The organism is Mesorhizobium ciceri WSM4083, assembly GCF_000519305.1.
In the GTDB taxonomy this organism is placed as follows: domain Bacteria; phylum Pseudomonadota; class Alphaproteobacteria; order Rhizobiales; family Rhizobiaceae; genus Mesorhizobium; species Mesorhizobium ciceri_B.
On the sequence record NZ_JAFG01000006.1, the window covers coordinates 1 to 54,399 of the forward strand.

A 54,399-nucleotide genomic window follows, 5' to 3' on the forward strand; every position below is an offset into this window, starting at 1 on the left:
GATGGCGTGCGCCGCATCCACCGTGCGGTGATCGAGATAGAAGAAGCCTTTCGGCTTGCCCTCGCGCACCATGTAGCCGCTGTCGGGATCGATGCGCGAGACCTTGGTCTCCTTCACCGCAGGCTGCCGCTCCTTCTGCTTCAGCGGCTTGTGGCCGTGCAGCGCCCGTTCGGTGTCGATGGCACGATCAAGGTCGGCCCAATAGTCGGCCCGCGACTTGGCGATCATCGCAAGGTCGTATTTTCCCTTGTTGGCGTTGGCCTTCAGATGTCGAGCTTTGCTCGATACCGCCGGTTTGCGCTGTACTCAATACACCCGGTTCGAGCTGTGCTCGATACCGCAGCGTTTTCCGGCGGGAGCCTTGAACAAGGCGCGGCAGCATGCTGACACGCCGTCGGTCACAGCCTGCTACTTGACGATGACGATGCTGGTGTTGGTCGCCCCGAAGGTTTCGACGAGCTGGTAGAAATCGGCGGCGTTGTCGGGATGCAGCCGCACGCAGCCATGCGAAGCCGGCTGGCCGAGGCGCTTGATTGCATAGGTCGCATGCACCGCATAACCGCCGCTGAAGAAGACAGAGTGCGGCATCGGGGCGTTGTCGTATTTCTTCGAATACCACATCTCGTGCATGCGGGTCGGCTTGAACGAGCCGGTCGGCGTCACATGGGCCCGGTCGCCGGTGGAGACCTTCCAGGCGAAGGTCGGCCGGCCGTCGACGGAGACTTCCATGATCTGCTGCGAAAGCGAAACACGCGCCACGATCTTGTTGGCGGCGTGCGCAGCGCCCGAGCCGGCGCCGAGCAGCAGTGCTGCACCAGTCAAGGCAGCGGCGGTGATATTGATGAGCTTGGCGGAAATGGCGGTGTGCATAATGAAGTCCCCTCTCTCTGCCGGTTGGGCCGGCTCCAATTCGATGGCCGCTTATCCCAACGTCATGTTTCGAGAAGATTTCGCAAAACGCTCGTTTCTGTTTCGACTCTGTTTCCGCTGGTTAACAAACGCCCCCTTATAACCTGGCTGGAACAGACTCGGCAGACCCGCCCAGCCAAGACCAGGAGTCGGGAACATGAGTATCCGCCTCCAAACGAAAGTGCGAATTGGTGTCATGTGAAAGATCAAGCGTCAGCATCGAAACCAACCTGCAACAAAGCGCGGCTCCAAGCGGCATGATCCGGATACGGGCCGCGAGCAAAGTTGACGCAACGAAAACAGCCGGTAACGAACATGAGGACGAAATCAAACGCGCTGTCCTGGCTTCTCAGGATCAGCATCGCGGCAGCGGTCATCGGCGGCGTCGGCACGGTTGCCGGCACCCCGCTGACAAGGCTCGGCGCGATGACTTCGGGCGAGATTTCGACGCTGCATACCGCACTGTTTTTCGCCACGGTCTGGATTGTTTCCAGCCTGCGCATCGCCCGGCTCAAGGCCCTCTGGCGGGTCGGCCTTAGGCTGACGGGTTTGCGCGGCGCCTCCGGCAACTTGCTGCCGAGAGGACCGAAGGCCCGCGCCGCGACGGGGGGCTCCGTGGGCGGCGCGGGCACTTCGGGGGTATCCTGAAGAGACCCGCAACACATTTCATTTGGGGAACTGCGACGATGAAAACGAAATTCGCTGCTTCGGTGCTGTCCGCACTGCTTTACGCCCAGGGCCTGCTCGGCTTTGCCGGTCTTGCTACCGTGCTCCTCCGGGACCGCGCCCATGCAAGCGAACTCACCATGGGCAGTGACATGCCGGTGGGGCCATCGCTTCTGCTGGTACGCTGAGCGTCAAGAGCATCGGGCCCAGAGATGGAAAATCCGATGCCCGAAAAAAGGGATTGCGCCAGTAGCAGGCAGTCAGTCGGCAAATTGCCGCGGCGGATCGAACCGATAGCCGGCGCCACGTATTGTGGTGATGGTGTCGGTGTCGAGCTTGCGGCGCAGCCGCACGATGCGCGAATCGATCGAGCGATCGAAGGCGTCGGCGTTTTCTGCCGGTGCCGCGGCGATGATATCGTCACGCGTCAGCACCTTGCGCGGACTGGCCAGGAACAACCTGAGCAGGGCCACCTGGCCAGGCGAAAGCTGTTCCTCGGAGCCGGAGCGATGCATGACCATGGCCGATCTCAGATCGACGGTCGCGTTCTCCAGCACGATCAGTTCCTGGGTGCCCCTGCCGCGGCGCGAAAGCAGGCCGCCGACACGGGCGGCCAGTTCACGGACATTGAGCGGGCTCTCGACGACGTCGGCCGCACCAAGCTCCAGCGCCAGCACCTTGTCGACAAGATCGGCCGGGCGGCAGATCAGAATGAAATCCGGTCCGCCCTCACCGCCCCCACCTTGGCCGCCATAACGTTTGAGCAGGTCCCGGCCCTCCGCCTGGCTGAGGCTGTCGCCGACGACGACGACGTCGATGCCCTTTCCCGACAACAGCGATTCGGCCTCCCAGGGCTGGCGCGCCTGATGCACGTCGTGGCCGCGCCGCTCGAGATGGTCGGCGAGTTCGGTCGCCACTACTTCGGCTACCGAAACGAGCGCAATGACGGATCGTGCAGCCATGTTTTCCAACCGTTCCCTGGCAACCCGGATATGAGTGCTGGACATGATGTTTATACCCAATCTACTTTCCACTGAAAGTGGGAGCGAAAGCATCGTGCGGGCAAGAATTGTCATCGTCGAGGACGAGCCCGATCTACGGGACGCGGTCGCCGAATATCTTGGCGCCGCCGGCTATGAGGTGGCCACCGCCGAAAGTGCTGCCGCTGCCCGCAGCCTCGTGGAAACGCAATCGTTCCATCTCGCCATTCTCGACATCGCCATGCCGGGCGAGGACGGCCTCTCGCTCGGCCGCTGGCTGCGTTCGAAACTGCCGATCGGCATCATCTATGCGACAGCGGCCGGCACCGCGCTCGACCGCATCGTCGGGCTGGAACTCGGTGCCGACGATTACATCGTCAAGCCCTACGAATTGCGCGAAGTGCTGGCCAGGGTGCGCAGCGTGTTGCGCCGCGTTCCCCAGCCGAAGGAGTTCCAGGACAAGAAGGCCGGGACGGACCGCCGTTCCGTTGCCTTCGGCCCCTTTCAGGCCGATCTCGATGGCAGGCTGGTCACCGGCGCCAATGGCGCGGTGATCGACATGGCCAAGAGTGAATTCGACGTGCTGGAGATTTTCCTCACCCGCGCCAACCGGCTGCTGACCCGCGCCGCTATCTCCGAGGCGATCGGTTTCACCGAAGATCCGGAATCGTCGCGCGCGGTCGACATCCGCATCATGCGGCTGCGCAAAAAGATCGAGGCCGATCCCGCCAATCCGAAATTCCTGCGCACGGTGCGCGGCGAGGGCTATATCTTCTCGCTGCCGACCGGCGACGGCAACTGAGCACCGGGCCAGAAGGATTCGGTTGCTCGCCAGCCGGAATTGGCACGACTCCGAATTGGCGCGACTCCGGAATGACAGCACAAGATGATCGCTGAAGCAGCAAGCACCGATATGCAAGGGTTCAGGCAGGGCGCGGCGATGGCGGCCGTGCGTGTCGTTCGCCGGCTGCGCGAGGCCGGCGACTGGCAGCGCGAAATGGAAGGCATACTTGAAACGCTCTGCCGGGCCATGGATTGCCAGCGCGGCATCCTGTTTCGCTTGCGCGAGCTGCCCGGCCAGGGCTTCGCCCAATCCGTCGCCGCCTACTGGATCGACCCTCTTTTCGGCGGCGAACTGGCGTCGCCGACCGTCATCATGCAGTCGATCGTCAATTCGGACCCGCTGCTGGAGCGGCTGGCCGAGGACGAGAGGCAAGGCAAGGTGTTCGCCGGGCATACGCGCGACCTTGAAGGCTTCCTGAGGACCGACTTCGAAAAACAGCACATCAAGTCGTTTCTGTCGGTGTCGGTATTTGCGCATGGCCATCTCTGGGGGACGCTGGCGGTCAATGACTGCGTCAACGAGCGTGCATGGACGGACGAGGAAGAGGCGACCCTGCACATCATCGCGCTGGCCATCGGCGACGCCATCGAGCGCTCGCCCTCCGACGCCCACGCCAGCGAGGTCATTCGCCGCACCATGCTGCAGGCCTCGCTCGACGCTATCGTCGTCATCGACGAGACCGGCTCGATCATCGAATTCAATCCGGCCGCCGAAAAGATGTTCGGCTTCCAGCGCAGCGACATCCTCGGCAAGGACCTGCTCGATACGATCGTGCCGATCTACTACCGCAAGGGCTATGCCTCAGGGGCCGAATACATGTCCGGCCGCGGCGCGCCGATGGTCGGCCAGCGGCTCGAGACGGTGACCCAGAATGCCGCCGGCGAAGTGTTCCCGATCGAGCTGACGGCGACCGAGATGCGGGTCGCCGACCGCCGCCTGATCTTCGGCTCCATCCGCGACCTGCGCGACAAATTGCGTGCCGAGGAAGAAATCGGCCGGCAGCGCGAGAAGCTGCACCAGAACGAGAAGATGGCGGCAATGGGTTCGTTGCTGGCCGGCGTGTCGCACGAACTCAACAATCCGCTGGCCGTGGTTGTGGCGCAATCGACGCTGCTGCACGAATTCGCTTCCGATCCGCAGACCAAGGTGCGCGCCGAGAAAGTCCGCGCCGCGGCCGAGCGCTGCGGCCGCATCGTCAAGAGCTTCCTGTCGATGGTCCGCCTCCATCCCGCGGCACAGGCCGAGACCGACCTCAACCAGGTGATCCGGTCGGCACTCGAAGTGACCGCCTATGGCGCGCGCTCAAGCGGCATCATCATCGACACCGATTTCGCCGCCGGCCCGCTGCTGGCCATGGCCGACGCCGACCATGTGACGCAGGTGGCGGCCAATTTCCTCATCAACAGCCAGCACGCCTTGGCTGGCATTGCCGGCGACCGGCTGATCAAGGTGCGGACGTTCCGCAGCGACCGCGGTCATCCCTGTTTCTCGGTCGAGGACAATGGGCCCGGCGTCCCGGAAGCGATCCGCGGCCGCATCTTCGAATCCTATTTCACCACCAAGCCGGTCGGCGTCGGCACCGGCATCGGCCTGTCGATCTCGAAATCGATCATCGAGCGGCACAATGGCAATGTCTGGTTCGAGGAAGTGCTCCCGAGAGGCGCGCGTTTCGTCGTCCAGCTGCCGGCCATCGTGGCCGGCCTCGCCACCGCCGGCGACAACCAGCCGCGATCGAGCGGCCTGCGCCATGCCTTGATCGTCGACGACGAGCCGGATGTCGCCGGCTCGCTCTCCGACATTCTCGAACTGATGGGCATCAAGTCGCGGATCGTTCCTGTCTGGGAATCGGCCGCCGCCACTTTGAGCGGCCACATGCCGCCGGACATCGTCTTTTCGGACCTGCGCATGCCCGGCGTCAGCGGCATATCGATCTATCGCGAGCTGCTCGCCGAAAAGCCTGACCTGGCGCGGCGTTTCGTGCTGGTCACAGGCGACCTGATCGGTGCGAAAGCCGAGATCGAGGCCCTGCCGGCACAACAGCGGCCGCAGATCCTTGAAAAGCCGTTCAGCACGCTGGATGTGCGCAGTGTGCTGTCCGCCATTGCCGAACAGGCGGCCATGAAAGGATAAAAAAGAGGCCCCCGGGGGCGGGGGCCGAAGAAGAGCGCGCTGGAGGGAGCGCTCGGGGAGTCCAGAGCATGATCTCAAAACGGGAACTGTTTCGGATCAGGCTTCGACAAAATCAGAAAATATTCGGCGTATCGGCCAAGGGTGCGGCAGTGGCGATCATGCGGATGGCGCGGCTCTTGTGTGTTCCGGACTGTTCGGCGATTGCGCGCAGGCAATCGATACTCTCGGTACCCCAGGTCTGGCCCTTGCAGGCGAAGTCGGTCACCGGCACCGGCAGACGCGCGGTCCTGGTCGTCGTCTGCGCGCCGTCGATGAGATTGGCCGGCGGATTCAGCGAAGCGAAGGCCGGCCCGATTGTCGGCGTGAACGCCATGCCGACGAAGGCGCAAGCAGCCAGCACCATGAACATCGCCATGGGGTGGTCGCTGGCCCGCTGGCGCAGCGCCAGTTTCGGACGGCGGTCATTGCGCTCTGGAGCCTGAAAGCGGCTCTCGTCGCGGATCGTCTCGATTTTCGCATGCATTGCCTTCCCCTTCGCTGAGTTTCTTTTGGCGGTGAAATGAACTTATCCGCACTTTGTAACGGCGATGGGGTGGCGAAGGACTGGCACTGTAACGAATTCGAAACAGCATTCGGGCGAAGTCGGGCAAAATCGGGCATAGCTTCGACGGCGCTCGGGCTCGAGGCACAACCTGACCCGATCTTGCCAAACAGCTTTTCGAAAAGACCAGGCTCAGCCCGGAGCTTGAAGCTCGGCAATGATCTTGTGCGCGGCGATGCGCCCGGCAATGATGGCGCCTTCGATATACCCCGGAAATGATGGCGAGAGTTCTGAACAGGCGAGATACACCGGCGGTGCGCCGGCAAGGATCGTTCGCTCGGCGTCTCTCGCTGTAACATCGACAACAAGATCGCTGTACGCGCCGCCGCTCCAGCGATCTTCTGTCCAGTCACGCAAACTGAAATCGTTGACATCACCGGCATCCGGACCAAGGGCTGCCTCCAACCGGCCGGTCACCTCGGCACGCAGTTCCGCCTCGCCGAGATCACGCCAGCGCAGCGCGAGCGACCCGCCGACAAACATGACGAGCGCGGCATGCTCCACATCCTTGCTGGCGTCGCAGGCAAACAGCCCCGGCGGATCGAGCCACATCACCATGCCGTTCAAATCCCGCCCGCGCCAGAACGGTTTGGCATAGCGCACCAGGATCTTGATCGCCGCGCCGCTTTTCCAGGCGCCAAGCGCCCGCCCCAGTCCGGCCGGCAAGGCAGGGGCAAAGGCGAGCTCCGTCACCGTCGCCGGCGGGACGGCAACCAGAACCGCGCGCGCCTCGATGGCACCCCCGGCCGAAACGACAAGAACACCTTGCGAACTGTGCTCGATGCGCGTGACCGGCTCGCTGAGCCGCAACCGATCACTGAGGTCGCAGGCCAGATCGTCGGCCAGCGAATGCATGGTTTCGCGCACGAAATATTGCAGCTCCGGCACCTCGTTGGTGACGCGTCGGTCATTGTCGATCAGATACCAGAGAGGAATCTGATCCAGCGCCATGCACCAGAGACCTTCGATCATGGAACGGAAGACAGCCCTGGCATCGGCCGAATCGCGCTGGCGGGCAAGCCAGTCGGCAACGGTCAGCCCGGCAATCGAGACGTCCTCCGGATCGATCCCGTTCATGCGCTCGCGGATTGCCATTGCCGCGTCATAGATCCGCTCTGCTCGTTGAGCGGACATCGTCGGCTGAGTGATGAAATCGCCATCGACATAGGTCTCAACCAGCGTCTTGCCGCACGCCTCGACCAGGGCCATCAATTCCGGCATGTCCTCGCACAGGAACTGGCCGCCACTATCGATCCGTTCGCCAAGTCCGTTCTGTTGGGACTCGACGCGTCCGCCGACGCGGTCGCGTGCTTCGAGCAGGATGAAATCGATACCGGCCTTCTTCATCTCGAGCGCCGCCGACAGGCCGGTGAAACCCGCACCGACGATGACGACATCTGTTCGCTCGAATTCGCCGCCCGTGAAGGTCTCCAGCATTGCCGGCTATCCACCCAATCGCATCCAGCTTCCACCGACGAAGTCTGTCCTTGTCGACATATGCCGGCGGGCCGCACACACCATGCCGCAGGCTGTCTCTAACCTATCGTTTTCTCGAGCATATTGAGCCAGTTGCGATAGGCGATCTTTTCGATCAGCGCGGGGCCGAAACCGCGTGCTGCCAATGCATCGATCAGCTTCGGCAGGCCGGCGACATCGCCGATGACGGCCGGGATCATGGCGCCGTCGAAATCGGAGCCCAGACCGACGCCGTCCTCACCCAGCGCCTGCAGCAGCGAATCGATATGCCGCACCATGATGTCGAGGCTGGTGTCGGCATTCATGCGACCGTCCTCGCGCAGGAAGCCGGTTGCGAAGTTCAGCCCGACCATGCCGCCGGTTTCGCGGATCGCGCCGAGCTGCCAGTCGGTCAAGTTGCGCGAATGGCCACAGATCGCGTGCACGTTGGAATGGGTCGCGACCAGCGGCGCATCGCTGAGCGCCGCGACATCGCGAAAGCCCTTCTCGTTGAGATGCGAGAGATCGATCATGATCTTCAGCTGATTGCAGGCCTTGACCAGCGCCTTGCCGGCATCGGTCAGGCCGGGTCCGGTGTCAGGCGAGGACGGGAAGCGGAACGGCACGCCGTGGCCGAAGGCGTTCGGCCGGCTCCAGACGATGCCGAGCGAGCGCAGGCCCGCTTCATGCAGCACGTCGAGCATGGTGAGCTCGGGATCGATCGCCTCGACCCCTTCGATGTGGAACACCGCCGCGATCGAGCCTTGCGCCATGGCATTGCGCACATCGCCGGCGCTGCGGCAGACGGTGAGCGCTCCGGCCCGTTCCAGCCTGAACAGGATCGAGGCCATCGCGATGGTCGAGGTCAGCGCCTCATTGCGCGGAACCTCGGGCGGCAGCGGTTCGGCGGCGCCCGGCGCCAGGGGCACGGCGCCGCGCCTGGATTTCTCGACAGGCGGCGGAAAGATGGCGAACATGCCCCCGGCGAAGCCGCCGGCTTTCGCGCGTGGCAGGTCGATATGGCCGCCCGATTTCCCCTCGATGAACAGCTTTTCGACGTCCGTGTCTTTTGACTGATGGAGTCTGAGCAACGTATCGTTGTGGCCGTCGAAGACGGGAACGAGATCGGTTTCGGTCATTGGGGGATCATTCGGTTCGTTTGTCGGCAGGGCTAAGATATATCATATCTACTTAGGCATGATGCGCCACCCGCGCAAATGCCAAGCCGTCCCGGTGGGATGGCAGCCGCTTGCCGTGCCGTTTCCAGCAAGGAATCCCTACCGCTTCAGCACGTCGGCCCATTCCTGATGGCGGCGGAACTGGGCGTTGGCGAACGGGCAGAGCGGGATGATCTTCTTGCCCGCCGCACGCGCATCCTCGACGGCGCGGGTGACGAGCCGAAGCCCGGCACCCTGGCCGCGAAACACGTCCGGCACTTCGGTGTGGTCGATGATGATCTGGTGCTCACCGATCTTGGTGAAGGTCATCTCGGCCTCGGCGCCATCGGGTCCACGCAGGACATAGCGGCCCTTGGAACCGCGATCCTCAAGTTCGATCTCAGGCAGTTGTTCAGGCATCGCTATGCTCCTTGGGAGGCATCGGCAAAGAACCGCCGTGCCGCCTCGATCTCGTTTGGCCGCACCTCGTGCCCGCCATCGTGCCATTCCACTGTGACATCGGCGCCGTCGGCACGCAAATAGGCTTCGAGCCGCGTGGTCAGGTTCGGCGGGCAGATCGGGTCGCGCTTGCCGGCGGTCACCAGGATATGGCGACCGGCAAGGCTGCCCTTGACCTGCGGCTCGAACGGGATCAGCGGATGCATCAGCACCGCAGCGTCGAACAGCAGCGGTGCCGCAAACACCAACGAGGCCAGGACATTGGCGCCGTTGGAATAGCCGAGACCCAGCACAGCCGACGGCTTCGCTGCTTCGATATGCGCCTTGACGAAGCCCGCCATCTTGTCTGTCGCCCGCGCCAGATCGTCCATGTCGTAGACGCCCTCGCCGGTGCGGCGAAAGAAGCGCGCGGCACCTTGTTCGGACACATCGCCGCGCGGCGAGATGATGGTTGCCTGGGGTGCGAGATCACGCCCCAGCGACAGAAGCTGGTTCTCATCGGCCCCCGTGCCATGGAAGACGAACAGCAATGGACCGCCCGGCGAACCGGGCAGCAGCTTGTGGTTGTAAGCGTCCCTGCTCATGACCTTCAGCCTTCCAACTTCTGCAGATGCTGTTCCAGATACGGCCGCAGGTGCTGGTGCTGCGTCGGCAGCTTCAACGCCTCGCCCAGATGAGCGGTGTCCTCATCCTTGTCGAAACCCGGCTCGTTGGTGGCGACTTCGAACAGCACGCCACCCGGCGTGCGGAAATAGATCGCCCAGAAGTAATCGCGGTCGATCACCGGCGTCACCCCATAGCCGGTGTCCATCAACGCCTTGCGCACCTCGAGTTGCCTGGCGCGGTTCTCGACCGCGAAGGCGACGTGATGGACAGAGCCGGCACCGAGATCGGCAAAGGCCGTGCTCGGCAGCGATTCGATGTCGATAACATCGGCGCCATTGCCGTTCTTCACCGCCAGCCGCCTGAGGTTGCCGGACTTGTCGACTTCCTCATAGCCCATGAACTTCAGCAGTTCCTCAGTGGCGCCGCCATCCTTCAGCCTGAGCGATACCGAGTGGAAACCACGGATCGCCTGGTCGACAGGAACACCGCCTTTCGCCCAGGGTGCTCTGCTGTCGCCCTTGTCCTCGACCAGCGCGAAGCCGTCACCATCCGGTCCGGCAAAAGCCAGGCGCTTCTCGCCGAAGGTTTCTTCGCGCGAGAGGCCGGTGACGCCCTCATCGGCAAAGCGTTTTTCCCAATAGCCAAGCGTGCCTTCCGGCACCGAGTAGACGGTGGTTCCGACTTCCCCGACGCCATGCCGGCCCTTGCCGATGTCGGGGAAAGGAAAATAGGTCATCACCGAACCCGGCGTGCCGGCCTCGTCGCCGTAATAGAGATGGTAGACGTCGGGAGCGTCGAAATTGACGGTCTTCTTGACCCGGCGCTGGCCGAGTTTCTTGGTGAAGAAATCGTTGTTCTGGCGGGCATCCCTGGCCATCGACGTGACGTGGTGCAGGCCCTTTATCTGGTCGAGCATTGTCTTGCTCCTTCCCTTGGTGCATGTGCGGCCCTCGCCGCTGTCCACGCCAATATGAGGACCCGAGCAGTTTACGCAAAGGCGGCAAACACAGAATGGACTGTGTCATAAAAGTGAACGATGGAACAACGTTCGTTCACCAATTGACTGGCAGGTCAGAACCAATTGGCTGGCAGGTCAGACTTGCGCCGTAGCCAGAATTCGGTTCCATGAGCGGCGTTCGACATCCCGGAACAAAGGTATCGTGAGTGACTGGAAAAGCCAGGCGGCCTAACATTCTCCTGATCACATGCGACCAATGGCGCGGCGATAGTCTGTCCGCCGCCGGTCATCCGGTCGTGCAGACGCCGAATGCCGACGCATTGGCCGCGGAGGGTGTGCTGTTCAAGCGGCACTATGGCGGCGCGGCGCCCTGCTCGCCCGCGCGCGCCTGCCTCTACACCGGCCTCTACCAGATGAACAACCGCGTCTGCCGCAATGGCACGCCGCTCGACGCGCGCCACGGCAACATCGCGCTGTCAGCTCGCGCTCTGGGCTATGATCCGACGTTGTTCGGCTACACCGACGTTTCGCTCGATCCGCGCCTGCTGGCGCCGGGCGATCCGCGGCTGCAAAGCTATGAAGGCGTGCTGCCGGGCTTTACGGTGCGCCAGTTGCTGCCCGAGCACCAGAAGCAATGGCTATCCTGGCTGGAACTGCAAGGTGTCGACGCCAGCGCCGGGTCCCCCGGCATCCACCGCCCGGTGGCTGACGGCGTGGCCGGGACCACCGTCAGCAACGCGCCGCCCGTCTACTCCGGGCAACAAACCCCGGCGGCCTTCCTGACCGGCGAATTCACGCGTTGGCTTGGCGAACAGGAGCACGCCGCGCCGTGGTTCGCGCATCTTTCCTTCATCAGCCCGCACCCGCCCTTCATTGTGCCGGAGCCCTACAACACGAGGTACGATCCGGCTGACGGCCCGGCCTTCCGGCGCGCGGCAAGCTGGCAGGAAGAGGCGGAAAACCATCCCTACCTTGCCTATGATCTCGGCCGGCAGAACCAGATAAAATTCCGCCCCGACGCCAGAGGCAAGGTGCACGACTGGAGCGAAGACGATTTTCGCCGCATCCGCGCGATCTATTACGGCATGATTTTCGAGGTGGACGCGCAGCTCGGCCGCGTCTGGCAAGCGGTCAAGGCCGCCGGCGCGTGGGACGACACCATCATCGTGCTGACCTCGGACCATGCCGAGATGATGGGCGACCATTTCATGCTGGGCAAGGGCGGCTATTTCGACGGCAGCTACCACATTCCGTTGATCATTCGCGATCCGCGCCACGGCAACGCGGCCGGCGGCAATGTCGACAGCTTCACCGAAGCGGTCGACATTTTGCCGACGCTTCTCGACCTGCTCGGCGAAGAGCCCGCGCCGCATCTCGACGGCGCCTCGCTGAAGCCGTTCCTGAGCGGAGAAGTCCCTGCGGCGTGGCGCGATGCCGCGCATTGGGAGTTCGACTTCCGCTCGATTGCCGCAGGCGAGGCCGAACGCCATTTCGGCATCGCCTCACGCCAATGCAATCTCGCCGTCATCCGCACGGAACATTTCAAATATGTGCATTTCGGCGGCAACCTGCCGCCGCTGCTGTTCGATCTGAAAAGCGATCCGGGCGAACTGGACAATCTCGCGGCCGACCCCGCCCATCTCGCCGTGCGGCTGGAGTTCGCCGAGCGGCTGCTCGCTTGGCGGGCCGAACATCTCGACCAGTCGCTGGCACTGGCCGAATTGACCGAGAACGGCCTCGTCGGCCATGCCGCTGGCCTGCCACCTGGCCACACATAAAAGCCCGCGCCGTTGCCAGCGCGGGCTTTATTTGGCTGAACAGAATTACCTGACGATCATGCGCTGCTGATCGCGCTGTTCGGCATAACTGCCTTTGTCATAGGCGGTTTGAGCCTCGAGCTGTTCCTTGGTGAAGGTCGTGTAAAGATATTTGTTGCCGTCCTTGTCGGTCATGAATTTGAGATTATCCATGCCGACCGCGACCTCCTTCTCGCCGATGCCGAGGAAGCCGCCGACGTCGACGATCACCGCATCGGCCTTCTTGTCGGGCGCAAGCACGACATCGCCGATTTCGCCAACCCTGGCGTCGTTTGCGCCGTAGACAGTCGTGCCCTTCAGGTCATCGGCACGAATCTCGCCGACCGGCATCTCGGTCAACGTCGACTTGTCGATGGCGGCAGTCTGTGTCTGGTCGGGAGCCGAGGCGTCAGGGGTGGTCGCTGCCGGAGCTTCGGCGGTCTTGTCTGCCGGAGCGACAGCAGGAGCCGTCGTGTCGGACGGAACAGCAGCCGGAGCGGTGGCCGCAGGCTCGTTGGAAGCCGTCGTGGCCGGCGCCGGATCATAGGCCTTGCGGTCGAAATCGGGCTGGGCCTGCAGCTCTTCCTTGGTGGTCTGGGCCACCAGCCAGCGGTCGCCATTCTTCTCGGCCCACTGCGCCTTGGAGAAATCATAGGTGACATTCTTGGCGCCGAGGCCAAGGAAACCACCAACGCCGATGACGAGGGACTCGGCCTTGCCTTCCCTGGTCAGCACGATGTCGTTGACGTCGCCGATATTCTGCGCGTCGTCGCCAGTGCCGTTGTAGACGTTTTCACCGATAATGTTGGTGGCGAGATTGCCGTCCGCGCGCTTGACGGGTTCGGTCGGAGCGGCATTCATGTCGACGGGCTTCTGCGCAGTGTCCGTTGTCGCCGGAGCCGTCGGAGCCGTTGTATCGGTCGATGCGGCAGGCGCCGGGGCCGGCGCGTAGAGCTTGCTGTCGAATTCTGCCTGCGCCGTCAACTCGTCCCTGGTCGTCGGGGCTACCAGCCAGCGGTCACCATTCTTTTCGGCCCACTGCAGCTTGCTGTACTCGAAGGCAACGCTTTTGGCGCCGACACCCAGAAATCCGCCGACGTCGATGACAACGGATTTCGCCTGCCCATCCTTGTCGAAGACGACGTCGCTGACCTTGCCGATGTTCTCGGCATCATCGCCGGTGCCGTTGTAGACGGATTCACCGATGATGTTGGTGACGATGCTGCCCTCTGCGCGGACTGCTGCAGCGCCTGACTCCTGAACGGCGGGGCTCTGCGCCGGCGTCGGGGTCGTCGCACTCTGCGCATAAGCGCCTGTGGCGATCAGTGTTGCGAGTGCGGTCGTGGCTAAAAGATTGCGGATCATGATAGTCTCTCCTCGTGCCTGATCTCATTCGCCGCGTCTTCGCTGGGGAAGTCGGACGCGGCATCTACAGGTTCACAACGTCGTGACCAGTCTGTTGTTCCGACAAACCCCTGCCGTCCGGGAAACGAAACCACAGAAATATCGGGCCGCCGGGCAGCCCACGCGTAGCTAGGGAACCTTTCCGTCGCCGCCGCGTTCAGCCATCGGCTGGGTGTGTCCCGGCCACTTTTTGGCTGACATGGTGGAGCGGGGCATGAAATTCGCAGCGGTGCTGAACCGGGATGGCGGCACTTTGCGCACCACCGACCTCGCCGCCTTCTCCGACCGGATGCATCAGACGCTGGAAACGGCGGGTCACTCGCTCAGCATCGAAATTGTCGCCGGCAAGGACGTGGTGGAAACGCTCGACAGCGCGGCGTCGCGTCGCTCGGTCGACATCGTGCTGGCGGGTGGCGGCGACGGGACCATTTCCGCCGCGGCCGCACGTCTGATGGGCACGAAGAAGGCGCTTGCCATATTGCCGGCCGGCACCATGAACCTGTTCGCACGCGGGCTGGGCATTCCGCAGTCGCTCGACGGCGCGCTGAAATCCTTCGCTGACGGCGAAATCATCGCAGTGGACGTGGCAACGGCCAATGGCCAACCTTTCGTGCACCAGTTCTCGATCGGCATGCATGCGAAGATGGTGCAGCTGCGCCAGAAGATGGAGTTCGGTTCGCGGTTGGGAAAGATCCGCGCCTCGGCCAAGGCGGCTTGGGCGACGATCAACAATCCACCTGCGATGAATGTGACACTCAGCATCGGCGAGGCCGAAATGGCGGCACGCATCACCGGCATCGGCATCACCAACAATTTGTTCGGCGAAGGCCATTTGCCCTATGCCGACAATCCGGCGGGCGGCGTGCTTGGTGTCTATGTCACGGTGGCGAAGCAGCGCGCCGAACTGGTCAAGTTCTTCTTCAACATGGCGCGCGGCAAATGGCGCGACAACGAACATGTCGAAATCCACCAGACGAGCAGAACGGTGCTGAAAATCCATTCGGGCAGCCGCAAGTTTCGCGCCGTCATGGACGGCGAACTGGTCAGGCTTGACCGTGAAACGGTAATCGAGATCCAGCCTGGCGCGCTGAATGTACTGGTGCCGGCGAGCGCGGCTCAATCGAGAGCCGCCTGATGCGGTGCGTTGCATCCAACAAACCGGCTTTAACCAGCAGGAGCCTGTTCGGTGGTGTTGGGCGGTGTGGGGACATGCTGTTCATCGCTGGTTGGCGTCTTGATCATCACTCCATAGATCTCGGCAATGCCCCACGCAGCAAACACCAGAAGCAATGCGGCGATCAGGATTCGAAATCCATGCCAGCCCCATCGCCCCTGCCGCGCCTTGTTTTCTGGAATGATCTTGGCCATGCTCGATCCCTGTCTCATTCTGCACCAACTGGCGCGCTCGGCAAATCATGGTCGGGTAACGGTTCCTCGCTAGGATGGTTCCGGAAAAGCGCGTTGGCCTTGCACCGGCGCAAGCATGCGGCGGCGATGACCGGGACGAGGCAATTGGGGTGACTGGCAAGACGCAAACAGTGCCCGAGCTGCCCGCTGAAGTTGCGCGCGCAGTCAGGGATGTTGACCGGCTCGCTGTGCTGCACGGGTTGGAGATGCTGGATACGGCGGCCGACCCGGATTTCGACCGCGTCAGCAGCCTCGCCGCGGCGGTGATGCAGGCGCCGATTGCCCTGGTCACACTCGTCGACCTCGAACGGCAGTGGTTCAAATCCTGCTTCGGCCTGGACGAGGCCGAAACCGCGACCGACGTCTCCTTCTGCGCCCATGCGATTGCCGCCGGCGACGAGCCGATGGTTGTCGTGGATGCAACGACGGACCCCCGTTTCAAGACAAACCCGCTGGTCACCGGAAAGCACCATGTCCGCTTCTATGCCGGCGCACCGATGATCGTGGCAGGCGCCCGCATCGGCACGCTGTGCGTGCTCGACCGCGAGCCGCATGGTTTTCCATCCCGCGCCGAGCTCGACCAGTTGAAGGCGCTCGCTGGCCTCGCCGCCAGCCTGTTCACCCTCAAGGACGCAACCCGCAGCGGCGCGATCGCCGAGGCCGCACTGGTTCGCGAGGAAAAACGACGCGCCATCGCACTCGATGCGGCATCGCTCGCCAGCTGGGCATGGGATATCCGCACCGATATCATCGAATGCGACACATTGATGTCGGAGCTGTTCAACCTGCCGCGCTCCAACCGGTTGCGCGCACGCGACATCCTCACCGCCATCGATCCGCGTGACGTCTACCAGACCGAAACCCGCTTTCGCGACGCCCTGACCGGCAGCGACGACTATTTCGGCGAATACCGGGTGAAGGGCTTTCACCCGCCGCGCTGGCTCGCCACGCGCGGCCGTGTGATCGAGCGTGACGGCGACGGCAAGCCGACATTGATCTTCGGCGTCAACTACGACATCTCCGAGCGCAAGCTCGGCGACGAACGGCAACGGCTGCTGCTGCGTGAGCTCAACCATCGCGTCAAGAACACCTTGGCGACCGTCCAGGCGCTGGCAACACAGACCGTGCGCCATGCCCGCCAGCCAAGCCAGTTCCTCGAGGCCTTCGGCGCCAGGCTTCAGGCCTTGGGCATCGCCCATAATCTGTTGTCGGACCGCGAGTGGCGCGGCATCGGCATCAGCGAACTCGTCCAGATCGAGGTCAAACCTTTCGAAACGGCCGAGCAGCCGCGCATGACGATCTCCGGCGACGACCTGCTGCTGTCGCCCGACCAGGCCGTCGGGCTTGGCCTGATCCTGCATGAACTCGCCAGCAACGCGCTGAAATATGGCTCGCTGTCGGTGCCGTCAGGCAGTGTCGACCTCGGCTGGAGGACGCAAGGCAGGGGGGATGCCCGGCGTCTTGTGCTGACCTGGCGCGAAAGCGGCGGCCCGCTCGTCGCTCCGCCGGATCGGCACGGCTTCGGCTCGATCCTCATTCGCCGCAGCCTGGCCAAGGTCATTTCCAGCGAAGTGACCCATGAATTCCGGCCGGAAGGCGTGTTTGCCGAAATATCGGTGCCCCTGGAAGAGCTGTCGAAGTGACCTCCCGGCGGCTCTATCTCCGTTCGCTCTCATCCGGATCGTCGGATTTTACATTCTCGCGGTAGATGGCGTAGGCCGCGAGCGCCACCGCCGGCCCCAGAATGACGCCGAGACCGCCTTTTCCCTTGAGCAGGCTCGGCAGCACGGCAAGTGCGGCGGTGATGCCGATCGCCTTCATGTCGGTATTGCGGCGCTGCGCCCGGCGCCGGGCGCGCGAGCCTGCGGAGATCCGGTAGATCAGCAGGATAAGTCCGCCAAGCACCAGGAAACCGACGCCGAACCCCAGTGCCGCGGCAAACGACCCGTAGCGCATCGCCGTCGCGATATAGGCAGCGCCGACAAGAAAGCCGAGACCGCAAAGTGCGGCGGCCATGGCGATCACATAGACGATTGCGGCCGTGCGCGCCCGGTGCATGGCGGCCACTGTCTCCCCCGAGGCGAGACCCGAGATCAGGGTTGCCAACATTCCCATCTGGAGTGCGCTAGCGACGCGCGATGAGCGCGAAAAGGAAGCCGACGCCGGCGGCGATCGCCAGTGAGGTGACCGGCTTTTCACGCACGCTCGCCATCATCTGCGCTTCGATGTCCTTGGCATTGCTGCGCAGGCTGTCAAAGGCTGCTTCGCCCTGCGCACGCAACTGCTCGACCCCTTCCGTGGCTGCACGGCGCGCGGTGCCATAGCCATGCTCGCCGGTCTTGGCCAGTTGTTTGGTGAGCTTGTCGATGTCGGCCTTCAACTGCCTGATATCGGCTTCCAGGTCCGCATTTGCACGGGCGTCGGTTGCGGTTTTTCCTGCGGCAGTGGCCATGGCTTAACTCCTTGTGATTGCTCGGTTTCAAACGCGTTGCGCGCCTCAAGGTTCCGGCATTGGAGACAAAGTAGCCGAAAACGCATCGGCGCGCACCCGATCCGCCGGCTTCGGCAAAGACACTTCCTCAGATTAGTGGCCGACGCGCCTCACCCAGCCCTTCCCAGCCGGCGAGCCGCTTGAGCCCTTCAGTGTCGGAGACCGCGCAGCCGCCGTCGCGCCAGACGATCAGCTTGCGATCCATCAGCTTGCGGATCGTCTTGTTGGTGTGAACCAGCGACAGCCCGAGCGTATCGGCAATGTGCTGCTGCGTGATCGGTATCTGGACGGATTGGTTGCCATTCAGTCCGACGACCTTGGCGCGGCTGCCGATGAAGGCGATGAGATAGGCGGCGCGCTCGATCGCACTGCGGCGCCCGAGGCTGAGCAGATTCTCGTCCAGCATCCGCTCCTCGCGCGATGCGATCCAGGTGATGTCGTAGGCCAGCCCGGGATGATTGCGGTACAGCTCATGCAGATATTCGCGCTCGAAAACACACAGCAGCATCGGTGACAGTGCCTCGACGGAATGCTGCATCTCGCCCATCACACTGCCTTGCAGACCTATCAGATCGCCGGGCATGAGATAGTTGAGGATCTGGCGGCGGCCGTCCTGCAGCAGCTTGTAGCGAAACGCCCAGCCGGAGAGCACGGTGTAGAGATGGGCGCTATGGCTTCCCTCCACCAGCACCGTAGCGCCCTTGTCGACCGCGAGTTCGCCCTTCTTGAATTTGCTGATGAACGCCAGTTCCTGTTTTTCGAAGTCGCGGAAAATCGGCAACGGCCGCAATGGGCAGTTTTCGCAAGGATATTGACGATTGGAAAAAACGCTATTGTTCTGGACTGACATTTCGACCCCCCTTCGAAAGCCCGCTCTTGGAGAGCGCGTTTCAACGCGTTGCAAGGATTGAGGTTCCGCCTGCTTGCCACATGTCTTTTTTAAATGACAGCAAGCCAATTAGCGATCATGACTCCGGCGTTTCAAGGAGTCTTTGCCTGTGCCCACATTGCTTGACGGATTGCGGATTCTCGTGCTGGAGGACGAATTTCTCATCGCCATGGATGTCGAGCAGCTTTGCCGCGACCATGGCGCCGATGAGGTGGTGATCGCCCGTGACCTGACCGAGGTCGATGGCCGCGAGGTCGCCACGCGATTCGATGCAGCCATTGTCGACTTGATGCTGGGCGGCGCCTCGACGATCGATTTCGCCTCCAGGCTGCGCGCGGCAGGCATACCTTTCGTGTTTGCGTCCGGCTATTCGGATGCCGATGAAATCAAGGCATCGTTTCCGGGCGTCAGGCTGGTTGGCAAACCCTATTCGGGTGAAGACCTCGTGCAAGCGGTCGCCGCAGCCTGCGGACGTGCTTGAGACGCGAAGGGTCAGCTCGCCGGCGAACCCGTTACCTGGGCCGAAATCGCGTCCGGACCATACTCGTCCTCGCCTGATATTTTCAGGATCTCCTGCAAGCGCGTACGGGCTCGGCTGACGCGGCTCTTGATCGTCCCCACCGCGCAGCCGCAGATCTCCGCGGCCTCCTCGTAGGAGAAACCAGATGCGCCGATGAGGATGATGGCTTCGCGTTGGTCCTCCGGCAGTTGCTCCAGCGCCCCGCGAAAGTCCTTCAGGTCGAGTTGGCCGTGCTGTGCCGGATGAACGGCAAGCCTGGCCGTCATGATACCGTCGCTATCCTGCACTTCGCGCCCGCGCTTACGCATCTGCGAATAGAACTCGTTGCGCAGAATGGTGAAAAGCCAGGCCTTGAGATTGGTGCCGGGCTGGAAGCTCTCATGCTTGTCCCAAGCCTTGACGAGCGTCTCCTGGACGAGGTCGTCGGCCTTATCGGCATTTTGCGTCAGCGACACGGCGAACGCGCGCAGACTTGGGATTGCCCCAAGCAGATCAGTCTTGAAGCCTTGTGAGACCGCGGCCATGCCTCAGTCCTTCTTCTGTGCAGGTTCAGCCTGCTCCAGCTGGCTAAGCAACTGGGAAAAGCGATCCGGCACATCGTCGGAGACCAGCGCGTCGTAATATTGTTTGAGTTTGCGTCCGATTTCGGAGTTCGGCCCAAGAGCGTCACCAGAACCGTTCCGGCGCCTGCTCTCGGCGCCAGCCAGAATATCTTTCGTCATATCCTTCATTTTGCCCTTGTATTCCCAGCGCTCAAGCTGCCCTTATCATACTCAACACAACGCAAGCGGCGCCCTCGTCTGGTTGCCCATCCCGACCACAAACGCCACTCTCCGGCTTTTGTTCCGTCGAGGCGGAACTTTTTCAAAAAATCCGCGTTATTGTCCGGGCTTGCAGTCAGCTTGACCTACGCAATCACGTCATTCTGAGGGAGACGTCTTACCATGAGCTTATCCGCAACCATCGCACCACATCTGCCCTTCCTGCGCCGCTTCTCGCGCGCCGTTTCGGGGTCGCAAGAGAGTGGGGATGCGCTGGTAGCCGCGATGCTCGAAGCCATCATCGCCGATATCGAGATATTTCCCGACGCATCGAGCGACCGCATCGCGCTGTACAAGGTTTTTGCCAAGCTGTTCACATCGGTCGCCATTCGCGTTCCACAGGAGCAGGCGCAATCGGCGTGGGAACAGCGCACCGCCGCCAATCTGAATGCGATTGCGCCGCGGCCTCGGCAGGCGTTCCTGCTCGTGGCCGTCGAAGGTTTCAGCGAGGACGAAGCGGCCGAGATCCTCGACGTCGGCGACCAGGAGTTTTCAGAGCTGCTTGCCCAGGCGAGCAACGAGATATCCCGTCAGGTGGCAACCGACGTTCTGATCATCGAGGATGAACCGCTGATCGCCATGGATATCGAAGAAATGGTCGAGAGCCTCGGGCACCGCGTGGTTGGAACGGCACGCACCCATGCCGAGGCAGTGATGATGTTCGGCAAGACGCGGCCCAAGATGGTGTTGGCCGACATCCAGCTCGCCGACGGCAGTTCCGGCATCGAGGCCGTGAACGAGATCCTGTCATCGACATCGGTGCCGGTCATCTTCATCACCGCGTTCCCCGAGCGCCTGTTGACTGGTGAACGACCGGAACCGGCCTTCCTGGTCACCAAGCCGTTCAATCCCGACATGGTCAAGGCGCTGATCAGCCAGGCACTGTTCTTTGACCGGCAGGCGAAAGCAGCCGCATAGTCGCGAATTGAGGAGTGGAGGAATTGACGAACCGAAGGCGATAGCCTCGCTCGCCGATTTCTCCAGATCATCAAATCGTCAATTCATCAATTCTTCACTTCGGGCCGCCCGATGCACGCATCGAGCGGGTGACGGCTAATTTCCTGCGCGTCCGGCTGCCGACCGAATTGCAAGCACGGTCTTTTTCGGCAAAGGGTGGGAACCAACCTCAACCACCCACGTTTTCATCGCACCATTCGAAGGAGATGGATCATGCTTTACTGGGCGCTCGTATTTCTCGTCGTTGCAATCATCGCCGGCGCGCTTGGTTTCGGCGGCATCGCCGGTACATCCGCCGGCATAGCGCAGATATTGTTTTTCATCTTCCTCGCTTTCCTGGTCATTTCGCTTCTTGCGGGCCTGTTCAAGCGGGCTTCGTAAGGACGAACGGCCGAACACTGGAAGCCGCACCCCTCAAACGGTTTCCAGCCACCGCCGGGCGGTGTCCCCCAAAGGACACCGTCCGGCGGACCGTTTTTGGCGGCGGGTTTTCGGGAAACCTCTTTGGAACCCATTCGACGGTGAGCCGTTCAGCCTGAGTTGGGTGGACAGTTTGGCCGATGGGTTCCAGGACCGGAAATAGGAAAGACGCCGTGCGAAGCGATGAAGTCATCGCCCTCCACCCTGCCGAAAGCGGCATGCAGCTCGGCCGCGCTCTTCTTCATGCATTGCACAATGCCGGCATTTCCGTTCTCTACCAGGATCGCGAGATGAAAACCGTATGGGCGCGCAACATGCGTGCGCCCTGGGTTTCGGACACCGCCGACAGCATCGGCATCCTGCCCCAGGCTCAGGCCGACCGCATCGGCACAGCCAAGCGCGACGTCATTGCATCCGGCAACCCCCAACGTCTCGAGATCAGCGTTCCCGTCGAGGATGGCAGCCGCTGGTTCGAGGTCTGGATCGATGCCGACCACGGCGACGGCGGCACTGTGCAAGGCGTCGTCACCACGATGGTCGAGACGACCGAGCAGAAGCGCCGTGAGCAGACCCTGACGACGCTGTTGCGGGAGGTGAGCCATCGCTCGAAAAACCTGCTGGCCATCATCCAGAGCATAGCCACCCAGACCGGCCGCTACTCCGACAGCATCGGCGATTTCCTGACACGCTTTCGCGGCCGGCTGCAATCGCTGGCTTCGTCCCAGGATCTCGTGACCTCTTCCAACTGGCGTGGCGCCGCGCTTCGCGAACTCATATCGGGCCAGGTCGGCCGCTACGGCGGCGATCCGGTTCGCAGCCTGAGGTTTCAGGGGGCAAACCCCTATCTCAATCCCAACGCTGCCCTGCATATCGGCCTTGCCATGCATGAACTCGCCGTCAATTCGGTAAGTTACGGCGCCCTGTCGCGGCCCGATGGATTCGTCAATGTTACAGCCAACCTGACCGCCGCCGAGACAGGGACCGCCCTGTCGCTGACATGGGCCGAGGCAATCGGAGCCAGTGATGTCAGGCTTAGCGAGAAGCGCTTCGGCAGCGTCGCACTCGAACGGGTCGTACCGGCGTCACTGAACGGAACGGCGACGCTCGAAATCGCGGCTGGCCGCCTCGAGTACCGCCTTGTCGTTCCGCACGGCAATTTCGAGACGGATTGAGCGGCCCTTCCTTAACCCGCTGTTCACCATAAAAGCAGATGCTGTTTTTCCCAGATACCGCTGGAACTTGTTGCATCACCGAACATTTCCGCAGCAGGATTTGCAGCATGGTGCGGGAGGATTGCCTTGACGGTTGCCGACATGAACAGACTGGAGCAGGCCGCCCGCATTTCCATGGGCGAGTTTGAGGACTCCGAGGCTTCCGCGCCACCGGTGGCTCCTGTTCCTCACGCTTCGTTGCGCCTTGCCGCTCTGGGTCTGGCTGCTGTTATCGTCGCGGTCGTCTTCTTCCAGCTGGCTTACTGACCTCCGCGCCACCATGTTAATTCGCCGGTAGGTCCTGCAGTGCAGGAACTTTGCGGAATGTGGACCGTTACTGTGGCGAGAGGACTTTTCCGCCATGGAACACATCGCCGCACTGCTGCTGGTCATCGGCTGCTCGAACACGATGGCCGATTGCCGTGAGCTTCAAGTCCCTGTCAGTGTTTTCGAAACCGCCGACCAATGTGTCGCCGAACGGCCATTCGCCATGGGCGACGTGCAAGGGCAGGCCGAATACATCGTCGCCAAATGCCTTGCGGTCGACCCGGCGCTCGAAGATGACTACGATCAGGTCGAGTGGAAGGTTGGTCGGGACGGCAGTCTTGACGCATCGTTGGAAATCTCAAATATCATGGTTGCGTCAAACACGACGCGTCCCGAAAAAGACTATCTTAGCCAACAATAAATTCAGGCGGGCAAAGGGCGCCAGTTCATGCTAAATGGCGGTCGGAGCTTATTTAAAGTGAGGACACAAAGTGAGGAGTGACTCTATGCGGAAGATACTTATTGCCATGGTTGCTGTGGTTGCCGTCAGCGGCTGCACCTCGACTGAGAAGGACGTGGTTGGCGGCGGCTTGATTGGCGCCGGTGTCGGCGGCTTGGTCGGCGGCGGCAAGGGCGCACTGATTGGCGCGGCCGTTGGTGCCGGTTCCGGCCTGCTGGTGCGCAATCTGCGCAACGGCTATTGTCAATATCGCGATCATCGCGGCCGGATCTACACGGCGCGCTGCAACTAATTCGGCGATAGTCGAAACGTCGATCCGAAGGCCGGTCCGCCGGCCTTCGGATTCTTCATGTCTGGACGCTTGATCCTTTGCGGGTGAAGGTCGCGCTCAGTTGGCGAGTGGAATTTTGATTTCCACGTTCAGCCCATTGGCCTGGTAATCGCGTTTGATCGTACCGCGCAGTTCGCGCGTCACGTTGAGGTCGATAAGCTTGGTGCCGAAGCCGGTTTTGTCGGGCGCTTCGAGTTTCTTCTGCCCGTTTTCGCGCCAGTTGAGAGCCAGCATCCTGTCGCGCCCGCGTCCTTCGACCGACCAGTCTACCTTCAGCGCCCCCACGGAATTGCCGGCTTCGCCGTATTTTAGAGCATTCGTCGCCAGTTCGTGGAAGGTCAGGCCGAGCGCTTGCGTCGTGGTTTCGTCGAGCAGCACCTGTGGCCCCGACAACAGCTCATCGGGCAGCTCCTTGCCGAACACCTGACCCAGCTCGATGCGCAGGAGATCGCCAAGATCGGCCTTCTGCCAGCGCGAGCGAGTCAGCATGTCCTGAGACGCCGCCATCGCCTGCAGCCTGGCCGAGAAGGATGCGGAAAACTCGTTGACGTCGGTAGCCCGCGACGCTGTCTGGCGCGCGATCGCCAGCACCCTGGTGATCGAGTTCTTGATGCGATGCTTCATCTCCTGCAGCATCAGGTCTTTTTCGATCAGGCTCTTTTCCGTCGTTTCGTGCAACCGCGACGCTGCCTCATAGGCCCGCTCCTGATAGCGCGCCACCAGCGCGATGGCGCCCGCCAACAGCAGGCCGAACAGCCCCAGCATCACCGGAATGGCGCGCGACGACGGCTGCGAGAAGGCGCTTGTCGGCCGGAACAGGATAGTCCATGGCCGTCCGGCGACGATGATCTTTCGCGTGACCAGCAGCCTGTCGCCGAGAGTCGAAGCCGGCGGCGTCTCGGAGCGGAACAACAGATTGTCGCCGTTCACGGCACCATCGCCATCATAGATTTCGGTGTTGACCGGCAACAGCGGCGACCGGCTGAGCGCGGTCTGGAACAGATCGCGAGCCCGAAAGGCCGCATAGAGAAAACCTGATGTCGAGGATCTCGAAGCATTGATGACGTCGGGAGCGGTTTCGACATTGAGCCGCACGAAAACGAAGAAGCCGCTGAACGTCTGCGCCGCACCCGTGTCCTGGCCCAGCTGCACCAGCCCGCTGGCGTGCTGCTGGTCGTCGGACATCGCCTTTTCGATCGCCGCACGCCGCACCGGTTCGCTGAACATGTCGTAGCCGATGCCGGCCTGATTGGATGGATCCAGCGGTTCGAACAGCACGATAGGGGTGCGCCAGGGTTGCGTGGTATCCGGGTAGATTGGATGACTGACGCCATAATCGTGCAGCATGTCGCGTTCGACCGTCGCCTCGTCGCCCGTCTTTGCCAGCCTGAGGAAGCCGATACCGCGCAAGCCGGCGAAATTCTTGTCAACATCCAGTGCAGTGAAGAACGCCTTGAACTCATTGCGAGAAATATCGCCATTGCGGGCGTCGAACAGGGCCTGCGTCGAGCGCAGCAGCGACAGATGCAGGTCGATGCGGCTCTCGATCCGGTTGAGCGCATCGTCGGCAGTCGCCTCGAACTTGATGCGCGCGGCTTCCTGCGTGGCGAAATAGGCAAAACCTGCCATCACCATGCTGATCAGCGCGACGGCAATAAAGGCGATGATCGGGAAAAGCTTCTTCAACGGATCGTGCGGTCCCTGAGCAATGTCGGACCTTTATGCGCAAGTCGCCGTGCCAACACAATGCCAAGGCCAAGCCATCCTTGCGGCTGGCATATCACGTGTCCGGCAACCGCGATCTGGCTTGATCTCAGGCCGCGATCTTCAGCGCGCCCGGTCCGGGAATGGCGCCTGGCGGGCATTTGCCCAGAATGATCATGCCCAGGACCTCATCCTGGGTGACATCAGTGGTGCGGGCGGTGCCGACGACCTGGCCGTTCTTCATGACGCAGACCCGGTCGGCAAGCTCGAACACATCGTGGATGTCGTGGCTGATCAGGAAGATGCCGATGCCGTCGGACTTGAGCTGCTTGACCAGTTCGCCGACCTGCGCCGTTTCCTGCGGACCAAGGGCCGCCGTGGGCTCGTCCATGATCAGGATGCGGGCGTTGAACAGGATCGCACGCGCGATCGCCACCGATTGCCGCTGGCCGCCCGACAGCTTGATCACCGGCTCCTTGAAGCGCTGGAACCGGGGATTGAGCCGACCCATCACCTTGCGCGCCTCGGCCTCCATGGCAACGTCGTCGAGCGTGCCCCAGGCGTTCATCAGCTCGCGGCCGAGGAACAGATTGGCGGCGGCATCGACATTGTCGGCCAACGCCAGTGTCTGGTAGATCGTCTCGATGCCGTATTTCTTGGCGTCGCGTGGATTGGAGATCGATGCCTCCTCGCCGTTGACGAAGATCTGGCCCGAATCGCGCTTGTAGGCGCCGGACAGGATCTTGATCAATGTCGACTTGCCGGCGCCATTGTGGCCGAGCAGCGCCACGACCTCGCCGGGGAAAAGATCGATCGAGGCGTCGTCGACGGCGCGGATGCCGCCAAACGCGATCGAGATGTTCCTCATGTCGATCAGCGCGGTGGCTGCAGGAGCAGTCTTGTCAGTCATGGCATGCCCTCCTAGACGCGCTTGCGATAGACGGTGTCGAGCCACACGGCGATCACCAGTACGGCGCCGACGACGATGCTCTGCAGCGGCGAGTCGACGCCAAGCAGCACCATTCCGGACTGCAGCGACTGCATCAGCAGGGCGCCGAGCATGGCGCCGATGATCGTTCCCGACCCGCCGGCCAGCGACGTGCCGCCGATCACGGCGGCTGCAATGACGAGCAGCTCGTCGAGCGTTCCAAGCACGTTGGTGGCCGAATTCTGCCGGGCCGAGGAGATCGCCGCGGCGATCGTGGCCAGCACGCCCATGATCATGAACACCTTCATGGTGATCCAGCGCGTGTTGATGCCGGCGAGATTGGCCGCCTCGGGATTGCCGCCGATGGCGAAGACGTAGCGGCCGAAACGGGTGCGGTTGGTGATGAAGGTCATGACCAGCCCGACGGCGACCGCCATCAGCACCGGTATCGCGATACCGTGGGCGATGAACAGGCCGCCTTCGGGAACGGTGATGTTGTTGGCGGCCGCATATCTGTTCACGATGCCGATCGGCCAGGGGTAGGAGTTGGCGAGCCAGACCGCACCCATGATGGCGCCGCAGGTGACGACACCGAGCAGCGCCTCGGCCCAGATCGGACGCAGCGGAAACCGGAAACGCTTGCGCTGCACCCGCCCGTTGAACAGCCCAAACACCACGGCCAGGCAGGCGACGATCCCGACGACCCAGCTCCAGGTCGCGCCGATCGATCCCGCCGGCCCGCCGCCCATCAGCTGAAAGGTGGCGTCAAGCGGCGCCACGGTCTGGCCTGATGTGACCCACCAGGCGGCACCGCGCCAGACCAGCAGGCCGCCCAGCGTCACGATAAAGGCGGGCACTTCGAGATAGGCGATGACGAAGCCTTGAAAGGCGCCGATCAACAGGCCGAGCGCCAAGCCGATGACCAGCGCCAGGACCCAGATCCACGGATTGCCGAGTTCGAGGCCGACAAAGCGCACCAGGAAATGCACCTGGGCAAATCCCATCACCATCCCGATCAGGCCCTCGGCGGAACCGACCGACAGGTCGATGTTGCGCATGACGATGACCAGCACCATGCCGCAGGCCATGATGGCAACCGCGGATGTCTGCACCGACAGGTTCCACAGATTGCGCGGCGTGAGAAAGGTGCGGCTGTCGAAATCGAGCGGGTTGACGCCAAGGCGCAGGCTGGAAATGACATGCAGCCCAATCCAGATGACCAGCAGCGCGCCGATCATGCCGAGCATGCGGGTATCGATCTCGGTCGCCTTCAGGAACCGGGCGACGGCGCCGAGTTCCGACGCGCGCGCCGTATCGGTCTGCGGGTTTGACGTCGTATCGGTCATGGTTTCCTCCCACCGGCTGGCCGTCTGACGTGCATGCCGGAGCCCAGCCTAGAAGCTATCCGCAAGATGCGGAAACACAATTCTTTGAGAAAACGCCGCGGCTTTTTGGGCCGCGGCGTTCAGATATTTCGAAGTGGTCCGGATCAGTTACAGGCCGCGACGGTGCCGGCGGCGACACCCGCGCAGACTTCGTCCTTCTTGATCCAGCCAGCGTCGATGACGACGTTGAGATTGTCCTTGGTGATGGCAACCGGGGTCAGGAACAGCGACTTGACGGTGTTGCCGCCCGGCGTCGTGAAGTCCTTGGCGCCGGCGATGTCGCTTGTCTTCTTGCCGTCGGCCAGTTGCGAGGCGATCTCGGCGGCATTCTTGCCGAGTTCGCGCGCGTCCTTCCACACCGACACGGTTTGCGTGCCGAGGGCGATGCGGTTCAGCGCGGCGTGGTCGCCGTCCTGACCCGAGACCGGCACGGTGCCGGCCAAGCCTTGAGCCGTCAGCGCCGCGACGACGCCACCGGCAGTGCCGTCATTGGCCGCGACCACCGCGTCGACCTTGTTGTCGTTGGCGGTCAGGAACTGCTCCATGTTCTTCTGGGCGTTGGCGGGCAGCCAGCCATCCGTGTAGGCTTCGCCGACATTCTTGATCTTGCCGCTGTCGATGGCTTCCTTGAGCACTTCCATCGAGCCCGAGAACAGGAAGTCGGCATTGGGATCGGCACCGGAGCCCTTGATGAAGACGTAGTTGCCTTCCGGCTTGACCTTGAACACTTCGCGGGCCTGCATGCGGCCGACTTCCTTGTTGTCGAAGGTCAGGTAGAAGACGTCCTTGTTCTCGATCAGCCGGTCATAGCCGACGACCGGAATGCCTTCGTCCAGTGCCTTCTGCACGGCCGGGCCGATGGCCGACGCATCCTGCGCCAGGATGATCAGGGAATTGGCGCCCTGCGAGATCAGGCTTTCGACATCGGTAAGCTGCTTGCCGGGATTCGACTGCGCATCGGCGGAGATGTACTTATCGCCGGCGGCCTCGATCGCCGTCTTCATGGCGGCCTCGTCGGTCTTCCAGCGTTCTTCCTGGAAGTTGGACCACGAAACGCCGACGACCTTGTCCTTCGCCTGCGCGACAGACGCGAGCGTCAGCGACATGGCGGCACCCGCCAGGATGGCGGCTGTGAATCTTTTCATATTATCCTCCCTGCGCCGCGTATGGCGCGACCAAACTGACCCGAGGGCCGGCACAGAGGCTCTATTTTTTCGAGCCTCGAAAAAATACTGGGCCAACGCCCGAACGCTGTCAACATCGATTCTGATGGATTTTGATGTCGTTTCGAATTTTTTTCGAGGCTCGGAATAAATAAATGACAGGGCGTGCAGCTTCTGCCAGTATTTACCCGCGTCACCGACAGCGTTCCAGGGGCAGGAAGAACCGCGGCGACCGGGAGGATATGAAAGAGCATGTCGGTCGGAATCCGCCACGACGATTTGCGCCGCCGCAACCGCGCGATGGTGATCGCGGCGGTGCGCCGTGCCGGACAGCCGTCGCGCACCGAGATCGCCGCGACGACAAGCCTCAGCCATTCGACCATCTCGGCGATCTCATCCGACCTGATCGTCGAAGGCATCCTGACCGAAAGCAAGCCGAGCGAGGCCGGCTCGCTCAAACGTGGCCGGCCGCAGGTCGGCCTCGGCCTCAATCCGGAAGCGGCCGCGGTAATGACCGTGGTGCTGTCGCTGAACTTCCTCTCCGTCGCCGTCATCGACTATGCCGGCCAGGTGATATCCGAGGAACAGCGCCGGCTGGACACGCTGACGATGTCGCGCGAGTCGCTGATCGGTGAATGCACGGCAATCGTTCGGCGCCGCCTGGAAGATCCCGACCTGGACGTGCGCAGCATCGCCCGTATCGCGCTGGCCATCCAGGGCATCACCGACACCCGTGCCCGCGCCATGCTGTGGTCGCCGATCACGCCGCACACCGACATCGCCTTCGCCGACATATTCGAAGACGAGTTCGGCATCCCTGCCATCATGGAGAATGACTGCAACATGATGGCGGTGGCGCTGCGCTGGCGCGACCCTGATCGTTACCGCGACGATTTCATCGCTATCCTTTTGTCGCACGGCATCGGCATGGGGCTGGTGCTGAAGGGCGAATTGTTCACCGGCACCCATTCCTCGGGCGGCGAATTCGGCCACATGATCCATCGGCCGAACGGCGCGCTATGTCGCTGCGGACGGCGCGGCTGCGTCGAGGCCTATGCCGGCAATTATGCCATCTGGCGCAACGCCAGGCAGATGGGCGAAGATGCAGAACCCGTCGCCGATGTCAGCGACGCCGACATGCGCGCCCTGGCTGCCGCCGCCCGCGAAAGGGAAGGACCCGAACGGGAAGCCTATCGCAAGGCCGGCGAAGCGCTCGGCTACGGCCTCGGCAGCCTGTTCGCGCTGATCGATCCGGCGCCGGTCGCCATGGTCGGCGTCAGCGCCGCCGCCTTCGACCTGATCGAGCCGGCATTGCGGCAAGCGATTGCCCAGACCGCCGGCGGCCAGCATTCCAAATCGATTTCCTTCGACACCGAGCCGAACGAACTGCCGCTGATCCGCGAAGGCTGCGCCATGCGGGCGCTGATCTTCGTCGATCAGGAGATTTTTGCGCCGGGCGTGCAGGCGAGATCCGGTTTTGGCGGCAAGAACGTGGCGTGAGTTCAAACGAGGGGGTTCAGTCCTCGCGGATCGCGTAGCCCGCCCCACGGATCGTGCGGATGACATCGGGCATGCGGCCGTTGTTGACCGCCTTGCGCAGCCGGCCGACATGCACATCGACCGTGCGCTCGTCGATGTAGATCGTCTCGCCCCAGACATTGTCGAGCAGCTGGCTGCGCGAGAACACACGGCCTGGATGGCGCATCATGAATTCGAGCAGGCGGAATTCCGTCGGCCCAAGCCGGATTTCGCTCTTCTTGCGATAGACACGGTGCGACTCGCGATCGAGCACGATGTCGCCGACCTTGAGCACGCTGGACAGCACTTCCGGCTTGGCCCGGCGCAGCAGCGCCTTGACCCTGGCCATGAACTCCGGCGTCGAGAAAGGCTTGACCAGATAATCGTCGGCACCGGTCGACAGGCCGCGCACGCGGTCGCTTTCCTCGCCTCGTGCGGTCAGCATGATGATCGGCAGCCGCTCGGTCTCGGGACGCATCCGCAGGCGCCGGCAGAGTTCGATGCCGGAAACCGCAGGCACCATCCAGTCGAGCACCAGAAGGTCGGGAACGTTCTCCTGCAGCCGGATTTCGGCCTCGTCGCCGCGCGTCACCACCTCGACCTGGTAACCTTCGGATTCAAGATTGTAGCGGAGCAGCACGCCTAGCGGCTCCTCATCCTCCACCACCATGATGCGTGGCGCGATCATCGGCTGGTCACCCCTGTTATGCCGCTGGCGCGGACATTGCCGTCTCGTCCTGCTTCGGACGATTGGCTGGCAGCTGCGTGCCGGTCAAAACATAATAGGCATTTTCGGCGATGTTGGTCACGTGGTCGCCGATCCGCTCGAGGTTCTTGGCGCAAAACAACAAGTGCGTGCACGCCGTGATGTTGCGGGGATCTTCCATCATGTAGGTCAGCAGCTCGCGGAACACCGAGGTGTATTTGACGTCGATGCGTTCGTCATTGTTTCTGAGCGTGGCAAGCGCTGCCGGGTCAGCGGCGGCATACTCGTCGACGACCCCCTGCACCTGGATCAGCACCAGCTGCGCCATCGCGTCGATCGAATGCGAAAGGTCGTGCGGCGTGACGCTCAGCCCGACAGTGCCGACACGCTTGGCGATGTTCTTGGCAAGGTCGCCGATGCGCTCGAGGTCGCCGGCCATGCGGATCGAACCGACCACCGCACGCAGATCGTTGGCCATTGGCTGGCGCTTGGCGATCAGCGTGATGGCGCGATCGTCCAGCTCGCGCTGGCGGGCATCCATGATGGCATCGTCGGAAACCACGCGCTGCGCCAGCGCATTGTCCGAATTGAGCAAAGCCCTGGTCGAGCCGCCGACCATCGAGCGGGCGAGATCGCCCATGTCGCGGATCAGCTGGCTGATCTGCTCCAGATCCTCATCGAAAGATGCGACGGTATGTTCACCCATGATCTTCGTCCCTCATATGCCTGAGCTCAGCCGAACCGGCCGGTGATGTAGTCCTGGGTGCGTTTGTCGTCGGGGGTGGTGAACATCTTGTCGGTGGCGCCCTCCTCGACCAGATAGCCTAGATGGAACATCGCGGTGCGCTGCGACACGCGCGCTGCCTGCTGCATCGAATGGGTGACGATGACGATCGTATAGTTCTGACGCAGTTCGTCGATCAGTTCCTCGACGCGAGCGGTGGCGATCGGGTCGAGCGCCGAACACGGTTCGTCCATCAGGATCACCTCGGGTGACACGGCGATGGCGCGTGCAATGCACAGACGCTGCTGCTGGCCACCGGAAAGACCCGTGCCAGGTTCCTGCAAACGGTCCTTGACCTCGTTCCAGATTGCCGCCTTCTTCAGGCTCGACTCGACGATCTGATCCATGTCGGCCTTGCGCTTGGCCAATCCGTGGATGCGCGGCCCATAGGCGACGTTCTCGTAGATCGACTTGGGGAACGGATTGGGTTTCTGGAACACCATGCCGACGCGCGCCCTGAGTTCGACGACATCGATGTTCTTGTCGTAGATGTCTTCTTCGTCGAGCGTGATCTTGCCGGTTACCCGTGCTGAATCGATGGTGTCGTTCATGCGGTTGAGGCAGCGCAGGAAGGTGGATTTGCCGCAGCCGGAGGGGCCGATCAGCGCCGTCACCTGATTGAGGCGGACGTCGAGATCGACATCGAACAGCGCCTGCTTCTCGCCGTAGAACACGCCGACCTTGTCGCCGCGCATTTTGATCACTTCGTTCGACTTCATCTTGTCGCCCACTGCGTTTTCAAGGGACTGTTCGGTCATGATGTTCATACCAAAATGCCTTTTTTCTACCAGCGCCGCTCGAACCGACGCCGAAGCACGATCGCGGTGATGTTCATGGCCATGAGGAAGACGAGCAGGATAATGATGGCGCCCGACATGCGCTCGACGAAGGCGCGTTCGGCCTCGTTCGCCCACATATAGATCTGCACCGGCAGCGCGGTGGCCGGATCGAAAGGCGTCGTCGGTGGATCGGCGACGAAAGCGACCATGCCGATCAAGAGCAGCGGCGCGGTTTCGCCGAGCGCGCGCGCAAGACCGATAATGGTGCCGGTGAGGATGCCGGGTGCGGCAAGCGGCAGGATGTGCTGGAACACCATCTGCATCTTGGAGGCGCCAAGACCGAGAGCCGCCGAGCGGATCGACGGCGGCACCGCGGCAAGTGCGGCGCGCGTCGCGATGATGATCGTCGGCAGCGTCATCAGTGTCAGCACCAGGCCGCCGACGAAAGCGGCGGAGCGCGGCATGCCCAGGAAATTGATGAACACCGCGAGGCCGAGCAAGCCGAAGACGATTGACGGCACCGCTGCCAGATTGTTGATGTTGACCTCGATGAGGTCGGTGAAACGGTTCTTTTTGGCGAACTCCTCCAGATAGATGGAGGCGGCGACGCCGATCGGCAGCGCCAAGAGCAACACGATCACCATCATGTAAAACGAGCCGATGATCGCCACGCCCATGCCCGAGGTTTCCGGGCGGCTGGAGGCGCCGTAGGTGAACAGGCCGCTGTTGAAGTGCTCGGCCATCACGCCCTCGGCCTTGAGCTTGTTCATCCAGGTGATCTGCTGGTCCGACACCTTGCGTCGCGCTTCCTCGACACTGAGGTCGATCTGGCCCTTGAAAGCCGAGTCGAGATTGGCGGCGGCGAGGATGTTGACGTCGCGTGTCGTGCCTATCACGGAGGGATCGGCGGCAACGATGTCGCGCAACTGGACACGGGCGCCTTCGGACAGGAAGCCCTTGAGCTGCTTGATCGCCGGCTTGTCATCAGGAGAGATGCCGAGCTTGGCCACCAGCGCGTTTTCGGCGAGCTTGGGATAATTCGCCTTGATCAGAACGCTCGGATCGGTTGCGCGCTTGCCGGAAGGATCGATCACCTTCTCGTCGAACGTGATCGGCAGTGACACCGTCGTCTGCCAGAAGGCGGTGTAGCCTTTCGAGACGATGGTGATCAGCATGATTGCCAGGAACGCCAGGCCTACGGAAATCGCCACGACGCCATAGATGCGGAAACGGCGTTCGGCGGCGTAACGGGCCTTCAGGCCGATGTCGCGGCGCGGATGGGCCGCCGCCCTGACCATCGTATCCATGGGAATGTCGGTCATTCGTACTGCTCCCGATATTTGCGCACGATGTAGAGCGCGACGATATTCATCACCAGCGTCAGCGCGAACAGCGTCAGGCCGAGCGCGAAGGCGACCAGCGTCTGCGGCGAATTGAACTCGAGGTCGCCGGTGAGCTGGTTGACGATCTTGACGGTGATGGTCGTCATCGCCTCGAACGGGTTGATGGTCAGGTTGGCGGCGACGCCCGCCGCCAGCACGACAATCATCGTTTCACCGATGGCGCGCGAGGCAGTCAGCAGGATGGCGCCGACGATGCCGGGCAGTGCAGCCGGCAGGATCACCCGCTTGATCGTCTCGGAGCGGGTCGCGCCAAGGCCGAGCGACCCGTCGCGCATGGCGCGTGGCACCGCGGTTATGATGTCGTCTGAGAGAGAGGACACGACCGGGATCAGCATGACGCCCATGACCAGGCCGGCGGTGAAGATGCTCTGGCCCTGGATGAAGGGGGAACCGCCGGTCAGCGCCGCGGACAGGTCGCGCAGGAACGGCCCAAGCGTAACGACGGCGAAGATGCCGTAGACGATGGTCGGTATGCCGGCCAGCAGTTCAAGCGCCGGCTTGACCACCGAGCGCACCTTGGGCGTTGCATATTCGGCCATGTAGACAGCCGACATCAGCCCGACCGGCACCGCAACCAGCAGCGCGACGGCGGCGATGTAGAGCGTGCCCGCAAGAAGCGGGATCAGACCGAACTGGCCCTGGCTGCCGCCCGAACCGGCAGCGGCAAAACGCGGATCCCAGACGGTGCCGAAGAAGAAACTCATCGGCGAGACGCTCTCGAAGAAGGTGATCGTCTGGAACAGCATCGAAAGCACGATGCCGATGGTGGTGAGGATGGCGATGGTGGAGGCGGCAAGCAGGCCCCACAGCATCAACCGCTCGACATTGTTGCGCGCCCTGGCGCGCGGCGCGATCTGCCTGAGCGCATAGAAGGCGCCGGCGATCGAGGAAGCGAGAATGACAATGGCGCCGAACAGGCCGAGCCGGTCCTGGACCTTGTTCGCCTCGACGGCGATCGGGATCATGTAATCCTGCGTGTCGCTCGCCAGTGCCACGCCCTTGGCGGCGAGCAGCGGCTGCAACTCGGCAAAGCTGGCAGGCATTGCGGCCAGTGTGCCAGCATCGAGTTTGCGCAGCCCCCTGGCGAGGCTCTTTACCAGGCTGACATCCAGTGCCTCGCTGGCAACCTTGCTGTCGACGGTGCGCTCGGGCAAGGCAGCATGGATGTGTCGGTCAAGATAGACCGAAGAACCGACGGCCCAGACGGCAAGCAGCAAAAGTGCAGGCAGGACGGCGAGCAGGAAGGCCCACCAGCCATGATAGTGGGCGCGCGAATGCGGCTTGACCTTGCCATTGTCCTGGGCCGCGGCACGCTGCCGGCCGATGAAAAAGGCAACCAGGCCGACGGCAACGACGATGGCCAGTACGAGCAAGGACGACATGGACCCACCCCAAGAGAAATTCTTACGCAGCCGCCATTGCGGCCTGCGGTGAAACCGGGGCGCGGATCAGGCCCGCACCCCGGTTCGGCAGCTTGATTACATCGACTTTCCGGCAGCGAAAGCGTCACGCTGGGCCTGACGCTCGGCATCGGGAGCAGCAACGAGGCCGTATTCGGCGAGCGGGCTTTCCGGGCCAACCATCTGGTCGTCGAGGAAGAACTCGACATATTCCTTGAGGCCGGGAACGACGCCCAGATGCGCCTTCTTGACATAGAAGAACAGCGGGCGCGAGACGGGATACTTGCCGCTGGCGATCGTCTCGGTCGAAGGCACGATGCCTTCCACGGTGGCGACCTTCAGCTTGTCGGCATTGTTCTCATAGAAGGCGAGGCCGAACACGCCGACGCCGGTCTTGTTGGAGTCGATGCGGGCGAGCGTCTCGGTGTAGTCGCCATCGATGTCGACGGCCTTGCCGTCCTTGCGGATGGCGATGCAGGTTTTGCCGATTTCCTTGTCGTCGGCAATGCCGGCGGCCTTGAGAGCAGTCTTGTCACAGCCGGCATCGAGAAGCTTGGTTTCGAACACTTCGCGCGTGCCATGCTTTTCGCCCGGAATGTAGGCGGCGATGTCCCAGTCGGGCAGCTTCGGATTGACCTGGCTCCACTTGGTGTTCGGATTGTCGACGAGCTTGCCGTCGACGACCAGCTTGGCTGCGAGCGCCTTGTAGATGTCGGCGGGAACCAGCGCCCAGTCCGGGCCCTTGATGTCGGTGGCGAAGACAATGCCGTCATAGCCGATCCGGACTTCCTGGACGTCCTTCACGCCGGCGTCGGCGCAGGACTTGAGTTCGTCCGCCTTGATCGGACGCGACGAGTTGGCGATGTCGATCGTGTCTTCGCCGACGCCCTTGCAGAATTCCTTGATGCCGGCGCCGCTGCCGCCGGATTCGACGACCGGGGTCTTGAAGTTGGTGAATGTTTCGCCGAACTGCTCGGCGACGATCTTGGCATAAGGTAACACAGTCGATGATCCGGCGACCTGGATCTGGTCGCGCGCGGCGGCGAAGCCGGACGACGCGGCGAGCGCAAGCGCAGCGGCCGACGCCGTATAGAGGAATTTCTTCATGTGGCCTGCTCCTGTTCGGAAGATGGTCTCTCGGCGCTCGTCAGTCGGCGCCCGCTGAGGCCAATAGCCTTCGATTATAACAGTCGCATGACAGTTTGATGTCACCCCGGTAACGCGTCATCGGGATCAGCAGAATGCCGCCTGGCCGGCACTCCCAACGCAGCCCGGCTTTGTCACCGGAATCAGGGACTTGCTCTATTTTGACCGAGGCTGGCCGGCGATTTGGGGATCGGCCGGCCTCTATGAAGAAAAGCCGGACGGGAGCGCGTTGCTCACAGCCAGACGGAGTCGTGGCCGGGCCATCGCCGAAAACAGGTCCGTTGGGGTAGGTTGACGCTGTCTCATGCCGGCGGTCGCTGCTCCCGCCCGTAACTGGGAAGAGCGGAATTCGAATGTGGCCATTGTCCCGGCTGGATGCCGCCTTTGATATGGTGCGATCGCGCCATAGTCTTGGCGCTGGCGGGGGCGCGAATCTCCGCCGCGTTCCCCGCGCTCGGGCAGAGCTGGCGCGAGCCGCCCCTTACCCGGCGTTGCGCTGAGCCTGCCGGCTGGCGCCGACCCAGCGCTCGACTTTCTCGAGCAACGCCCGGGGACTGATCGGCTTGGGCAGATAGTCGTCCATGCCTGCCTCCAGGCAACGCTCGCGGTCGCCCTTCAGCGCATGCGCGGTGACGCCGACGATCGGCACATGCGTGCCGGTTTCTGCCTCCAGCCGGCGAATGGCGGCGGTCGCTTCGAGACCGTTCATCTCCGGCATCGAGACATCCATCAGGATCATGCACGGGTTGAGCCGGCCGAAGGCGTCGAGCGCCTTGCGGCCATTGCCGACGATCTCGAAACCATAACCGGTCTCGCCGAGGATCTGGGTGAACACCATCTGGTTCACCTCATTGTCCTCGGCCACCAGGATGTCCAGCCTGTCGCCACCGCCCGTCGCGGCGGGCCGGGGGCGAATCGAAGGCGGCTGCAGCAGCGCCCGCTGTTCGGACGGCGCCGAGGGCGGCGGCCGCGTCACATAACTCGCAGCGACGTCGACTGCGAGCGGCAGCGCGTCGCTGCCGCCAGTGTTGTGGCGATGCCGCTGGATGGTGGCGACCAGCGTCTCCAGCAGCACCGAAGAGCGCGCCGGCTTGATCAGCTGGGCATCGATGCCGAGATCGCGATAGCTGGTGTTGGCGAGCGACTGGTCGACCGAAGTCAGCATGATGATCGGCGTGCCGGCAAGGCCGGCGGTGTTGCGCACGATCCGAGCCATTTCGGCGCCGCTCATTTCAGGCATCTGGTAGTCGAGCACGACGCAGTCGACCGGCACGCCATAGGCGGCGGCGGCGATCAGCACCTTGAGGCCTTCGGCGCCGCTTTCGGCGGCGCAGGAATCGAACGTCCACGATGTCATCTGCTCGGTCAGGATCGCCCTGTTCACTGCATTGTCGTCGACGATCAGCACGCGCGCGCCGGTTACGTCGATCGGCATGATGCGTCGTCCGTTCTGCTGTCCGGCCCTCGGCAGCGTCACCGAGAACCAGAACGTCGAGCCCCTGCCTTCCGCACTTTCCACCCCGATGTCGCCGCCCATCAGCTCGACGAGCCGCGAGGTGATGGCGAGGCCGAGGCCGGTCCCCTCGTGTCGCCTCGTCGACGAGGTGTCGACCTGGCTGAATTTCTCGAACACCAGTTTCAGTTTTTCCTCGGGGATACCGATACCGGTATCGGTGACCGAGATGGTGAGCTTCGTTCCGGTCGGAACCCTCTCGCCGGTGACGTCGACCAGCACATGGCCTTCATCGGTGAATTTCACCGCATTGCCGAGCAGGTTGGTGACGATCTGCCTGATACGGCCGACATCGCCGATGAACAGGCTTTCCAGCCGAGGCTCGACACGTACGATCAGCTCGAGATCCTTTTCCTTGGCGCGTGTCGACACCAGCGTCGCCACGTCCTCGATCGCCTCGGCAAGATTGAAGGGCGCCGGATCGAGCACCAGCTGACCGGCATCGATCTTGGAGAAGTCCAGTATGTCGTTGATGATGGTGAGCAGCGCATTGCCCGACTTCACGATGATGTCGGTAAACGTCTTCTGCTTCGGGTCGAGGTCCGATTTGGCCAGCAGTTCGGCCATACCGAGCACGCCGTTCATCGGCGTGCGAATCTCATGGCTCATATTGGCGAGGAATTCCGACTTGGCGCGGTCAGCGAGCACGGCGCGCTGACGCGCCTCGCGCAGTTCGGCCTCCCGCATCTTCAGCTCGGTGATGTCGGTGGTCGAACCGATCAAATAGAGCGAACCATCGGAGGCGATCATCGCGCCCTTGCGGGCGAATTGATGCCTGACGCTGCCGTCGGCCAGCGTCACCGTCTCTTCGACCTCCTGGGTTTCGCCGGTGCGCAGCACGGCGAGATCGCCATTGACGAAGGCCTCGCCATCCGGCCCGAAAATCTCGATGTCGGTCTTGCCGATAGCCTCTTCCTTGCGGAAGCCCGTGAGATCGCACCAGCCCTTGTTGACATAGAACTGCCTGAGATCGGAGCGCTTGGCGTAGATCGATACCGGCACGTTGTCGATCAGGCTGCGGAACACCTCGTTCTCGCGCATGCTTTCTTCCAGCGCACGCTCGCGCGCCTTGACGTCGGTGATGTCGGTGCTCGAGCCGACCAGATGCACGGACCCGTCCAGCGCCACCAGGCGGCTCTTGCGCGTCATCAACTGCCGAACCGTGCCGTCGCGATGGGTGACGGGTTCCTCGACCTCCCTGACGACGCCCGTCACGGCGACTTGCGTGTCGTCATGGCTGTAGCCATCGGCGTCCTGCGCGCCGAACAACTGCCGGTCGGTGCGGCCGATGACATCCTCCTTGGCCAAGCCGGTGATCGCGCACCAGGCCTTGTTGACGAATTCGATGCTCAGGTCCTGCGCCTTGATGAAGGCGGCCACAGGCAACTCGTCCATCACGTGCCGGAACAGGTCGATCTGGCGCATGGAATCGCGCAATGCCGCCTCGCGGCTCTTGATCTCGGAGATGTCGACGCGAACACCGATGAAGGTGCCATCGTCAGTCCGCATGTCGTAGACCTGATACCAGCGGCCGTCGGGGTTATGACGCTCGTAGGAGGAACTGGGCAAGCGGTAGCGGGCGAGGATCGCATCCAGCCAGCGGTCATGATCGCTGTCGTAGAGCTGGTCGATTTGCGGATCGCCGCTGTTGCGGAAATAGCCGTTCGCATGACCCAGCACGAGTGCTTCGCGGAATGTGCAGCCGGGCTGCCATGCCGGCTTCAAGGCCGGCAGCGTATCCTGGATCTTGCGGTTGGCGAACACGAACCTGTCGTCGCGATCGTAGATGATCACGGCGGCCGGCAAGGATTCCAGCACGCTGGCGAGATGCTTGCGCGCGTCCTGCGCCTCCGTCTCGCGGCGCTTCATGTCGGAAATGTCGAACAGGAAGCCGGCAACGTAGTTGCGGCCGCTGGCCATGCCGACGCGGCTCTTCCTGACGATGCGCGATCGGCTGGCGCCATCGGCCTCGAAGTTTTCTTCCACCTCGTAAGCGCGTCCGGTTGCAAGCACGTCCCGTTCGCTCTGCTCGAAAAGCGCGACAGCGTTCGTCGGGAGGAAATCGCCGCCGGGCTTGCCGAGCATGGCTTGCGGCGTCTGGCCAAACAGGGCCGCGAACGCCTCGTTGACGAAGACGAAACGCAGATGGTCGTCCTTGACGAAGATCGGATCCTTGACGGCGTTGATCACCGCTTCCGCCAGCCGCGCTTTCTCCAGCGCGTCGGCAAGTTCGGCCTCCCGGTCCTTCATGTCGGTGACGTCGACATAGGAGATCAGCCGCTTGCCGCCGGCCAGCGGCGCCATCGACGATATCAGAGTGCGGCCGTCATTGCGCGGGAACTGCCGCGAGGCGGCGATCCCGGCCCTGATTTCCGCCTCGCGCTCGGCGACATGCCGCTGCCATGACGCATCGTCGGCACCAAACGGATCGATGTCGCGGCTGGCGTCCATCAGATCGCGGAAGCTGCAGCCGATCTCGGCGCGCCGGGCGTCGATCTGCCAGAAATCATAGAAAGCACGGTTGATGATCTCGGCGCGCATATCGGCGTCGAGGACGAGGACACCGATCGGCATCTGGTCGACCATGGTGCGGAGACTGACGAAGGTCTCGGCGATCCTGGCATTGGCGCTTTTGATCTCCGCATCGCGCTGCTTGATCTCGGTGACCTCATAGTAGGTCAACAGCCGCTTGCCGCCTGAAAGCGCCGTCACCGAGAACATCATCGTCCTGCCGTTGGCATGGACAAATTCGCGCGGCGCGACGGATCCGGCACGAATCTCGTCGAGGCGAGTGGCGAGGTAGCGCTGCCATTGCTGTTCGTCGATTTCGCCATAGATGCCGCTGCGGCGGTTGAGCTCCATCAACAGGCTGAACGGAGCGCCGACGGCAACAGCGCCGTCCGGAACCCTCGAGAGGTCGCGATAGGCCTTGTTGACGATCAGCGTGTCGAGCCTGGCATCGAGAAGCACGACGCCCATATGCATGGCGTCCATCGTCCGCTCGAGGTCGGCCAGATGCTGGTCGGGCTCGCCGTCACCCGATGGTTCCTGCCCCAGATTTTTGAAGGCGCCGGCCAGAGCCGTGACGTTGCGGCCGATGCCCCGATAGCCGGCAAATCTTCCTTCGTCGTCGAACTTTGGAAAGCCTGATGTCAAAACCCAGCGACAGTCGGCGCTGCCAGCCTTGAGCTCATAGACGAAGTCGCGAAAAGGCCGGTGCGCCTGCAGATCCTCCAGATGCGCGGCGCCACTGCGATCGCCGTTCAGGACCTGATTGAGGAAGTCGAAGCGGAACCGGCCAAGCACGTTTGCCGGATCGATGCCGGTGGCTGCCTGGTAATTTTGCGAAAGCCAGGAGAAGCGCAGTTCGGCGTCGGTCTCCCAGACCCAGTCGGAACCGGCTTCAACGAGTTGACGAAGCGCATCGTTCGAATCCACGCAAGAGGCGGACGATGAGGTATCGTCGCCATGCGCTGTGGATTTGCGAGGCCCGCGCTTGCCGCGCGCGCCGATTGTCTCGTCCGCTTCCGCCATGCCGTCCCCACCCCGAAACCAAGGCCGAACCCTCCTCCGCGGTTCGTCGGCGGAATGTGCCCGAGAAGCATTAAGGATCCGCTAACCTTAACGGGTCGGTTAGACAGGATTGCGCGGCACGGTCTGCTTCATTCCGCCCGGTTGTCGGCGGGGTCGAACCCGCTATATAAGCAACGGCAGGGGTATTGCTGATGCTTGGACGGATTGTGCCTTTTTTCATGGGGCTGGCGCTGCTTTTCGGCGGCGGTTGCTCGCGCAGTTATGACGGCACGGTCGTCATCCCGAGACCGCTCGATGTCCGCCGCATCTGGGATCGGCCGCCACCGAATGTCGACTACGGCCAATCCGAGGTCGAAAACGGCGCTTTTCCGGTAGCGCCGCAGCCACCCCGGCGTTTTTCCGAGCGCAAGGTCAGCCATGCCGCACCGAGACGGCACCAGACGAGGTTGCCTGCGTCTGCGTCCCTATCGGCGCCGGCGAAACCGCTGACCTGCAGGAACGTCAGCGAGCCTGGCAAGAGAGCTCGCATGGTCTGCGATTAGATTGGAGCGGGTCTCTAAAAGCGGGACCGGTTTTCGGATGGGATGCGATCAAGACGCGATCCGCGGATAGCTCGGTGAACCGGCCATCACAGTGATGCAGCGCCCTTTTTCGGCTCCTTCGCACCGAGCTTGTCGAGGGCGAGACGAACCTGACGCAGATCTTCCTGCCAGCCGTCATCGTCATCCATCGGACCCTCCGAGGCAGCCCGCTGCAGCCCACGCGCTTCGGATTCGATCTCGCGCAGTTCGGCGATTTTCTGTTCGGTGGTCAGCGAGTCGTCTTCGACGATCTCCAGCACCCGCATTTCCCTGAACGTAGCCACGGCGTTTCTCCCGGCTGATGTCGATCACAACGCCGTGAGCGCCCCTCTGTTCCAGACGGATCACGCCACCGCAGGCACCCCACCATCGGTGATCGCCAATCGGGGAAGACCGGCGATCATTCGGCCGGGAAAAATGCCGGGCCGACCAAGCGCACCGGCCGCTCGCCGGCCTCGATCGAAAGGTGCTGGGCGGCACCTGGGGCTTCGGCATCGATCCCGGGGACGGCCGCAACCGTGCCGAGATCCGGCTTCGCCGTCGGCAGCGGAATAATGGCGTTGCGCATGTTGGCGGGCGTCACGGTCCTGGCTCGCAGTTCGGTGACCCGCTGATAGTAGCGCTTGACGTCGCATGCCTTGAAATTCGCATCATCGCGATATCTGAAGGCTGCCGGCAGCTCGGTATAGGGTTTGCGCGTGTCGAGCGCGGTCATCTGGTCGGTTTCGAGGCTGGCGTCGTTCAACGTATAGAGGTCGACGCCGGGGTCATCGCAGATGTAACGGCATTGATCGGCCGTCTCTTTCAGATCGCCGCTGGCGGCGAATTGCGATCTTGGCGCCGGGAAGAAATACCCGTCCGACAGGCGCACGCAAAACAGCATCGCATTGCCGGCGAACGTGGTGCTCGCCGATTGGGTGCCGGGCGCAGCGCGCGCAGGCCGTTGCTTTGCCGAGGGGGCGCAGCCAAGCGCCACGAAGCGCGCCTGCAGGCCCGCTGTGTCGCGGCCTGAATTCCCGGCGGCAGCGATCCGGCGCTGCACATCCGAGCGGCTCCTGGCGAGATCGGCGCAAGCGTTGAAGAGACCACCAAGCGAACTTTTCGCCGTGCACTGGCGCTGTCTCTCGATAGTCTGGATGGCTGCAAGTTGCCGGCGCAGTTGAGCAAGCTCCGGGCTCGCCCCGTTGCTGCGGCCTGCCGAAAGCAACTGGCTTTTGATGGCGCCGCAGCTGTCCGCGTAGGACGAAAGCGTACCGAACAAAACTGCCGCCAGCGAAATCAATGCGACCATCATGGAAGGCCAGAAACGGATCATCGGGACAACTCTGCTCTTTTTGCGGAGAACCTGGAACCAAAGTCCATCAATTCAACAAGCTTCATCTACATGAGTAAGCTCTAATAATCTCAAGACCATCCGGTTGGATAACCTTTTGTCTATTGTATTACGTCACCTCGTGTAAATTCGATATTACATTTTTATTTCAAGATTGAGACGAACCTCGAAAAGAAAGCGCAAGCCCGGCCCTCGCCGACGACCTGCAACGCAACAGACGAGTTCGATGCGCCATTATCGCCAGGCGTTCGAAACCTTTGCCCGGCCTTCCGCGTTGAAGGACCAAAGGGAGAACGCAGATGTCGATCCACTTCACCGTCTCGGACCTGACAAGAAACCTGTTTCACTCGCTGGGGCTGGACCAGCGCGCGCCAAGGCCTCTCAATCCCGAGCAAAGCCTGTTGCTGGAATGCTATCTGGCCGGCCAGGTTCCGGAATCAGCCTGGAGCGACTACGTCTTCGAGACGCCCGATCTTGCCCGGCACGCCGAGGCTAGGCGCAGTCACCACTGAGCCGACAACGAAGCTTACTTGGGAGAGGCGAATTGCAACGTGAACACGTTGCCGGCGATGCCTTGCGCCAGCTTCGCTGAAAAGGTCAGGGGCAGACAATTCTGCAAGGCGGTTGTTGCGGCGTCGACAAAGGATTTTTTCGCCTTGGCATCCCCTTCCACCTTGATGGCTGTCGGCCTCGGTGGGCCGATCAGCGTGCCGTCCCGCTTGAAGCTGAAGCTCAAGGTGACGCTGGCGGTTCCGGCATCCGCCGGCGGTGTCCAGCATGCCTGAATGGCGGTCCCGACATCGTTCATGGTGTTCAGTTCAGCCGCATTTGAAGGATGAACGGCGCTCGCCAGCATCACACCCGCAACCGCAACCCGCCTCGCAACGCTTTTCATCGCCAGTCCTCGTCCCGCGCCTGACCGACAATCCATGCCGGACTGCCGAAATGGATGGTAGGGCCACCGCCGGCGATGACAATATCTCTCCGCAAAAGTTGACGCCAAAAAAGCGACAGCGGCGAGGCTTGCGTGGCCTGATCGCTGCTCGATCACGCCCGGCGATAGAGCAATCCCAGGAAAAGTGTGAAACGGTTTTCCCGGGAAAAGCGCATGGCGCTTCCCTTGGGAATTGCGTCGAACAAAGAGACGGCGTGCGAAAAGCAAAAAGGCCGGCATTGCGCCGACCTTTCCTATCACTACGACGTTCTGCGCCAGTACATCCGTGGTCGCGGGCCGAAAGCGAATTGCCTGGAGTAAACAGGGCTTTGGTTAACGAATCCTTAACCTCAGGCCTTGGCCTGCGACTTCACATGGGCGATGTAGCCGCGCACGTCGCCGGCCGGCTCGCTATAGGCCTTGCCGAGCTTCTTCTCGATCGCCGCCACATAGTCCTTCGCCCATTTGGGCAAGGCATAGTCGACAACGGCCAGGAATTCGAGCGTCGCCGCCAGCCGGATATCGGCGATCGACGGGTTCTTGCCGCCGATGAACGGCTTGCCGTCCCTGAAGAAGCTATGGAAGACCTCCAGCGGCTCGGCAATCGCCGCCATCGCCGCCTTCTGGGCCTCCGACTTCCTGTCGGGGTGCGCATCGCTGTGGCCGACCTCGCCCGCATATTGCGGGAAGCCGAGCGCCGGATAGGTGGCGCGCGCCACATAGGGGTAGAGCGTGCCGATCAGGTAGAACATGGCACTGTCGACCATCGCCCGCTTGGCCGGCGCCTTCGGATAGAATTTCTCCAGCCGGTGCTTGTTGGCGAGATACTGCATGATGGCGCAGCTTTCCCACAGCACGCCTCTGGGGAGGCCCTTGTCCTCGATCATCGGTGTCAAATGGGCGGGGTTTCGCGCCATGAATTCCGGCGAACGTGTGTGGCCCCAGGCATCGGTCTCGGCATGGTCGAAGCCGGCCGCGCGCGCAAACACCCGCACGGTCATGTTGTTGACGCTGGGCTTCAGCATGCTGAGCTTCAGCGCCGGCTTCTTGGCCGGCTTGGCCTTGGCCCTGGGCGCGGCTTTTGCCGTCGCCTTCACCGCAGGCCTGGCGGCCGCCTTGGCTTTTGGCTTTGCCGCAGCTTTCGCCGCCGGCTTGGCGGCAGCTTTGGCCGCGGATTTCCCGGCAGTCTTCGTCGCTGTCTTGGCCATATTAGTCCTCCCTCTGGTCTGTTCAGTATGGGTTCTTCGGCGCCCGATCGTCCGACAAGGTGGCGCGGGAACGCTCGACGAGCGCCTGGATCGCATCGGCGAGATGCACTTCGGCGATGTTGTGGTCGCTACGCGCGACGCGCAGCCTGTGCGCTTCCATCAGCACATCTGCATGGGTGAAGCCCGCCGGCGGCTCGAAGCGGTAGGACGCCAACTCGATCAGCAGGCCGAGCGGATCCTCGAAATAGATCGAATCCATGAAACCGCGATCCTTCACGCCGCTATGCTTGATGCCGCGCTCGTCAAGCCGGGAGACCGCCTGGAGGAAGGTGACGCGCGACACTGAAAAGGCGATGTGGTGAACACAGCCCGGATCGGTCGGCGTGCGCCGCTTCTCCGGTGTGCGGCTCTCGTCGGTGAAGATGGTGATCAGCCGGCCGTCGCCGGGATCGAAATAGAGGTGGCTTTCCCTCGGCTTGTCGAGATTGGGCTGTTCGAAGATGAACGGCATGCCGAGCACGCCTTCCCAGAAATCGATAGAGATCTGGCGCCCGGCGCCGACCAACGTGATGTGATGGACGCCCTGCGACTGCAGCTTCTGCATTGGCCTTCCTCCCCCACGGCATCAAAACTGGCCGTCCGGACAGCGCGGCGTTCTGCGCGCCGCTGGAGCCGTACCTCAGGATCCGTGACGTGATGCTAATGCAAACAACCCCGCGGCGCCAGAAGCGACGAACGCGGCGACGCAACGGATAAAGCCGACTGATTGAGTGCGCCGTCCGTGCTTCCGATGCCTGGCATCGGAAGCACGGACAGGCTACGCTCTTGGAGGCTGAGGTCGGCGAATCCGGCCGATAGCCGACCGAATTGATGTACCGACTTACGAGCCGCTGCTGTTGACCGTAGTGCCGACGTTCGTGAAGATCCCGTTGAGCGAATTGCCAACCGCCCCGGCGCCGGTGATGATCGCCAGCGCGATAAGTGCCGCGATCAAGCCATACTCGATCGCGGTCGCGCCAGACTCGTCCCAAGCGAAACGACAAGCTATTTTCTGCATTTCAACCTCCTGCAGATACTAAAGCAATAACTAATATACCGCCGTGAGTTGCGGGGGCGTTAAGGTTCTCGGTTTCAGGTCCGTTAACATTTGCCAGACGAATGAAATGAAGGCCGCAGTGGTTGGCGCCACTGGGATTTTCAAGGCTGCGGCTACCTGTGCAGAGCTGGTTTCCCGAACGCCGCAGTATCGAGGGTCGTCGACTTCAGAAACGAAATCGACGGCAGCCTGCAAATTTTTTCGAAAACTTGGTACGCCCAAGGGGAATCGAACCCCTGTTCCCGCCGTGAGAGGGCCAAGACAGGCATATTCAATACCCGCTTTCGTTCACGCGCGTCCACGCGCGTTCCCGTAAAAGCCTTGAAAAACAACAATCGCTTGCATCATTCGTCCACTCATGTTTTTGTGCGTCCGCGGATGTATTTCGGGACCAATTTCGGGACCAAATAGATAGCAAGGAATGCCGGATGGCACGCACTAGGGTCGACGCCCAAATCACCACACGCAACGCGCGCAAACAGCTCAAGCCGAGGAAGAAGCCCTACTGTCGATCTCTCGGCCCCACCGTCGCCATCGGGTACCAGAGGAAGCAGCGTGGCGGCGTCTGGCAGGTCGTCCAGTCACTCGGCAGCAAGCGATATCGCGTGGAGCAGATAGGCATCGCCGATGACTTCCTTGAGGCCAATGGCGTGAATGTCTACGACTTCGAGCAGGCGAAGAGTGCTGCTGTTGCCAGGATCGCATCATGGCACGCCGATGATCGCGCTTCAGCCGATGGTCCGGCTCCGACCGTGCGATCGGCGGTCGAGATCTACATGGAAATGCAGGAGGCCCGGGAACGTGCTGTGCAGGGCAAGGGTAGGTTACGTGGAGATGCACGGCTCAGGCTTTCAAGGCACGTCCTCTCCGATGTTGTTGCCGACATAGTGCTGCACACCTTGAAGGAAGCGGATCTGGCCCGGTGGCGTGATCGACGCTCGGTAAACCTCTCTGTGTCCACGGTTCGCCGCATCGTCAATGATTTAAAGGCTGCTCTCAACGCTGCTGCTGTCAAACATCGCCCTCAGCTTCCCCCGGACATGGCGATCATCATCAAGAACGGTTTGTCGGCTGGAGAAGCAGCGCCGCCGCTTGCCCGCGACCAAGCCGCGCTTCCTGACGCCGACATCCGCAGGATCATCGAAGCAGCCAGGACAGTCGATACCGAAGACGACTGGGACGGCGATCTCTTGCGCATGATCCTGGTGCTCTCCGCCACCGGAGCCCGCTTCTCACAGGTCGCGCGCATGACCGTGAGCGATGTCCAGGCCTCCCAGAGCAGGCTCATGGTGCCAACGAGCCGGAAGGGCCGAGGGACCAAGAACACCACGCACATCGGAGTTCGTGTTGGAGCCGACGTCATCGCCCTGTTGCATCCGGCCATCGCGGGAAGACGCCGCGGCGAGCCGTTGCTTGAACGTTGGCGCCATGTCCAGGCGAAAGGTACGGAAACACAACCGCCGCGATGGGTACGGAACACGCGTGGCCCGTGGGGTGCCGCGACTGAGCTGACCCGCCCGTGGCTTGAGATCGTGACCCGCGCAGGGTTTCCGTCCGAGGTGGTGCCCTATGCCTTGCGACATTCCTCGATTGTCCGCCAGCTTAGAGCCGGTCTTCCGGTGCGCCTGGTCGCCGCGCTTCACGACACAAGCACCGCCATGATCGAGCGACACTATGCCTCCGCCATCGTCGACATGCTCGATGATCTCTCGGCGGGGGCCGTCATTCCGTTGATCGGCGGCCAACCGATGAACCACCTGGCGCCGCTTCGTCGGTCAGCCAATGAAGTTGCCGGTGTTGCTGTCCTGTGAGCACCAAGCTCCTTGCACACCATAGGCGAGATGGCGTCGTGGCATAGTCAACAAAACTCGGCTGCGGACAAAGAGCGAAGCCGAAATCGACCTATCGATGCAAGGGTGTCGAGGTCGCACATTGCCGGATATGGGTATGAGTCGGGCCAGCTCTGTGGATAGTGGGGAAAACGCGCTCAGATCCAATCCCGAGTTAAAACTCACGTACGGGTAGCTCCAGAAGCTCTATCGGCAAAATGAATCCGCAGAACCCCTCTCTATCGTTATTGATGAATGGCGCGGGGTTCCCGGATGGCTTTTTACGCCAGTGTCCTTGTTTACAGCCATCCAAACATGTCTATTGATTCCGCTGGCTCACTTTCCAGATGAGGCAGCTTCATGGCTTTTCCCAATGTTCCCGGCGAGTTGCCGTTGGCCTCGGTGGCTTCACGCCCCCGGCTGGCGACTGATGTACCCGGCGCCGTAGATTACACCGGCCAAAGCCGCGCACAGCTCTACAAGGACATGCGCACAGGCCGGCTGCCCGCCTACAAAAACGGCGCGCGCACCATCCTCTTCTATGACGATCTCGATTCCTACATGCGCGCCTTGCCGCGCGCGAAGTTCAGGCCCGTTGGCGACGAAAAAAACGACGCCAAAACGCAGTCGGCGCGCTGAGCGGAGAGCCAGTCATGGGCCGGCTCAATCCGAAATTCGAACGCATCTCCTCCGATTTCTACGCGACCCCAGCTCGGGCACTGCCGCCGTTGTTGCCGCTCTTGGAGCCGCAGACGCAGTATGTCGAGCCGGCCGCCGGCAATGGCGCCATGATCGATCTGCTCGCCCAGCATGGGCATCTCTGCCTGGCCGCCTTCGACATTGACCCGCACCGCAACGACATCGCCGAACGCAACGCGCTAGACCTCGATGAGGCCGACATTGGTAAGGCGACGATTTTCCTGACCAATCTACCGTGGTCCTGGCCGGTCTTCCCGCAACTGGTCAAGCACCTCATTGCGCTACGCCCACTATGGACGCTGGCGCCGGCCCGTTTCGCTCATGCCTCCCGCTCGAAGGTGCTGATGAGCTTTTGCAGCCATATTCTCTGCGTGCCGCGTCTGAAATGGTTTCCCGAAAGCCCGCATGCCGGAACGCAGGACACGGTCTGGCTTCGGTTCGACGAGAGCCATCAGGGCGGACCTCACTTCTATCCGCGTGAAACGGAAGGATGGCGCCGATGATCGACTTTGCCGCCATCAACAGCGCCGCGCTTCCGTTCTTGCCAACACTGCTGGATCGATGGGCGCCCGGTGGCCACACAATGGGCCGCGAATATGTCGTCCGGAACCCGACGCGGAAAGACCGCCGCACAGGCTCGTTCCGGATCAACCTCGTCACAGGTCGCTGGGCTGACTTCGCGACCGGAGACGCGGGCGGCGATGTCATTGCGCTGGCGGCCTATCTTCACGACCTCAGCCAAGCGGAAGCGGCGAGGTGCATCGCCGATATGCTGGGCATTGCGCAAGGGACAAGGCCATGAGCGGTGAACCCTTCGCGCCTCTCGGCGACGAGCCCCTGCGCCCAAAAGTAAATCGCGTATCCAGGGACGACTGGGTACCCATCCTTCCGGTTCCGGACCATTCGTCGAAGCTCACCAAGGCCTTGATCGAACGGTTCACGCCGGACGGCGCTTCATTCACCGCTGACTGGCCCTACCACGACGCCGAAGGCAGGTTGCTCGGCTATATCGCGCGCTACGATCGCGCGGCCAATGGTGCGAAGCCGAAGAAGGAGTTTAGGCCCTTCACCTACTGCCAGAGCCCGGAGGGCAAGCGCGAGTGGCGATGCAAGGGCTTCCCCGAGCCACGGCCCCTCTATGGGATTGATCGTCTTCGTGCCCGGCCCAATGCGCCGGTCATTGTCGTGGAAGGCGAGAAGAAGGTCGACGCCGCGAACAAACGCATTCCAGATCATGTGGCCGTATCTCCGCCAAACGGATCGAAGTCCGCCAAGAAGGCCGATTGGAGTCCGCTCGCAGGGCGCGAGGTAATCATCTGGCCCGACGCCGACGCTCCCGGCACGGCCTTTGCTGATGACGTGGCCGAGATGCTCCGGCGGGCAGGAGCATCGTCAATCCGCACCGTTCGGCTTCCGGAGGGCCTGCACGATGGCTGGGACTTGGCCGACGATCTGCCAGACGGTTTTGACGAGGCTGACCTCGCCGCAATGCTGACCGCGGCGGAAGCTGCTACTGACGGCTGGCAAGACATTCAGCCGATCATCTCCACGCTGCCGCCCGTCCCGCCGCTTACCCGTGAAATGCTACCCTCTGCCGTTTGCGCCTATGTCTTCGACATCTCCGAACGACAGCAGGCGCCGCCAGATTTTGCGGCAGTAACCGCCTTGTGTGCCACAGCCGCCGTGGTCGGCAACCGCGTTGTTATGGCACCGAAGCAGAAGGACAATTGGGAAGAGGCGCCGAACATATGGGGTGCACTCATTGGTTCGCCCAGCGTGGGTAAGACGCCCTCCTTGAAGGCAGCATTGGGGCCGGTTTACGCCATCCAGGACCTCATGCGCGAAGCATGGCAGCAAGGGGTAAAGCTTTCGGACGTGGATGAGATGCTGGCCGAGCTCAGCAAAAAGGACGTCGAAGCAAAAGCCAAGCAGGCGATCAAAAAGGGCAATCGTGACGAGGCCAAGAACCTCCTGGCCCGCATTTCGAACGATGACAAGGAAGACAAACAGTCCTGTCCGCGCCTCGCTGTCAACGACGCCACCGTGGAAAAGCTGGGCGAGTTGCTGAAGGAAAACCCTCGCGGCCTTCTGCACATCCGCGACGAGCTTTCAGGCTTGCTGGCTCGCCTTGAAAAAGATGAGTTCCAATCCGAGCGAGCTTTTTACCTCGAATGCTACAACGGTCTGGGAAGCTACACTTTTGACCGAATTAGCCGAGGCACGATCTACATTCAGAAATGCACCCTCAGCATCATCGGTGGCATCCAGCCCTCAAGATTGGCACCGATAGTCCGCGCCGCGACTACTGGTTCCAATAATGATGGCCTGATCCAGCGCTTCCAACTGGCTGTATGGCCCGACCCATTTCCTGAATGGAGATGGGTCGACCAGCATCCCGACCGCTCGGCCCGTGAAGCCTACGAAACCGTATTCCAGCGACTTGACGAGGATCCGCTTGGCAGCACGGACAACCCGACTGTCTATCGCTTCTCAGCTGCCGCGCAAGACATGTTCCGGCGATGGATCGAAGAGCTTCACGCCGAGATCCGCAACGGCCAGCACTCCGAAATTATGCAAAGCCACCTCATGAAGCTGCCAACGTCCATAGCTCGGCTGGCCCTGCTGTTCGAGTTGATCGACGGCGGCCGTTTTGAGGTTGGGCAGAAGGCAACTGCAATGGCGCTTACGTGGGCCAAATATCTGCGGGGGCACGCCAACCGCATCTATGGCGCAGGTGCTGCAATGGCCGAGGATGGGGCGAGGCTCATCATCGAGCGGCGTGACCAGTTGCCTGCGGAGTTCAGCGTAAGAGACGTCCAGCGCAAGAACTGGGCAGGCCTGTCCGACCGCGACGCGGTGGTGGCGGCGATCGAGCTTCTGGTGACAACCAACCATTGCCGAGAAATCCCCAAGCCTACCGGATTCGCAGGCGGAAGGCCGACATCGACATTCGAGTGGAACCCTAGGCTGGAAGGAGGAACGACCTGAAGAAAATTCAAATACTTGGCAAGGAAGATACTGACAAAACCGACAAAACTCCAGCCTCCTGGAATTGGAGTTTTGTCGGTTTTGTCACCCTCGTCTTGAGGCGTTTTTCGATTTATTGGAGCCGACGATGCCAAAACGGCGAAGCTGGACCTGCCCGAAATGCAGGCGCACGACCTACCATTCCGATGATATCCGCTGGCGCTACTGTCCTTGGTGCAACGATCCCAACGAGCGCCGGCCTCCCCTGCGTTGCCCCAAGCCACGACCATTGCCGCCAGGTTCGCCAGAGGCACACAATGAGAAGGAATTCGCATGACGGCATCGCGCTTGTCGTCCGTCAGCTGGGCCATCGGACCGTGAGGTGGCAGCCGGTCGCGTATTGAGGTAAGCTGGCTATGCCAATCCTTCGAAACCAATGCCACGAGCACTTTGCGCAAGGTCTCGCTAAGGCCTGAGCGGCTTTCTGTGGCGTTAGGAAAGCGGTTGCGGTATCGTGATACCACCATGACGCATGCCAAATTGAACCTACGACAGGAGCGTTTCTGCCTCGGCCTCGCGGAGGGCCTTCCTCAATCACGGGCCTATATTGAGGCTGGCTACACGGCGCGCGGCAATGCGGCCGAGGTCGCAGCCGCGCGCCTGTTCAGGAATGTTCAGGTGCAATCACGGATCGCCAGCTTGCAGGCTGAGGCTGCAAAGCGTTCAGAGATCACCGTCGACGATTTGATTGTTGAACTCGACAGCATGCGCAAGCTCGCCATTGCATGCAAGAACCCGGCCGCAGGTGTGTCGGCAATCATGGGCAAAGCCAAGCTGCTAGGGCTGATCGTTGACAAAGCCGAAGTTGCCACGACGCTGCGCCGCCCTATGCGGGAGCCGGGCGAAATCAAGCAGATGACCTTGGAAGAATGGACTGCAAAGTTTTCGCCGAAGCGCGACGACGGTGGGACGCTGCAGTAACCATTACTTGGCGGAAGTCTTGCGGTCATTCCCCGAATCTTGCCTATTGTGAAAAACGCATTGAGACGGGGGAGGCTGTCGGCCATGCAAATGAAACTTGCGACTTTGTTGTTGGCGCTAGCAGCCCCGTTGGCAATTGTTGGGTGTGTTTCATCGGGCGAGGCAATCCAAGGCCCAAGCGGCAAAGTCATGCAAGAAGCCAAATGCAACGGCTCGCCAAACGTCTGCCTGAAACAAGCGGCTGCAACTTGCAAAGGGCCGTATCAGGTTTTGGACAGTTCCAGCAACGCGGGCGGCTTGATCGCTGACGTGATCCCCGGCCCGGTCACATGGTACCGAATGACTTATCAGTGTGGTCCCTCAGACGGGCGCATGCCCAGTTTCCCATTTAGAGGGCCGCAGCCACCCGTGGTGGTAAGGACGACCCCCGCCACGACAACGTGCAACCGTTTTGGAAATAGCGTGACCTGCAACACCTATTGAGCGGGAATATCGGGCTCCCGTTGAGCGTCAGAAAATTCGCGCCGAAGCGCGTCGACCCCCGGCTCGAACTAAGCGGTTTGCATAACACCTGCTATCCGTGCACCCGCTCAGCGCACTGCGCCGCTACTGACCAATATGCGACGCGACCGACATCATCGCCTCAGAGTTCGGGTGGGCGCCCAAGCCGCCATCGAAAACCTCGGAGAACGTCCAGCGAACGACGCCGTTGCGGTCGAGCAGGAACTGGCCCATGAGCTGGCCCACGCCGGTCGCCATCATTTGCTGGTCCGCTTCAGTGATATCGTAATTGTCTTTTTTGTTCAGATATTCGAGCGTGGCAAACGGATCCATCGGCTCAGGCATTTCGCCCGGCACGTTGAGCCGCATCGCCTTCACATCGCTCATTGAGGCCTTGTGCGGCCATGCGCTCTCGCCCTCGGTGATCTGCATATTGGGGAGCCCAAAAGCGCGGTGTGAAGCCCGCTCAGGATCGGATGCAGCAAGCAAACCAACCATCGGATGGTACCGGAGATAAAGGCGCGCCCGTTCGATGGGCGTGTTCACAACCGTGAGGCTTTCGATGCCC

At 62.2% G+C, this 54,399-nt stretch carries 56 protein-coding genes and 1 pseudogene (1 of these 57 only partly in view); 22 read left to right on the forward strand and 35 right to left on the reverse strand.

Translation table 11 applies throughout. The annotated features are described in order from the left end of the window. The 3 genes and pseudogenes from MESCI2_RS01000000134645 to MESCI2_RS1000000138460 form a co-directional block, all read right to left on the reverse strand. Nucleotides 1–270, reverse strand: a pseudogene (locus MESCI2_RS01000000134645) (IS5/IS1182 family transposase); the annotation flags it as partial. 138 nt (nucleotides 271–408) lie between these two features. Beyond that, entirely contained in the window at nucleotides 409–870 is a 462-nt protein-coding gene (locus MESCI2_RS0113375) for a L,D-transpeptidase (RefSeq protein ID WP_023811018.1), read from the reverse strand. A gap of 245 nt (nucleotides 871–1,115) precedes the next feature. Next, a complete protein-coding gene (locus MESCI2_RS1000000138460) occupies nucleotides 1,116–1,412 on the reverse strand; it encodes a hypothetical protein (protein WP_197031547.1) in 297 nt (98 codons plus the stop codon). Between the two features lie 183 nt (nucleotides 1,413–1,595). Between MESCI2_RS1000000138460 and MESCI2_RS1000000136790 the strand changes: the two genes are divergently transcribed. Further along, nucleotides 1,596–1,763 (forward strand): hypothetical protein, encoded by a 168-nt coding sequence (locus MESCI2_RS1000000136790; protein WP_081738724.1) that lies wholly within the window; start codon nucleotides 1,596–1,598, stop codon nucleotides 1,761–1,763. A 72-nt stretch (nucleotides 1,764–1,835) separates the two neighbouring features. Here MESCI2_RS1000000136790 and MESCI2_RS0113390 read toward each other — a convergent pair whose 3' ends face one another. Beyond that, nucleotides 1,836–2,537, reverse strand: a complete 702-nt coding sequence (locus MESCI2_RS0113390) for a response regulator transcription factor (protein WP_027037043.1) — start codon at nucleotides 2,535–2,537, stop codon at nucleotides 1,836–1,838. A gap of 46 nt (nucleotides 2,538–2,583) precedes the next feature. On the opposite strand from MESCI2_RS0113390, the gene MESCI2_RS0113395 reads away from it, so the two are divergent. Further along, the gene (locus MESCI2_RS0113395) at nucleotides 2,584–3,357 is read left to right on the forward strand and encodes a response regulator (protein WP_197031552.1); all 774 of its coding nucleotides are present in this window, start codon (nucleotides 2,584–2,586) and stop codon (nucleotides 3,355–3,357) included. Between the two features lie 84 nt (nucleotides 3,358–3,441). After that, nucleotides 3,442–5,529 (forward strand): ATP-binding protein, encoded by a 2,088-nt coding sequence (locus MESCI2_RS0113400; protein WP_027037045.1) that lies wholly within the window; start codon nucleotides 3,442–3,444, stop codon nucleotides 5,527–5,529. Nucleotides 5,530–5,641: 112 nt separating this feature from the next. Here MESCI2_RS0113400 and MESCI2_RS0113405 read toward each other — a convergent pair whose 3' ends face one another. From MESCI2_RS0113405 to MESCI2_RS0113430, 6 genes are all read right to left on the reverse strand, one after another. After that, the gene (locus MESCI2_RS0113405) at nucleotides 5,642–6,052 is read right to left on the reverse strand and encodes a hypothetical protein (RefSeq protein WP_027037046.1); all 411 of its coding nucleotides are present in this window, start codon (nucleotides 6,050–6,052) and stop codon (nucleotides 5,642–5,644) included. Nucleotides 6,053–6,262: 210 nt separating this feature from the next. Further along, nucleotides 6,263–7,567, reverse strand: coding sequence for a flavin monoamine oxidase family protein (locus MESCI2_RS0113410; protein ID WP_027037047.1), 1,305 nt, complete (start codon nucleotides 7,565–7,567; stop codon nucleotides 6,263–6,265). A 98-nt stretch (nucleotides 7,568–7,665) separates the two neighbouring features. Continuing rightward, the gene (locus tag MESCI2_RS0113415) at nucleotides 7,666–8,724 is read right to left on the reverse strand and encodes a dipeptidase (RefSeq protein WP_027037048.1); all 1,059 of its coding nucleotides are present in this window, start codon (nucleotides 8,722–8,724) and stop codon (nucleotides 7,666–7,668) included. Between the two features lie 138 nt (nucleotides 8,725–8,862). Then, nucleotides 8,863–9,162 carry a GNAT family N-acetyltransferase gene (locus MESCI2_RS0113420; protein WP_023811010.1) on the reverse strand — a complete coding sequence of 100 codons (300 nt, stop codon included), beginning with the start codon at nucleotides 9,160–9,162 and terminating at the stop codon, nucleotides 8,863–8,865. A 2-nt stretch (nucleotides 9,163–9,164) separates the two neighbouring features. Beyond that, nucleotides 9,165–9,785: an alpha/beta hydrolase gene (locus MESCI2_RS0113425; RefSeq protein WP_027037049.1), complete on the reverse strand. Its 621-nt coding sequence runs from the start codon at nucleotides 9,783–9,785 to the stop codon at nucleotides 9,165–9,167. Between the two features lie 5 nt (nucleotides 9,786–9,790). Continuing rightward, nucleotides 9,791–10,723 (reverse strand): VOC family protein, encoded by a 933-nt coding sequence (locus MESCI2_RS0113430; RefSeq protein WP_027037050.1) that lies wholly within the window; start codon nucleotides 10,721–10,723, stop codon nucleotides 9,791–9,793. Nucleotides 10,724–10,971: 248 nt separating this feature from the next. Between MESCI2_RS0113430 and MESCI2_RS0113435 the strand changes: the two genes are divergently transcribed. Continuing rightward, on the forward strand, nucleotides 10,972–12,543 hold the full coding sequence (locus tag MESCI2_RS0113435; protein ID WP_027037051.1) for an alkaline phosphatase family protein: 1,572 nt from the start codon (nucleotides 10,972–10,974) through the stop codon (nucleotides 12,541–12,543). Nucleotides 12,544–12,588: 45 nt separating this feature from the next. On the opposite strand, the gene MESCI2_RS0113440 is transcribed toward MESCI2_RS0113435, so the two are convergent. Continuing rightward, complete coding sequence (locus tag MESCI2_RS0113440) at nucleotides 12,589–13,926, reverse strand: PRC-barrel domain-containing protein (RefSeq protein ID WP_027037052.1); 1,338 nt, start codon at nucleotides 13,924–13,926, stop codon at nucleotides 12,589–12,591. Between the two features lie 253 nt (nucleotides 13,927–14,179). Between MESCI2_RS0113440 and MESCI2_RS0113445 the strand changes: the two genes are divergently transcribed. Then, the gene (locus tag MESCI2_RS0113445) at nucleotides 14,180–15,100 is read left to right on the forward strand and encodes a diacylglycerol/lipid kinase family protein (RefSeq protein ID WP_027037053.1); all 921 of its coding nucleotides are present in this window, start codon (nucleotides 14,180–14,182) and stop codon (nucleotides 15,098–15,100) included. 29 nt (nucleotides 15,101–15,129) lie between these two features. Here the strand turns inward: MESCI2_RS0113445 and MESCI2_RS01000000134650 are convergent, their stop codons facing one another. After that, nucleotides 15,130–15,333 carry a hypothetical protein gene (locus MESCI2_RS01000000134650; protein ID WP_032900787.1) on the reverse strand — a complete coding sequence of 68 codons (204 nt, stop codon included), beginning with the start codon at nucleotides 15,331–15,333 and terminating at the stop codon, nucleotides 15,130–15,132. Nucleotides 15,334–15,482: 149 nt separating this feature from the next. On the opposite strand from MESCI2_RS01000000134650, the gene MESCI2_RS0113455 reads away from it, so the two are divergent. After that, nucleotides 15,483–17,015, forward strand: coding sequence for a sensor histidine kinase (locus tag MESCI2_RS0113455; protein WP_081738761.1), 1,533 nt, complete (start codon nucleotides 15,483–15,485; stop codon nucleotides 17,013–17,015). A gap of 13 nt (nucleotides 17,016–17,028) precedes the next feature. Here MESCI2_RS0113455 and MESCI2_RS0113460 read toward each other — a convergent pair whose 3' ends face one another. The 3 genes from MESCI2_RS0113460 to MESCI2_RS0113470 all read right to left on the reverse strand — a co-directional run bounded on the left by MESCI2_RS0113460 (nucleotide 17,029) and on the right by MESCI2_RS0113470 (nucleotide 18,713). Continuing rightward, nucleotides 17,029–17,487, reverse strand: coding sequence for a hypothetical protein (locus tag MESCI2_RS0113460; RefSeq protein WP_027037055.1), 459 nt, complete (start codon nucleotides 17,485–17,487; stop codon nucleotides 17,029–17,031). 10 nt (nucleotides 17,488–17,497) lie between these two features. Beyond that, nucleotides 17,498–17,824 (reverse strand): DUF883 family protein, encoded by a 327-nt coding sequence (locus MESCI2_RS0113465; protein ID WP_013529287.1) that lies wholly within the window; start codon nucleotides 17,822–17,824, stop codon nucleotides 17,498–17,500. Between the two features lie 127 nt (nucleotides 17,825–17,951). After that, nucleotides 17,952–18,713, reverse strand: a complete 762-nt coding sequence (locus tag MESCI2_RS0113470) for a Crp/Fnr family transcriptional regulator (protein WP_027037056.1) — start codon at nucleotides 18,711–18,713, stop codon at nucleotides 17,952–17,954. A 208-nt stretch (nucleotides 18,714–18,921) separates the two neighbouring features. Here MESCI2_RS0113470 and MESCI2_RS0113475 point away from each other — a divergent pair, with 208 nt between their 5' ends. Then, nucleotides 18,922–19,233 (forward strand): response regulator, encoded by a 312-nt coding sequence (locus MESCI2_RS0113475; protein ID WP_050596567.1) that lies wholly within the window; start codon nucleotides 18,922–18,924, stop codon nucleotides 19,231–19,233. Between the two features lie 11 nt (nucleotides 19,234–19,244). On the opposite strand, the gene MESCI2_RS0113480 is transcribed toward MESCI2_RS0113475, so the two are convergent. After that, nucleotides 19,245–19,796, reverse strand: coding sequence for a sigma-70 family RNA polymerase sigma factor (locus MESCI2_RS0113480; protein ID WP_027037058.1), 552 nt, complete (start codon nucleotides 19,794–19,796; stop codon nucleotides 19,245–19,247). Nucleotides 19,797–19,799: 3 nt separating this feature from the next. After that, nucleotides 19,800–20,003 carry a NepR family anti-sigma factor gene (locus MESCI2_RS0113485; protein WP_023810998.1) on the reverse strand — a complete coding sequence of 68 codons (204 nt, stop codon included), beginning with the start codon at nucleotides 20,001–20,003 and terminating at the stop codon, nucleotides 19,800–19,802. 213 nt (nucleotides 20,004–20,216) lie between these two features. Between MESCI2_RS0113485 and MESCI2_RS0113490 the strand changes: the two genes are divergently transcribed. The 6 genes from MESCI2_RS0113490 (at nucleotide 20,217) to MESCI2_RS0113515 (ending at nucleotide 23,700) form a co-directional block, all read left to right on the forward strand. Then, entirely contained in the window at nucleotides 20,217–21,011 is a 795-nt protein-coding gene (locus MESCI2_RS0113490; RefSeq protein ID WP_027037060.1) for a response regulator, read from the forward strand. Nucleotides 21,012–21,263: 252 nt separating this feature from the next. Continuing rightward, nucleotides 21,264–21,431, forward strand: a complete 168-nt coding sequence (locus tag MESCI2_RS1000000136795) for a DUF1328 domain-containing protein (RefSeq protein ID WP_013529282.1) — start codon at nucleotides 21,264–21,266, stop codon at nucleotides 21,429–21,431. Nucleotides 21,432–21,610: 179 nt separating this feature from the next. Continuing rightward, nucleotides 21,611–22,642, forward strand: a complete 1,032-nt coding sequence (locus MESCI2_RS0113500) for a sensor histidine kinase (RefSeq protein WP_027037061.1) — start codon at nucleotides 21,611–21,613, stop codon at nucleotides 22,640–22,642. A gap of 126 nt (nucleotides 22,643–22,768) precedes the next feature. Further along, entirely contained in the window at nucleotides 22,769–22,948 is a 180-nt protein-coding gene (locus MESCI2_RS0113505) for a hypothetical protein (protein WP_027037062.1), read from the forward strand. A gap of 94 nt (nucleotides 22,949–23,042) precedes the next feature. Then, nucleotides 23,043–23,369, forward strand: a complete 327-nt coding sequence (locus MESCI2_RS0113510) for a hypothetical protein (RefSeq protein ID WP_027037063.1) — start codon at nucleotides 23,043–23,045, stop codon at nucleotides 23,367–23,369. 85 nt (nucleotides 23,370–23,454) lie between these two features. Next, nucleotides 23,455–23,700 carry a YMGG-like glycine zipper-containing protein gene (locus MESCI2_RS0113515; protein ID WP_027037064.1) on the forward strand — a complete coding sequence of 82 codons (246 nt, stop codon included), beginning with the start codon at nucleotides 23,455–23,457 and terminating at the stop codon, nucleotides 23,698–23,700. Nucleotides 23,701–23,796: 96 nt separating this feature from the next. Here the strand turns inward: MESCI2_RS0113515 and MESCI2_RS0113520 are convergent, their stop codons facing one another. The 4 genes from MESCI2_RS0113520 to xylF all read right to left on the reverse strand — a co-directional run bounded on the left by MESCI2_RS0113520 (nucleotide 23,797) and on the right by xylF (nucleotide 28,901). Further along, the gene (locus tag MESCI2_RS0113520) at nucleotides 23,797–25,425 is read right to left on the reverse strand and encodes a CHASE domain-containing protein (RefSeq protein WP_027037065.1); all 1,629 of its coding nucleotides are present in this window, start codon (nucleotides 25,423–25,425) and stop codon (nucleotides 23,797–23,799) included. A gap of 127 nt (nucleotides 25,426–25,552) precedes the next feature. Continuing rightward, nucleotides 25,553–26,353, reverse strand: a complete 801-nt coding sequence (locus tag MESCI2_RS0113530; protein ID WP_027037066.1) for an ATP-binding cassette domain-containing protein — start codon at nucleotides 26,351–26,353, stop codon at nucleotides 25,553–25,555. Between the two features lie 11 nt (nucleotides 26,354–26,364). Further along, a complete protein-coding gene (locus MESCI2_RS0113535; RefSeq protein ID WP_027037067.1) occupies nucleotides 26,365–27,717 on the reverse strand; it encodes a sugar ABC transporter permease in 1,353 nt (450 codons plus the stop codon). Nucleotides 27,718–27,860: 143 nt separating this feature from the next. Further along, nucleotides 27,861–28,901 (reverse strand): D-xylose ABC transporter substrate-binding protein, encoded by a 1,041-nt coding sequence (gene xylF, locus MESCI2_RS0113540; protein ID WP_013529274.1) that lies wholly within the window; start codon nucleotides 28,899–28,901, stop codon nucleotides 27,861–27,863. 270 nt (nucleotides 28,902–29,171) lie between these two features. Here xylF and MESCI2_RS0113545 point away from each other — a divergent pair, with 270 nt between their 5' ends. Next, nucleotides 29,172–30,419 carry an ROK family protein gene (locus MESCI2_RS0113545; protein WP_027037068.1) on the forward strand — a complete coding sequence of 416 codons (1,248 nt, stop codon included), beginning with the start codon at nucleotides 29,172–29,174 and terminating at the stop codon, nucleotides 30,417–30,419. A 16-nt stretch (nucleotides 30,420–30,435) separates the two neighbouring features. Here the strand turns inward: MESCI2_RS0113545 and phoB are convergent, their stop codons facing one another. From phoB to MESCI2_RS0113580, 7 genes are all read right to left on the reverse strand, one after another. Beyond that, nucleotides 30,436–31,125 (reverse strand): phosphate regulon transcriptional regulator PhoB, encoded by a 690-nt coding sequence (gene phoB, locus MESCI2_RS0113550; RefSeq protein ID WP_010911896.1) that lies wholly within the window; start codon nucleotides 31,123–31,125, stop codon nucleotides 30,436–30,438. A 16-nt stretch (nucleotides 31,126–31,141) separates the two neighbouring features. Next, nucleotides 31,142–31,849 (reverse strand): phosphate signaling complex protein PhoU, encoded by a 708-nt coding sequence (phoU, locus tag MESCI2_RS0113555; RefSeq protein ID WP_027037069.1) that lies wholly within the window; start codon nucleotides 31,847–31,849, stop codon nucleotides 31,142–31,144. Nucleotides 31,850–31,875: 26 nt separating this feature from the next. After that, a complete protein-coding gene (gene pstB, locus MESCI2_RS0113560) occupies nucleotides 31,876–32,694 on the reverse strand; it encodes a phosphate ABC transporter ATP-binding protein PstB (protein WP_013529271.1) in 819 nt (272 codons plus the stop codon). 17 nt (nucleotides 32,695–32,711) lie between these two features. Continuing rightward, nucleotides 32,712–34,028: a phosphate ABC transporter permease PstA gene (gene pstA, locus MESCI2_RS0113565; protein WP_027037070.1), complete on the reverse strand. Its 1,317-nt coding sequence runs from the start codon at nucleotides 34,026–34,028 to the stop codon at nucleotides 32,712–32,714. Continuing rightward, entirely contained in the window at nucleotides 34,025–35,491 is a 1,467-nt protein-coding gene (gene pstC / locus MESCI2_RS0113570) for a phosphate ABC transporter permease subunit PstC (protein WP_027037071.1), read from the reverse strand. Before pstC ends, pstA begins: the two co-directional genes overlap by 4 nt. Nucleotides 35,492–35,587: 96 nt before the next feature. After that, nucleotides 35,588–36,616 carry a PstS family phosphate ABC transporter substrate-binding protein gene (locus MESCI2_RS0113575; RefSeq protein WP_027037072.1) on the reverse strand — a complete coding sequence of 343 codons (1,029 nt, stop codon included), beginning with the start codon at nucleotides 36,614–36,616 and terminating at the stop codon, nucleotides 35,588–35,590. Between the two features lie 520 nt (nucleotides 36,617–37,136). Then, on the reverse strand, nucleotides 37,137–41,702 hold the full coding sequence (locus tag MESCI2_RS0113580; RefSeq protein WP_027037073.1) for a PAS domain-containing protein: 4,566 nt from the start codon (nucleotides 41,700–41,702) through the stop codon (nucleotides 37,137–37,139). A gap of 191 nt (nucleotides 41,703–41,893) precedes the next feature. On the opposite strand from MESCI2_RS0113580, the gene MESCI2_RS0113585 reads away from it, so the two are divergent. Continuing rightward, a complete protein-coding gene (locus MESCI2_RS0113585) occupies nucleotides 41,894–42,244 on the forward strand; it encodes a hypothetical protein (protein WP_027037074.1) in 351 nt (116 codons plus the stop codon). Between the two features lie 86 nt (nucleotides 42,245–42,330). On the opposite strand, the gene MESCI2_RS0113590 is transcribed toward MESCI2_RS0113585, so the two are convergent. Together MESCI2_RS0113590 and MESCI2_RS0113595 are read right to left on the reverse strand one after the other, a co-directional pair. Next, the gene (locus tag MESCI2_RS0113590; RefSeq protein ID WP_013529265.1) at nucleotides 42,331–42,567 is read right to left on the reverse strand and encodes a hypothetical protein; all 237 of its coding nucleotides are present in this window, start codon (nucleotides 42,565–42,567) and stop codon (nucleotides 42,331–42,333) included. 116 nt (nucleotides 42,568–42,683) lie between these two features. After that, a complete protein-coding gene (locus tag MESCI2_RS0113595) occupies nucleotides 42,684–43,598 on the reverse strand; it encodes a DUF2865 domain-containing protein (protein WP_027037075.1) in 915 nt (304 codons plus the stop codon). A gap of 317 nt (nucleotides 43,599–43,915) precedes the next feature. On the opposite strand from MESCI2_RS0113595, the gene MESCI2_RS0113600 reads away from it, so the two are divergent. Then, on the forward strand, nucleotides 43,916–44,128 hold the full coding sequence (locus MESCI2_RS0113600) for a hypothetical protein (protein ID WP_023810978.1): 213 nt from the start codon (nucleotides 43,916–43,918) through the stop codon (nucleotides 44,126–44,128). A gap of 14 nt (nucleotides 44,129–44,142) precedes the next feature. On the opposite strand, the gene MESCI2_RS0113605 is transcribed toward MESCI2_RS0113600, so the two are convergent. The 4 genes from MESCI2_RS0113605 to MESCI2_RS0113620 form a co-directional block, all read right to left on the reverse strand. Next, the gene (locus tag MESCI2_RS0113605) at nucleotides 44,143–44,511 is read right to left on the reverse strand and encodes a hypothetical protein (RefSeq protein ID WP_027037076.1); all 369 of its coding nucleotides are present in this window, start codon (nucleotides 44,509–44,511) and stop codon (nucleotides 44,143–44,145) included. Between the two features lie 389 nt (nucleotides 44,512–44,900). Further along, nucleotides 44,901–45,758 carry a glutathione S-transferase family protein gene (locus MESCI2_RS0113610; protein WP_027037077.1) on the reverse strand — a complete coding sequence of 286 codons (858 nt, stop codon included), beginning with the start codon at nucleotides 45,756–45,758 and terminating at the stop codon, nucleotides 44,901–44,903. Nucleotides 45,759–45,780: 22 nt separating this feature from the next. After that, complete coding sequence (locus MESCI2_RS0113615; RefSeq protein WP_027037078.1) at nucleotides 45,781–46,362, reverse strand: VOC family protein; 582 nt, start codon at nucleotides 46,360–46,362, stop codon at nucleotides 45,781–45,783. A gap of 276 nt (nucleotides 46,363–46,638) precedes the next feature. After that, nucleotides 46,639–46,815: a Flp family type IVb pilin gene (locus MESCI2_RS0113620; protein WP_027037079.1), complete on the reverse strand. Its 177-nt coding sequence runs from the start codon at nucleotides 46,813–46,815 to the stop codon at nucleotides 46,639–46,641. Nucleotides 46,816–47,282: 467 nt separating this feature from the next. Between MESCI2_RS0113620 and MESCI2_RS0113625 the strand changes: the two genes are divergently transcribed. The 6 genes from MESCI2_RS0113625 to MESCI2_RS0113650 all read left to right on the forward strand — a co-directional run bounded on the left by MESCI2_RS0113625 (nucleotide 47,283) and on the right by MESCI2_RS0113650 (nucleotide 53,330). Beyond that, nucleotides 47,283–48,665, forward strand: a complete 1,383-nt coding sequence (locus MESCI2_RS0113625) for a tyrosine-type recombinase/integrase (RefSeq protein ID WP_027037080.1) — start codon at nucleotides 47,283–47,285, stop codon at nucleotides 48,663–48,665. 378 nt (nucleotides 48,666–49,043) lie between these two features. After that, nucleotides 49,044–49,322, forward strand: coding sequence for a helix-turn-helix transcriptional regulator (locus MESCI2_RS0113630; RefSeq protein ID WP_027037081.1), 279 nt, complete (start codon nucleotides 49,044–49,046; stop codon nucleotides 49,320–49,322). Between the two features lie 14 nt (nucleotides 49,323–49,336). Then, a complete protein-coding gene (locus tag MESCI2_RS1000000136125) occupies nucleotides 49,337–49,885 on the forward strand; it encodes a hypothetical protein (protein WP_027037082.1) in 549 nt (182 codons plus the stop codon). Beyond that, nucleotides 49,882–50,184, forward strand: a complete 303-nt coding sequence (locus MESCI2_RS01000000134660) for a hypothetical protein (RefSeq protein WP_155936610.1) — start codon at nucleotides 49,882–49,884, stop codon at nucleotides 50,182–50,184. Before MESCI2_RS1000000136125 ends, MESCI2_RS01000000134660 begins: the two co-directional genes overlap by 4 nt. Then, entirely contained in the window at nucleotides 50,181–52,370 is a 2,190-nt protein-coding gene (locus tag MESCI2_RS0113645) for a DUF3987 domain-containing protein (RefSeq protein WP_155936611.1), read from the forward strand. Before MESCI2_RS01000000134660 ends, MESCI2_RS0113645 begins: the two co-directional genes overlap by 4 nt. A 504-nt stretch (nucleotides 52,371–52,874) precedes the next feature. Next, entirely contained in the window at nucleotides 52,875–53,330 is a 456-nt protein-coding gene (locus tag MESCI2_RS0113650; protein WP_027037084.1) for a terminase small subunit, read from the forward strand. A gap of 606 nt (nucleotides 53,331–53,936) precedes the next feature. Here the strand turns inward: MESCI2_RS0113650 and MESCI2_RS0113655 are convergent. Then, on the reverse strand, nucleotides 53,937–54,399 hold the 3' portion of the coding sequence (locus MESCI2_RS0113655) for a peroxiredoxin-like family protein (RefSeq protein ID WP_027037085.1). 212 nt of this gene lie beyond the right edge of the window; the window shows 463 of its 675 coding nt (coding positions 213–675); the start codon falls outside the window, past its right edge; the stop codon is at nucleotides 53,937–53,939.

Excerpts from the sequence above, each read along its gene's own strand:
- MESCI2_RS0113375 (WP_023811018.1), bottom strand. The coding sequence starts at position 870 with ATGCACACCGCCATTTCCGCCAAGCTCATCAATATCACCGCCGCTGCC.
- MESCI2_RS1000000138460 (WP_197031547.1), bottom strand. The coding sequence starts at position 1,412 with ATGCGCAGGCTGGAAACAATCCAGACCGTGGCGAAAAACAGTGCGGTA.
- MESCI2_RS1000000136790 (WP_081738724.1), top strand. The coding sequence starts at position 1,596 with ATGAAAACGAAATTCGCTGCTTCGGTGCTGTCCGCACTGCTTTACGCC.
- MESCI2_RS0113390 (WP_027037043.1), bottom strand. The coding sequence starts at position 2,537 with ATGGCTGCACGATCCGTCATTGCGCTCGTTTCGGTAGCCGAAGTAGTG.
- MESCI2_RS0113395 (WP_197031552.1), top strand. The coding sequence starts at position 2,584 with ATGTTTATACCCAATCTACTTTCCACTGAAAGTGGGAGCGAAAGCATC.
- MESCI2_RS0113400 (WP_027037045.1), top strand. The coding sequence starts at position 3,442 with ATGATCGCTGAAGCAGCAAGCACCGATATGCAAGGGTTCAGGCAGGGC.
- MESCI2_RS0113405 (WP_027037046.1), bottom strand. The coding sequence starts at position 6,052 with ATGCATGCGAAAATCGAGACGATCCGCGACGAGAGCCGCTTTCAGGCT.
- MESCI2_RS0113410 (WP_027037047.1), bottom strand. The coding sequence starts at position 7,567 with ATGCTGGAGACCTTCACGGGCGGCGAATTCGAGCGAACAGATGTCGTC.
- MESCI2_RS0113415 (WP_027037048.1), bottom strand. The coding sequence starts at position 8,724 with ATGACCGAAACCGATCTCGTTCCCGTCTTCGACGGCCACAACGATACG.
- MESCI2_RS0113420 (WP_023811010.1), bottom strand. The coding sequence starts at position 9,162 with ATGCCTGAACAACTGCCTGAGATCGAACTTGAGGATCGCGGTTCCAAG.
- MESCI2_RS0113425 (WP_027037049.1), bottom strand. The coding sequence starts at position 9,785 with ATGAGCAGGGACGCTTACAACCACAAGCTGCTGCCCGGTTCGCCGGGC.
- MESCI2_RS0113430 (WP_027037050.1), bottom strand. The coding sequence starts at position 10,723 with ATGCTCGACCAGATAAAGGGCCTGCACCACGTCACGTCGATGGCCAGG.
- MESCI2_RS0113440 (WP_027037052.1), bottom strand. The coding sequence starts at position 13,926 with ATGATCCGCAATCTTTTAGCCACGACCGCACTCGCAACACTGATCGCC.
- MESCI2_RS0113445 (WP_027037053.1), top strand. The coding sequence starts at position 14,180 with ATGAAATTCGCAGCGGTGCTGAACCGGGATGGCGGCACTTTGCGCACC.
- MESCI2_RS01000000134650 (WP_032900787.1), bottom strand. The coding sequence starts at position 15,333 with ATGGCCAAGATCATTCCAGAAAACAAGGCGCGGCAGGGGCGATGGGGC.
- MESCI2_RS0113460 (WP_027037055.1), bottom strand. The coding sequence starts at position 17,487 with ATGGGAATGTTGGCAACCCTGATCTCGGGTCTCGCCTCGGGGGAGACA.
- MESCI2_RS0113465 (WP_013529287.1), bottom strand. The coding sequence starts at position 17,824 with ATGGCCACTGCCGCAGGAAAAACCGCAACCGACGCCCGTGCAAATGCG.
- MESCI2_RS0113470 (WP_027037056.1), bottom strand. The coding sequence starts at position 18,713 with ATGTCAGTCCAGAACAATAGCGTTTTTTCCAATCGTCAATATCCTTGC.
- MESCI2_RS0113475 (WP_050596567.1), top strand. The coding sequence starts at position 18,922 with ATGGATGTCGAGCAGCTTTGCCGCGACCATGGCGCCGATGAGGTGGTG.
- MESCI2_RS0113480 (WP_027037058.1), bottom strand. The coding sequence starts at position 19,796 with ATGGCCGCGGTCTCACAAGGCTTCAAGACTGATCTGCTTGGGGCAATC.
- MESCI2_RS0113485 (WP_023810998.1), bottom strand. The coding sequence starts at position 20,003 with ATGAAGGATATGACGAAAGATATTCTGGCTGGCGCCGAGAGCAGGCGC.
- MESCI2_RS0113490 (WP_027037060.1), top strand. The coding sequence starts at position 20,217 with ATGAGCTTATCCGCAACCATCGCACCACATCTGCCCTTCCTGCGCCGC.
- MESCI2_RS1000000136795 (WP_013529282.1), top strand. The coding sequence starts at position 21,264 with ATGCTTTACTGGGCGCTCGTATTTCTCGTCGTTGCAATCATCGCCGGC.
- MESCI2_RS0113500 (WP_027037061.1), top strand. The coding sequence starts at position 21,611 with ATGGGTTCCAGGACCGGAAATAGGAAAGACGCCGTGCGAAGCGATGAA.
- MESCI2_RS0113510 (WP_027037063.1), top strand. The coding sequence starts at position 23,043 with ATGGAACACATCGCCGCACTGCTGCTGGTCATCGGCTGCTCGAACACG.
- MESCI2_RS0113515 (WP_027037064.1), top strand. The coding sequence starts at position 23,455 with ATGCGGAAGATACTTATTGCCATGGTTGCTGTGGTTGCCGTCAGCGGC.
- MESCI2_RS0113530 (WP_027037066.1), bottom strand. The coding sequence starts at position 26,353 with ATGACTGACAAGACTGCTCCTGCAGCCACCGCGCTGATCGACATGAGG.
- MESCI2_RS0113535 (WP_027037067.1), bottom strand. The coding sequence starts at position 27,717 with ATGACCGATACGACGTCAAACCCGCAGACCGATACGGCGCGCGCGTCG.
- xylF (WP_013529274.1), bottom strand. The coding sequence starts at position 28,901 with ATGAAAAGATTCACAGCCGCCATCCTGGCGGGTGCCGCCATGTCGCTG.
- MESCI2_RS0113545 (WP_027037068.1), top strand. The coding sequence starts at position 29,172 with ATGTCGGTCGGAATCCGCCACGACGATTTGCGCCGCCGCAACCGCGCG.
- phoB (WP_010911896.1), bottom strand. The coding sequence starts at position 31,125 with ATGATCGCGCCACGCATCATGGTGGTGGAGGATGAGGAGCCGCTAGGC.
- phoU (WP_027037069.1), bottom strand. The coding sequence starts at position 31,849 with ATGGGTGAACATACCGTCGCATCTTTCGATGAGGATCTGGAGCAGATC.
- pstB (WP_013529271.1), bottom strand. The coding sequence starts at position 32,694 with ATGAACATCATGACCGAACAGTCCCTTGAAAACGCAGTGGGCGACAAG.
- pstA (WP_027037070.1), bottom strand. The coding sequence starts at position 34,028 with ATGACCGACATTCCCATGGATACGATGGTCAGGGCGGCGGCCCATCCG.
- pstC (WP_027037071.1), bottom strand. The coding sequence starts at position 35,491 with ATGTCGTCCTTGCTCGTACTGGCCATCGTCGTTGCCGTCGGCCTGGTT.
- MESCI2_RS0113575 (WP_027037072.1), bottom strand. The coding sequence starts at position 36,616 with ATGAAGAAATTCCTCTATACGGCGTCGGCCGCTGCGCTTGCGCTCGCC.
- MESCI2_RS0113580 (WP_027037073.1), bottom strand. The coding sequence starts at position 41,702 with ATGGCGGAAGCGGACGAGACAATCGGCGCGCGCGGCAAGCGCGGGCCT.
- MESCI2_RS0113585 (WP_027037074.1), top strand. The coding sequence starts at position 41,894 with ATGCTTGGACGGATTGTGCCTTTTTTCATGGGGCTGGCGCTGCTTTTC.
- MESCI2_RS0113595 (WP_027037075.1), bottom strand. The coding sequence starts at position 43,598 with ATGATCCGTTTCTGGCCTTCCATGATGGTCGCATTGATTTCGCTGGCG.
- MESCI2_RS0113600 (WP_023810978.1), top strand. The coding sequence starts at position 43,916 with ATGTCGATCCACTTCACCGTCTCGGACCTGACAAGAAACCTGTTTCAC.
- MESCI2_RS0113605 (WP_027037076.1), bottom strand. The coding sequence starts at position 44,511 with ATGAAAAGCGTTGCGAGGCGGGTTGCGGTTGCGGGTGTGATGCTGGCG.
- MESCI2_RS0113610 (WP_027037077.1), bottom strand. The coding sequence starts at position 45,758 with ATGGCCAAGACAGCGACGAAGACTGCCGGGAAATCCGCGGCCAAAGCT.
- MESCI2_RS0113615 (WP_027037078.1), bottom strand. The coding sequence starts at position 46,362 with ATGCAGAAGCTGCAGTCGCAGGGCGTCCATCACATCACGTTGGTCGGC.
- MESCI2_RS0113620 (WP_027037079.1), bottom strand. The coding sequence starts at position 46,815 with ATGCAGAAAATAGCTTGTCGTTTCGCTTGGGACGAGTCTGGCGCGACC.
- MESCI2_RS0113625 (WP_027037080.1), top strand. The coding sequence starts at position 47,283 with ATGGCACGCACTAGGGTCGACGCCCAAATCACCACACGCAACGCGCGC.
- MESCI2_RS0113630 (WP_027037081.1), top strand. The coding sequence starts at position 49,044 with ATGGCTTTTCCCAATGTTCCCGGCGAGTTGCCGTTGGCCTCGGTGGCT.
- MESCI2_RS1000000136125 (WP_027037082.1), top strand. The coding sequence starts at position 49,337 with ATGGGCCGGCTCAATCCGAAATTCGAACGCATCTCCTCCGATTTCTAC.
- MESCI2_RS01000000134660 (WP_155936610.1), top strand. The coding sequence starts at position 49,882 with ATGATCGACTTTGCCGCCATCAACAGCGCCGCGCTTCCGTTCTTGCCA.
- MESCI2_RS0113645 (WP_155936611.1), top strand. The coding sequence starts at position 50,181 with ATGAGCGGTGAACCCTTCGCGCCTCTCGGCGACGAGCCCCTGCGCCCA.
- MESCI2_RS0113650 (WP_027037084.1), top strand. The coding sequence starts at position 52,875 with ATGACGCATGCCAAATTGAACCTACGACAGGAGCGTTTCTGCCTCGGC.